The sequence below is a fragment of the Nocardia grenadensis NBRC 108939 genome (assembly GCF_001613445.1).
Taxonomy (GTDB): domain Bacteria; phylum Actinomycetota; class Actinomycetes; order Mycobacteriales; family Mycobacteriaceae; genus Nocardia; species Nocardia grenadensis.
The window spans coordinates 57,672-114,204 of sequence record NZ_BDCJ01000013.1; the positions used below are offsets into that span (position 1 = coordinate 57,672).

At 68.4% G+C, this 56,533-nt stretch carries 55 protein-coding genes and 1 tRNA gene (2 of these 56 only partly in view); 36 read left to right on the top strand and 20 right to left on the bottom strand.

The window, feature by feature from the left end:
- The 4 genes from NGR01S_RS16275 to NGR01S_RS16290 form a co-directional block, all read right to left on the bottom strand.
- Window positions 1–3,882: the 5' portion of a non-ribosomal peptide synthetase gene (locus tag NGR01S_RS16275; RefSeq protein WP_063037661.1), read on the bottom strand. Its footprint begins 3,231 nt before the window's first position; the window shows 3,882 of its 7,113 coding nt (coding positions 1–3,882); it begins with the start codon at window positions 3,880–3,882; its stop codon lies off the left edge, out of view.
- Window positions 3,883–4,034: 152 nt separating this feature from the next.
- Window positions 4,035–4,880 (bottom strand): ABC transporter ATP-binding protein, encoded by an 846-nt coding sequence (locus NGR01S_RS16280; RefSeq protein WP_063037663.1) that lies wholly within the window; start codon window positions 4,878–4,880, stop codon window positions 4,035–4,037.
- 27 nt (window positions 4,881–4,907) lie between these two features.
- The gene (locus tag NGR01S_RS16285) at window positions 4,908–5,987 is read right to left on the bottom strand and encodes a FecCD family ABC transporter permease (protein ID WP_245664627.1); all 1,080 of its coding nucleotides are present in this window, start codon (window positions 5,985–5,987) and stop codon (window positions 4,908–4,910) included.
- The gene (locus NGR01S_RS16290) at window positions 5,984–6,952 is read right to left on the bottom strand and encodes a FecCD family ABC transporter permease (protein WP_245664628.1); all 969 of its coding nucleotides are present in this window, start codon (window positions 6,950–6,952) and stop codon (window positions 5,984–5,986) included. The genes NGR01S_RS16285 and NGR01S_RS16290 overlap by 4 nt, the downstream gene beginning before the upstream one ends.
- A 638-nt stretch (window positions 6,953–7,590) precedes the next feature.
- Here NGR01S_RS16290 and NGR01S_RS16295 point away from each other — a divergent pair.
- From NGR01S_RS16295 to NGR01S_RS16315, 5 genes are all read left to right on the top strand, one after another.
- On the top strand, window positions 7,591–8,235 hold the full coding sequence (locus NGR01S_RS16295; protein WP_063037665.1) for an MspA family porin: 645 nt from the start codon (window positions 7,591–7,593) through the stop codon (window positions 8,233–8,235).
- A 66-nt stretch (window positions 8,236–8,301) separates the two neighbouring features.
- Entirely contained in the window at window positions 8,302–8,964 is a 663-nt protein-coding gene (locus tag NGR01S_RS16300; RefSeq protein ID WP_063037666.1) for an MspA family porin, read from the top strand.
- 340 nt (window positions 8,965–9,304) lie between these two features.
- Window positions 9,305–9,847, top strand: a complete 543-nt coding sequence (locus NGR01S_RS16305) for a YaeQ family protein (protein ID WP_063037667.1) — start codon at window positions 9,305–9,307, stop codon at window positions 9,845–9,847.
- Window positions 9,848–9,914: 67 nt separating this feature from the next.
- On the top strand, window positions 9,915–10,361 hold the full coding sequence (locus NGR01S_RS16310; RefSeq protein WP_063037668.1) for an SgcJ/EcaC family oxidoreductase: 447 nt from the start codon (window positions 9,915–9,917) through the stop codon (window positions 10,359–10,361).
- A 45-nt stretch (window positions 10,362–10,406) separates the two neighbouring features.
- Window positions 10,407–11,684, top strand: a complete 1,278-nt coding sequence (locus NGR01S_RS16315) for an MFS transporter (protein ID WP_063037669.1) — start codon at window positions 10,407–10,409, stop codon at window positions 11,682–11,684.
- Here the strand turns inward: NGR01S_RS16315 and NGR01S_RS16320 are convergent.
- On the bottom strand, window positions 11,671–12,330 hold the full coding sequence (locus NGR01S_RS16320) for a response regulator (protein WP_084481161.1): 660 nt from the start codon (window positions 12,328–12,330) through the stop codon (window positions 11,671–11,673). The genes NGR01S_RS16315 and NGR01S_RS16320 overlap by 14 nt on opposite strands.
- Window positions 12,327–13,340, bottom strand: a complete 1,014-nt coding sequence (locus NGR01S_RS16325; RefSeq protein ID WP_063037670.1) for a sensor histidine kinase — start codon at window positions 13,338–13,340, stop codon at window positions 12,327–12,329. Before NGR01S_RS16325 ends, NGR01S_RS16320 begins: the two co-directional genes overlap by 4 nt.
- A gap of 175 nt (window positions 13,341–13,515) precedes the next feature.
- On the opposite strand from NGR01S_RS16325, the gene NGR01S_RS16330 reads away from it, so the two are divergent.
- The 3 genes from NGR01S_RS16330 to NGR01S_RS16340 are packed head-to-tail and all read left to right on the top strand — an operon-like array spanning window position 13,516 to window position 15,596.
- A complete protein-coding gene (locus NGR01S_RS16330) occupies window positions 13,516–13,791 on the top strand; it encodes a cation:proton antiporter regulatory subunit (protein ID WP_063037969.1) in 276 nt (91 codons plus the stop codon).
- The gene (locus NGR01S_RS16335; protein WP_245664629.1) at window positions 13,788–14,285 is read left to right on the top strand and encodes a CBS domain-containing protein; all 498 of its coding nucleotides are present in this window, start codon (window positions 13,788–13,790) and stop codon (window positions 14,283–14,285) included. Before NGR01S_RS16330 ends, NGR01S_RS16335 begins: the two co-directional genes overlap by 4 nt.
- Before the next feature lie 27 nt (window positions 14,286–14,312).
- Window positions 14,313–15,596 (top strand): ArsB/NhaD family transporter, encoded by a 1,284-nt coding sequence (locus tag NGR01S_RS16340; protein WP_063037672.1) that lies wholly within the window; start codon window positions 14,313–14,315, stop codon window positions 15,594–15,596.
- 27 nt (window positions 15,597–15,623) lie between these two features.
- Here NGR01S_RS16340 and NGR01S_RS16345 read toward each other — a convergent pair whose 3' ends face one another.
- On the bottom strand, window positions 15,624–16,949 hold the full coding sequence (locus NGR01S_RS16345) for an NtaA/DmoA family FMN-dependent monooxygenase (protein ID WP_174551708.1): 1,326 nt from the start codon (window positions 16,947–16,949) through the stop codon (window positions 15,624–15,626).
- A gap of 370 nt (window positions 16,950–17,319) precedes the next feature.
- Window positions 17,320–18,744, bottom strand: coding sequence for a WGR domain-containing protein (locus NGR01S_RS16350; protein ID WP_063037674.1), 1,425 nt, complete (start codon window positions 18,742–18,744; stop codon window positions 17,320–17,322).
- 598 nt (window positions 18,745–19,342) lie between these two features.
- On the opposite strand from NGR01S_RS16350, the gene NGR01S_RS16360 reads away from it, so the two are divergent.
- The 3 genes from NGR01S_RS16360 (at window position 19,343) to pip (ending at window position 21,931) form a co-directional block, all read left to right on the top strand.
- The gene (locus NGR01S_RS16360; RefSeq protein ID WP_063037677.1) at window positions 19,343–20,287 is read left to right on the top strand and encodes a TIGR03564 family F420-dependent LLM class oxidoreductase; all 945 of its coding nucleotides are present in this window, start codon (window positions 19,343–19,345) and stop codon (window positions 20,285–20,287) included.
- Window positions 20,288–20,471: 184 nt separating this feature from the next.
- Entirely contained in the window at window positions 20,472–20,867 is a 396-nt protein-coding gene (locus tag NGR01S_RS31975; RefSeq protein WP_218020777.1) for a PNPOx family protein, read from the top strand.
- Window positions 20,868–20,959: 92 nt separating this feature from the next.
- Entirely contained in the window at window positions 20,960–21,931 is a 972-nt protein-coding gene (gene pip, locus NGR01S_RS16370; protein ID WP_063037680.1) for a prolyl aminopeptidase, read from the top strand.
- Window positions 21,932–22,009: 78 nt separating this feature from the next.
- On the opposite strand, the gene NGR01S_RS16375 is transcribed toward pip, so the two are convergent.
- Together NGR01S_RS16375 and NGR01S_RS16380 are read right to left on the bottom strand one after the other, a co-directional pair.
- A complete protein-coding gene (locus NGR01S_RS16375) occupies window positions 22,010–23,170 on the bottom strand; it encodes an alkane 1-monooxygenase (RefSeq protein ID WP_063037682.1) in 1,161 nt (386 codons plus the stop codon).
- Between the two features lie 245 nt (window positions 23,171–23,415).
- Entirely contained in the window at window positions 23,416–24,702 is a 1,287-nt protein-coding gene (locus NGR01S_RS16380; RefSeq protein WP_063037684.1) for a lipase family protein, read from the bottom strand.
- 405 nt (window positions 24,703–25,107) lie between these two features.
- On the opposite strand from NGR01S_RS16380, the gene NGR01S_RS16385 reads away from it, so the two are divergent.
- From NGR01S_RS16385 to NGR01S_RS16410, 6 genes are all read left to right on the top strand, one after another.
- Window positions 25,108–26,355 (top strand): amidohydrolase, encoded by a 1,248-nt coding sequence (locus tag NGR01S_RS16385; protein WP_245664630.1) that lies wholly within the window; start codon window positions 25,108–25,110, stop codon window positions 26,353–26,355.
- 91 nt (window positions 26,356–26,446) lie between these two features.
- On the top strand, window positions 26,447–26,932 hold the full coding sequence (locus tag NGR01S_RS16390; RefSeq protein ID WP_245664631.1) for a GNAT family N-acetyltransferase: 486 nt from the start codon (window positions 26,447–26,449) through the stop codon (window positions 26,930–26,932).
- A gap of 255 nt (window positions 26,933–27,187) precedes the next feature.
- On the top strand, window positions 27,188–27,421 hold the full coding sequence (locus NGR01S_RS16395) for a hypothetical protein (RefSeq protein WP_063037686.1): 234 nt from the start codon (window positions 27,188–27,190) through the stop codon (window positions 27,419–27,421).
- Window positions 27,418–27,651: a hypothetical protein gene (locus NGR01S_RS16400; RefSeq protein WP_063037688.1), complete on the top strand. Its 234-nt coding sequence runs from the start codon at window positions 27,418–27,420 to the stop codon at window positions 27,649–27,651. The genes NGR01S_RS16395 and NGR01S_RS16400 overlap by 4 nt, the downstream gene beginning before the upstream one ends.
- 112 nt (window positions 27,652–27,763) lie before the next feature.
- On the top strand, window positions 27,764–28,300 hold the full coding sequence (locus tag NGR01S_RS16405; RefSeq protein WP_063037690.1) for a hypothetical protein: 537 nt from the start codon (window positions 27,764–27,766) through the stop codon (window positions 28,298–28,300).
- A 74-nt stretch (window positions 28,301–28,374) separates the two neighbouring features.
- Window positions 28,375–28,923, top strand: coding sequence for a hypothetical protein (locus NGR01S_RS16410; RefSeq protein ID WP_063037692.1), 549 nt, complete (start codon window positions 28,375–28,377; stop codon window positions 28,921–28,923).
- Here the strand turns inward: NGR01S_RS16410 and NGR01S_RS30980 are convergent.
- Window positions 28,907–29,068, bottom strand: coding sequence for a hypothetical protein (locus NGR01S_RS30980; protein WP_157107291.1), 162 nt, complete (start codon window positions 29,066–29,068; stop codon window positions 28,907–28,909). The two genes, NGR01S_RS16410 and NGR01S_RS30980, sit on opposite strands and share 17 nt — an antisense overlap.
- Window positions 29,065–29,370, bottom strand: a complete 306-nt coding sequence (locus tag NGR01S_RS16415; protein WP_063037694.1) for a hypothetical protein — start codon at window positions 29,368–29,370, stop codon at window positions 29,065–29,067. Before NGR01S_RS16415 ends, NGR01S_RS30980 begins: the two co-directional genes overlap by 4 nt.
- A 291-nt stretch (window positions 29,371–29,661) precedes the next feature.
- Here NGR01S_RS16415 and NGR01S_RS16420 point away from each other — a divergent pair, with 291 nt between their 5' ends.
- The gene (locus NGR01S_RS16420; RefSeq protein WP_218020778.1) at window positions 29,662–30,600 is read left to right on the top strand and encodes a helix-turn-helix domain-containing protein; all 939 of its coding nucleotides are present in this window, start codon (window positions 29,662–29,664) and stop codon (window positions 30,598–30,600) included.
- A gap of 43 nt (window positions 30,601–30,643) precedes the next feature.
- Window positions 30,644–30,913 (top strand): hypothetical protein, encoded by a 270-nt coding sequence (locus NGR01S_RS31980; RefSeq protein ID WP_218020779.1) that lies wholly within the window; start codon window positions 30,644–30,646, stop codon window positions 30,911–30,913.
- Window positions 30,914–31,049: 136 nt separating this feature from the next.
- Here NGR01S_RS31980 and NGR01S_RS16425 read toward each other — a convergent pair.
- Window positions 31,050–31,123 (bottom strand) — tRNA-Ile (locus NGR01S_RS16425).
- A 135-nt stretch (window positions 31,124–31,258) separates the two neighbouring features.
- Here NGR01S_RS16425 and NGR01S_RS16430 point away from each other — a divergent pair.
- From NGR01S_RS16430 to NGR01S_RS16440, 3 genes are all read left to right on the top strand, one after another.
- Complete coding sequence (locus NGR01S_RS16430; protein WP_063037696.1) at window positions 31,259–31,708, top strand: nitroreductase family deazaflavin-dependent oxidoreductase; 450 nt, start codon at window positions 31,259–31,261, stop codon at window positions 31,706–31,708.
- 595 nt (window positions 31,709–32,303) lie between these two features.
- Window positions 32,304–32,813, top strand: coding sequence for a UCP032817 domain-containing protein (locus tag NGR01S_RS16435; protein WP_063037698.1), 510 nt, complete (start codon window positions 32,304–32,306; stop codon window positions 32,811–32,813).
- Window positions 32,814–32,866: 53 nt separating this feature from the next.
- Window positions 32,867–33,613, top strand: coding sequence for a VTT domain-containing protein (locus tag NGR01S_RS16440; RefSeq protein WP_063037699.1), 747 nt, complete (start codon window positions 32,867–32,869; stop codon window positions 33,611–33,613).
- A gap of 24 nt (window positions 33,614–33,637) precedes the next feature.
- Here NGR01S_RS16440 and NGR01S_RS16445 read toward each other — a convergent pair whose 3' ends face one another.
- Complete coding sequence (locus NGR01S_RS16445; protein WP_063037706.1) at window positions 33,638–35,173, bottom strand: aldehyde dehydrogenase family protein; 1,536 nt, start codon at window positions 35,171–35,173, stop codon at window positions 33,638–33,640.
- A gap of 222 nt (window positions 35,174–35,395) precedes the next feature.
- Between NGR01S_RS16445 and NGR01S_RS16450 the strand changes: the two genes are divergently transcribed.
- The 8 genes from NGR01S_RS16450 to NGR01S_RS16485 all read left to right on the top strand — a co-directional run bounded on the left by NGR01S_RS16450 (window position 35,396) and on the right by NGR01S_RS16485 (window position 41,358).
- Window positions 35,396–35,857: a hypothetical protein gene (locus NGR01S_RS16450; RefSeq protein ID WP_063037708.1), complete on the top strand. Its 462-nt coding sequence runs from the start codon at window positions 35,396–35,398 to the stop codon at window positions 35,855–35,857.
- Window positions 35,854–36,327, top strand: a complete 474-nt coding sequence (locus NGR01S_RS16455) for a Zn-ribbon domain-containing OB-fold protein (protein WP_063037710.1) — start codon at window positions 35,854–35,856, stop codon at window positions 36,325–36,327. Before NGR01S_RS16450 ends, NGR01S_RS16455 begins: the two co-directional genes overlap by 4 nt.
- Entirely contained in the window at window positions 36,320–37,390 is a 1,071-nt protein-coding gene (locus tag NGR01S_RS16460; RefSeq protein ID WP_063037712.1) for a thiolase family protein, read from the top strand. Before NGR01S_RS16455 ends, NGR01S_RS16460 begins: the two co-directional genes overlap by 8 nt.
- On the top strand, window positions 37,387–38,541 hold the full coding sequence (locus tag NGR01S_RS16465; protein WP_084481169.1) for a thiolase family protein: 1,155 nt from the start codon (window positions 37,387–37,389) through the stop codon (window positions 38,539–38,541). Before NGR01S_RS16460 ends, NGR01S_RS16465 begins: the two co-directional genes overlap by 4 nt.
- A 237-nt stretch (window positions 38,542–38,778) precedes the next feature.
- On the top strand, window positions 38,779–39,978 hold the full coding sequence (locus tag NGR01S_RS16470) for a thiolase C-terminal domain-containing protein (RefSeq protein ID WP_063037716.1): 1,200 nt from the start codon (window positions 38,779–38,781) through the stop codon (window positions 39,976–39,978).
- A 10-nt stretch (window positions 39,979–39,988) separates the two neighbouring features.
- Window positions 39,989–40,726: a TetR/AcrR family transcriptional regulator gene (locus tag NGR01S_RS16475; RefSeq protein WP_084481172.1), complete on the top strand. Its 738-nt coding sequence runs from the start codon at window positions 39,989–39,991 to the stop codon at window positions 40,724–40,726.
- A gap of 91 nt (window positions 40,727–40,817) precedes the next feature.
- Complete coding sequence (locus tag NGR01S_RS16480) at window positions 40,818–41,084, top strand: type II toxin-antitoxin system prevent-host-death family antitoxin (RefSeq protein ID WP_063037975.1); 267 nt, start codon at window positions 40,818–40,820, stop codon at window positions 41,082–41,084.
- Between the two features lie 49 nt (window positions 41,085–41,133).
- Entirely contained in the window at window positions 41,134–41,358 is a 225-nt protein-coding gene (locus NGR01S_RS16485; RefSeq protein ID WP_245664632.1) for a type II toxin-antitoxin system RelE family toxin, read from the top strand.
- 13 nt (window positions 41,359–41,371) lie between these two features.
- On the opposite strand, the gene NGR01S_RS16490 is transcribed toward NGR01S_RS16485, so the two are convergent.
- Window positions 41,372–42,961, bottom strand: coding sequence for an AMP-binding protein (locus tag NGR01S_RS16490; RefSeq protein ID WP_063037718.1), 1,590 nt, complete (start codon window positions 42,959–42,961; stop codon window positions 41,372–41,374).
- Window positions 42,962–43,943: 982 nt separating this feature from the next.
- Here NGR01S_RS16490 and NGR01S_RS16495 point away from each other — a divergent pair.
- Window positions 43,944–45,140: a cytochrome P450 family protein gene (locus NGR01S_RS16495; protein ID WP_245664633.1), complete on the top strand. Its 1,197-nt coding sequence runs from the start codon at window positions 43,944–43,946 to the stop codon at window positions 45,138–45,140.
- 190 nt (window positions 45,141–45,330) lie between these two features.
- Here the strand turns inward: NGR01S_RS16495 and NGR01S_RS16500 are convergent, their stop codons facing one another.
- On the bottom strand, window positions 45,331–46,926 hold the full coding sequence (locus NGR01S_RS16500) for an aldehyde dehydrogenase (NADP(+)) (RefSeq protein WP_063037722.1): 1,596 nt from the start codon (window positions 46,924–46,926) through the stop codon (window positions 45,331–45,333).
- Window positions 46,926–47,840 (bottom strand): 5-dehydro-4-deoxyglucarate dehydratase, encoded by a 915-nt coding sequence (gene kdgD / locus NGR01S_RS16505; protein WP_063037724.1) that lies wholly within the window; start codon window positions 47,838–47,840, stop codon window positions 46,926–46,928. Before kdgD ends, NGR01S_RS16500 begins: the two co-directional genes overlap by 1 nt.
- Before the next feature lie 105 nt (window positions 47,841–47,945).
- On the opposite strand from kdgD, the gene NGR01S_RS16510 reads away from it, so the two are divergent.
- The 3 genes from NGR01S_RS16510 (at window position 47,946) to NGR01S_RS16520 (ending at window position 50,841) form a co-directional block, all read left to right on the top strand.
- A complete protein-coding gene (locus tag NGR01S_RS16510) occupies window positions 47,946–48,863 on the top strand; it encodes a LysR family transcriptional regulator (RefSeq protein ID WP_063037726.1) in 918 nt (305 codons plus the stop codon).
- A gap of 197 nt (window positions 48,864–49,060) precedes the next feature.
- Window positions 49,061–49,534, top strand: coding sequence for an RrF2 family transcriptional regulator (locus NGR01S_RS16515; protein ID WP_063037728.1), 474 nt, complete (start codon window positions 49,061–49,063; stop codon window positions 49,532–49,534).
- A gap of 98 nt (window positions 49,535–49,632) precedes the next feature.
- Window positions 49,633–50,841 carry an NAD(P)/FAD-dependent oxidoreductase gene (locus tag NGR01S_RS16520; protein WP_084481178.1) on the top strand — a complete coding sequence of 403 codons (1,209 nt, stop codon included), beginning with the start codon at window positions 49,633–49,635 and terminating at the stop codon, window positions 50,839–50,841.
- A 195-nt stretch (window positions 50,842–51,036) separates the two neighbouring features.
- Here the strand turns inward: NGR01S_RS16520 and NGR01S_RS16525 are convergent, their stop codons facing one another.
- A complete protein-coding gene (locus tag NGR01S_RS16525; RefSeq protein ID WP_063037730.1) occupies window positions 51,037–52,236 on the bottom strand; it encodes an MFS transporter in 1,200 nt (399 codons plus the stop codon).
- Window positions 52,233–52,889: a GntR family transcriptional regulator gene (locus NGR01S_RS16530; protein ID WP_063037732.1), complete on the bottom strand. Its 657-nt coding sequence runs from the start codon at window positions 52,887–52,889 to the stop codon at window positions 52,233–52,235. Before NGR01S_RS16530 ends, NGR01S_RS16525 begins: the two co-directional genes overlap by 4 nt.
- 156 nt (window positions 52,890–53,045) lie before the next feature.
- Here NGR01S_RS16530 and NGR01S_RS16535 point away from each other — a divergent pair, with 156 nt between their 5' ends.
- Window positions 53,046–53,840, top strand: coding sequence for a thioesterase family protein (locus NGR01S_RS16535; protein WP_063037734.1), 795 nt, complete (start codon window positions 53,046–53,048; stop codon window positions 53,838–53,840).
- Between the two features lie 340 nt (window positions 53,841–54,180).
- Here NGR01S_RS16535 and tcuA read toward each other — a convergent pair whose 3' ends face one another.
- Window positions 54,181–55,659 carry an FAD-dependent tricarballylate dehydrogenase TcuA gene (gene tcuA / locus NGR01S_RS16540; protein ID WP_063037735.1) on the bottom strand — a complete coding sequence of 493 codons (1,479 nt, stop codon included), beginning with the start codon at window positions 55,657–55,659 and terminating at the stop codon, window positions 54,181–54,183.
- Window positions 55,660–55,963: 304 nt separating this feature from the next.
- On the opposite strand from tcuA, the gene NGR01S_RS16545 reads away from it, so the two are divergent.
- Window positions 55,964–56,533: the 5' end (the start) of an MFS transporter gene (locus NGR01S_RS16545; protein ID WP_063037742.1), read on the top strand. 768 nt of this gene lie beyond the right edge of the window; 570 of the gene's 1,338 nt are visible here — the first part of the coding sequence; its start codon is at window positions 55,964–55,966; the stop codon falls past the right edge of the window.

Here is a 56,533-nt window from a genome sequence, read left to right on the forward strand (position 1 = left end):
CGGGCCGGGCCCGCCGATCAGGCTCGGCGCGGAGAGCCCGCCCAGATATTCGGCCCAGCGGCGGACGTCCGCGTCACTGTCGCGGGCGGCGAGCCAGGCCAGGTAGGTGCCGTAGTAGCCGGGTTCGGGCAACCGCTCGCCGTGGTAGAGCGCGAGCATCTCGCGCAGCACGATCGGCACCGACCAGCCGTCGGCCAGCAGATGGTGGGCGGTCAGAACCAGCCGGTGCGCGGTATCGGACAGCCGGATGAGCAGTGCCCGCAGCAGCGGAGGTTCGGCGATATCGAAGGTCCGCGCCCCGGCCCGCTCCTCCAGTTCCAGCGCGCCCGCCGCGGCCGGTGCCCGGTGGCGCAGATCCGCGACCTGCCACGCCACCCGCGGTGTCCGCGGGATCACCTGCACCGGGCGGTCGAATTGCTCGTAGCGGAAGGCCGCGGCCAGGTTGGGATGCCGTCCCAGCACCGTCGCGAACGCCACGCCCAGCCGGTCCGGGTCCAGCGGTCCGGCCAGTTCGAAACGGGCGGTCAGTGTGTAGACATCGGCGGCGCCGTCGCGCAGGGCGTGGAAGAGCAGCCCCTCCTGCAACGGGGAGAGCGGCAGTACATCGGCGATCGGCCCGTACGCGGCGGTCGATTCGGCGTCGTCGTCCGGCGGGAGCGCTATCGAGACGGCGGCCGCGTTCGGCGGCCGCTCCGCCTCCGAAACTGCCGTGGGATCGGCGCTTTGGGCCACCGCCGCCAGATCGGAGAGACTGCGGCGGGTCAGCATGTCCTGCGGGGCCAGGACCAGGCCCCGTTCCCGGAGCCGGGTGCAGACCCCGATCGCGGTGATGCTGTCACCCCCGGCGCCGAAGAAGTCGTCGTCGATATCGACAGTCGCGCCGCCGAGCAGTTCGGCGACCACCTCGGCCACCGCGCGCTCGGCCGCGGTGGCCGGCGCACGCCCGCCGGCCGGTTCGGCCGGGTCGGGCAGGGCGGCCCGGTCGACTTTGCCGTTCACCGTCCACGGCAGTTCGTCGAGCACCACGATCCGGGTCGGGACCATCGGGTCGGGGAGCGATTCGGCCAACCGGTTGCGTATCCGGGCACCGAGATCGCCCGGTCCGCCGCGGCCGCCCGGCGCTTCCCGCACCGGGACGACGTAGCCGATGAGACTCGCCCGCCCTGCGATATCCCGGATATCGGCGGCCGCCGTCGCAATCTCCGGGAGCCCGCTCAGCGCGGCCTCCACCTCACCGATCTCGATCCGGTGCCCGCGAATCTTCACCTGGGCGTCGGCGCGACCGGCATAGAAATAACCGCTACCGGGCTCCCAGCGGGCCAGATCGCCGCTGCGGTACATCCGTGCCCCCGGCGGGCCGAAAGGATCGGCTACGAAGCGCGCAGCGGTGCTTCCGGGTGCGCCCAGATAACCCTGCGCGATACCCGTGCCCGCCAGATACAGTTCGCCGAGTTGTCCGTCGGCCACCGCCTGGAGTCCGTTGTCCAGGAGATAGGCCCGCACCCCGGGCAGCGGGACACCGATATGCGGCTCCGCGCCGCGCATCGGCGCGCCGATGGCGTCGACGGTGGCCTCGGTCGGGCCGTACAGATTGACCGCCGTGATCCCGGCGCGCTGCACCCGCTGCCACAGATCGGGCGGGCAGGCTTCCCCGCCCAGGACGAGCAGCCGCGGCGCGAGCTCGGCCAGCCCGTGCCCGAAGAGCGCGGCGGCCAGCGTCGGGGTCCCGTCCACCACTTCGATACCGTCGGCGCGCAATGCCGCGACCAGCGCCGCGGGGTCGCGCCGGATCGCGCTGTCGTACAGGTGGATCCGATGGCCGTCGAACAACCACAGCAGCGGATCGAGCGCGGCGTCGAAGGCGAAAGACGTCGTATGCGCGACCGCGAGCCGCCGGCCGCCGGCCCGTTCGACGGTTTCGGCGTAGATCCCGGACCGGTGCCCGGCCACCAGCTGCGCCAGCGCGGCATGGTCTATCACCACACCTTTCGGCGTACCGGTGGAGCCGGAGGTGTACAGCACATAGGCGGGGTGATCACCCCGGACGGTCGCGATCTCCGCAGCGGTCGGCGGTGTGCCCGGGTAACCGCGCAGCGCCTCACGCACCGGGTCGCTGTCGAGTACCACCGCCGGCCCTTCGAGGGCACCGGTCAGGGCGCTGTCGGTGAGCACCAGGAGTGGGGCGGCGTCGTCGATCATGATCTGGAGCCGGGGCACCGGATGTTCGGGGTCCAGCGGCAGATACGTGCCGCCCGCGCGCCAGACGGCCAGCAGCGCGACGACCAGCTCCGCGGTCCGCGGTAGCGCGACACCGACGAGCGCGCCCGGTGCCACACCCCGGTCCCGCAGGTACCGGGCCAGCCGGTACACCCGGTCGCCCAGTTCCCCGGCCGTATAGCGCTGGGCGCCGCCGACCAGGACCGTGGCGTCGGCGTACGCCGCGACCATCCGGTCCAGCGCGGCAGGCATATATTCGGCGGTACCGGCGGCCGGCGGGCCGGAGCGCGCGGCCAGCAGGCGGTCGCGGTCCGCGCGATCGATCAGTTCCAGGGCCCCGACGGCCACCTTGTCCAGTTCGGTGAACGCCTCGATCACCCGCACCAGACCCGCCACCCGGTGATAGGCGGTCTCCGGATCGTTGGTCCGGGCATCGCATTCGAAGCCGAGCAGCACCGATTTGTCGGGGAGCGGGGTCACCACCAGCCCGAGATCTTCCGGCGGACCGCCGGCGACGTTCCGCAGCACACCCTCGGCACCGTCGAAGTCGAGGGCGAAATCGAAAACCTTGAGGTTCATGCCGATTCCGTGCAGCAATTCCCCCGCCCCGAAACCGCTGAGGTCGCGGGCGAGGTCGGCACCGCTGTAGCGCTGATGCCTGCGCATCTCCCGCAGCGTCGCGGCGACCCGCACGCCGAGTTCGCCGACGGTGTCGTGGGCGTGCACGGTCAGCCGCAGCGGCAGCACATTGACCGCCATCGCCGGGGTGCTCAGCGCGACCCGGCCGACCCGGCCCATCATCAGCATCGAGAGCACGACATCGGAATTGCCCAGCAGCCGCTGCACATAGGCGGCGTAGCAGGCGATCAGGCCGTCGGCCCAGGTGATCCGGTAGCGCTCGGTGCAATTACGCAGCCGCTCCAGTGTTTCCACCGGCAGGATCGCCTCGGCCCGGATGGTGCGCTCGACCGCACCACCGAGTGCGGTCCCACGCCCGTCGAGCGGGGGTGCGGGGCTGAGCTGTTCGCGCCAGTAGCGCTGGTCCTCGGCGAACTGCTCACTGTCGCGATAGTTCTGCTCGTCGGCGACCAGTTCGGCGATGGTGCCGAAGGTCGCCCGGGGCGGTTCCGTATGCCGGCGCAGCGCGGTGTAGTGCGTGGCGACCCGGCGCGACAGCAGGGCCGCGCTGTAACCGTCGACGATCAGGTGGTGGTACAGCTGCACACACCAGACCTCGGAGTCGGTGAGCCGGATCAGCGTGTAGTTGTACAACCGCCGGTCCACCATGCCGCGGCACCGCTGCGCCGCCTGATGACGCTCCAGCGCCACCGCCTCGTGGGCGAGCGCATGCGGTTCGGCCGCACCGCGCAAATCGATCATCGGTTGCAGGACGGCGGGTTCGTCGCAGACGTATTGCCGTGGGCCGGCCGCGGTATCGCGGAACCGCAGCCGCATGTTCTCCGCCTCCGTTACCGTGCGGCGGATCGCCTCGGCCAGGGCCTCGACGTCGATCGGGGTGTCGCCGGAGATCTCGAGGACCTCACCGACCAGATAGCGCCCGGATTCCGGGTCGAACAGCTGCGCGTTCCATATTCCCAGCTGGGGGCCGGTGAGCGGTAATCCGGGATCGCTGGCCTTCGAGGCATCCTGCTCTGCCGCCGGCACGGCAACTCCCTTCGCTGTGAACCACATTCGGTGCGGTGCCGATACCGTCCCGCTATCGACCGGCACCCGCACACAACCACAGTTGAGGTTAGCCTAACCTTTACTAAAGTAAAATATCTATCCGGCAAGAGTTCCGGTGCGGTTTGTCGCATTCAGCCCGTATGCACCGCGTTCTCGGCCAGCGGAACCACCAACGGGGCCCCGGTTTCGGGATCGTCGATCACCCGGCAGCCCAGGTCGAACACCTTCTCCACGAGTTCGGCGGTGACGATCTCGCGTGGCGCTCCGGCCGCGATCACCGCCCCGTCCCGCATGGCGATCAGATGATCGGCGTAGCGGAACGCGTGATTCAGATCGTGCAGGACCGCGACCACCGTCCGCCCGGTCTCCCGATTCAACCGGCGGCACAGATCCAGCAGCTGGATCTGATGGGCGATATCGAGGAAGGTCGTCGGCTCGTCGAGCAGCACGATGGGCGTCTCCTGTGCGAGCACCATCGCGATCCACACCCGCTGCCGCTGCCCACCGGACAGTTCGTCCACCAGCCGCCCGGACAGTTCGGCCACCCCGGTCGCGGCCATGGCCGCGGCGACGGCCTCCTCGTCGCGCCGCGACCACTGCCGGATCAGAGACTGATGCGGGTACCGCCCCCGCGCCACCAGATCGGCGACCCGGATCCCCTCCGGCGCGGTCGAGGTCTGCGGCAGCAGCCCGATCCGCCGGGCGACCTCCTTGGCCGGATAGCTGCCGATCTGCTTCCCGTCGAGCAGTACCGCACCGGATTCGGGCGCCAGCAGCCGTGACAGTGCCCGCAGCAGCGTGGATTTACCACAGGCGTTCGGACCGATGATGACCGTGAAGGTGCCGTCGGGGATATCGACGGTCAGTTCGTCGCTGATGACCCGGCTGCGGTAGCCCAGACGCAACCGGTCGGCGCGCAACCTGGCCGTCCCGGCGGTCTCGTCGGCGGCGTTGTGCCCGAATTTTTCGTCCACCATGATTCCCTCAGTTCCGTCATGATTCCCTCAGTTCCGTCGAGCCTCGGCCACCAGCAGATAGGCCAGATACGCGCCACCGATCGACGCGGTCACCACCCCGACGGGCAGGGTGGTGGGCGCGAACGCCCGGCGCGAGATCCAGTCACAGACCACCAGCAGCAGCGCGCCCATCGCCGCGGCCGGCAGGAGCGCGGTCGTCGGGGTACGCGCCAGGCGCCGGCCCAACTGCGGCGCGGCCAGCGCGACGAACGCGATCGGTCCCGCCACCGCGGTACCGACCGCGGTGAACGCGACACTGAGCACGGTCAGCACCAGCCGCGCCCGCCCCACCCGGATCCCGAGCGCCTGCGCCGCGTCGTCCCCCAGTTCCAGCACCTGCAACCGGTAGGCGGCGGGCACCACTACAACGGCCAGGATCGCCAGCACCACCAGGGCGGGCACGATTTCGTCCCAGGTGAGCCCGTCCAGCGTCCCGACACCCCAGGCGGCGGCCGACATCGCCTCGTCGAGGTCGGCCCGCAAGATGAGCCAGGTGTTGACCGCGGCCAGCATCGCGCCGACCCCGATCCCGACGATGATCAGCCGGAAACCCTTGACGTTCCGCCGGAAGGCCAGCAGGAAGATCGCGAGCGCGGTGAGCAGCCCACCGCCCAGCGCACCGGCCGCGGTGGCGTAGTAGCCGCCACCGGACAGCAGCACCAGCAGCGCGCCGGTGTAGGCGCCCGAATTGAACCCGACGATATCCGGGCTGCCCAGCGGGTTCCGGGTGACCGACTGCAGGATCGCGCCGCTGATCCCGAGCGCCGCGCCGAGCACCAGGGCCATGAGCACCCGGGGCATCCGCCATTCCCGCACGACCAGTTCGTCACCGCCCACCCCGTTGCCGAACAGCGCCCGTACCACCCGGTCCGGTGGAATCGCGAAATCACCGGTGCCCAGCGCCAGCAGCGCCACCACCACAGCAGCGGCCAGCAGTACGACCGTGACCACGAGGCCGCGCAGCCCGAAACGCGTGGTGGCACCGCGCAGGCGCAACACCCGGACCGACCGGCCGAAATCGATGGTCGAGGGAGTACCGAGGCGCGGCGGTTTACGCACGGTGGTCACGACTGCCTCAGCTCCGAGCGGCGGGCCAGCCAGATCAGCACCGGCGCCCCCAGGAACGCGGTCACCACACCGGCGGACAGTTCGTCGGGCGGGATGGCGATCCGGCCCACCACATCCGCGAAGAGCACCAGCGCGGGCGCCAGGACCAAGGAATAGGCCACGATCCAGCGGTGGTCGGGGCCGACGATCCAGCGCGCGATATGCGGCACCGCCAGGCCCACGAAGGTAATCGGGCCGACCGCCGCGGTCGCGGTACCACAGAGCAGGATCAGGGCGAGCGCGGTACAAGCCCGGGTGCGGGTCACGTGCACGCCCAGGGCACGGGCCAGATCGTCGCCCAGCGCCACGGCATTGAGCGAGCGGGCGGCGACGAGGGCCAGGATCATCCCGGCCACGATGAAAGTCATGGCGCCGGCGAGGACGTCGTAGCCGCGGCCGGTCAGCGCCCCGGCGTCCCACTGCCGCATCTTGTCGAAGGCGGTCGAGTTCAGCAGGATCAGCCCCTTGGTGACACCGGTGAGTACGGCGGTCACCGCGACACCGGCCAGGGTGAGCCGGATCGGATCGGTCCCACCGCGCCCGACGGTCCCCAGCCGATACACCGCCATCGACACTACCGCGGCGCCCGCGAACCCGAACCAGACATAGGAGGCGATCCCGTCGGCGCCCAGATAGGCGACGGCCACCGCGATGGCGAAGGCGGCGCCCGCATTGATTCCGAGCAGGCCCGGATCGGCGAGCGGGTTGCGGGTCAAGCCCTGCATCAGGCAGCCCGCGACTCCCAGCGCGCTACCGGCGAGCAATCCGAGCAGCGTACGGGGCAGGCGGTATTCGCTGATGACCAGGTGATCCGGCGATCCATCGGGCTCCCACAGGGCACTAATGATTTCCGTGATCGGAATATGCGCCACCCCGACCCCGAGACTCAGTAAGCAGGCGATTACCAGGAATATTGCCCCCAGCAACCATCCAGACCACCTGCGGACACCCACCTGTGTGTGGTATTCATAGGACGAACCGGCAGTCATGAGGCGGTGTCACAACCTCTGTGCATCGAATCGTCCCTTCCGGTCCGTGTGATGTAGGCCACTGTCATCGCTCACAAAAAACGTTGACGAGGCTTTATAGTGAGCGAAGGCTAACCTAACTACAGACGGGCTGGCAACAGACTGCGCCGACATCGCACCCACGGTGTCCGCGAACGGTGCCCACCCCGAACGGGGTGAGCGTCCGTCCGGCGCAACGACGCACGAGCGAGAGGTGTGAGGGATGTGGACTCCGACGCTGCTGACGCCCGTGCGCCTGCCTTCCCCCTCGCCGCAGAGTTTCCGGCCGAACCCGGCCGGGTTGTAAGAAGATAGACAGGGATGAGGGATAGATGACGCAGCCATTCGTCACCTGATCGCCCAGGAAGACGATCCGACACCACCGGTGGGTTTTTCGTAACCCCCGGATTTCACCTGCGATTGCGCAGTAATACCCCCCGAACCGCGGCCTACGCGCGTGCGCGTACAGGCCCGGGGATCACTGCTGCCGTTTTTCGCCGGACGGCGTCGTCCGGCCGAAATAGGGCGACAATTCGCAAAACCATGAGGGAACCACCATGAACATCAAGTCGATTGCTGCCACCGCGGCGATGACGGCGGCGGTACTGGGCGTCGCCGGAGGCGTGGCGAATGCCGATACCTTCGTGCCGCTCCCCGGCGGCGAAAAACTCGGACCCGGCGTGAAACTGAGCCGTGTCGACGAGAGCGCGCTCATCTCTCCATCGCTGTCGGCCAACGGCGCCGGCCGGGTCGCCTGGCTGAGCGGACGGGTCTTCGCCGACGTCAGCCAGACCCCGGAGGGCACCCCGGGTCCCTGGAAGGGCCCCACGAACGCCCCCGGCACCAACAACTCCTCCACCCACGGCACCTCCCGGGTCAGCGCCGGGTACATCGTCGGCTGCCAGGTCAGCATCGCCGACGATGCCATCTCGGCCGGCGTCTCGGCCAGCGTGAGCACCTCCAGCCTGGGTGCCAGCGGCTCGCTCGGCATCAAACTCGGCCCGGGCCAGGTCAAATTCATCAACGTCGAAGGCGTCGATATTCCGAAGCCCGGCGTGTACTGGGTCGACTACAAAGATGTCGAAATCAATATCGAGGGCTGCGCCGGTTACGCGCAGGCCCGGTCGTACGCCGTCGTCGAGATCATCGGCGACCATTATTCGAAGACCACCCTGTACGGAGCTCCGTTCAGCATCGGCTGACGCACGTCGTATCTGGTCGATCAAATCCGTCGCTGAACGAAATTCTTTTCCGAGAGGGAAACTGTCATGTCTGTCATCAAGAAAAGCGTCGTACGGGCCGCGAGTGTGACGGCCGCGACCGTCGCCGCGGTCGGCCTGTTCTCCACCGGCGCGGCCAATGCCGACACCTTCGTGCCGCTGCCGGGTGCCGAGCTGAACCACACCCTGCCCAACGGCCTGAGCATCACCGCCCGGATCGCAGGCGAGTCGGCGCTGATCAACCCGTCGATGGGTTCGACCCCGCTGCACCGCAACGCCTGGGTCTCCGGTAGCGCGCAGGTCGAGGTGCACGGTCCGCACAAGGGCACCAAGATCACCCCGGGATATGTCGTGGGCTGCCAGGTCGATATCAGCGGTGGCGCCGGCAACGGCGGAGCCGGTCTGACCCAGTCCGGTGAGAACCTCAGCGGCAACCTCAGCTCCGGTGCCAACCTGACCCTCGGCCCGGGCCAGGCCACCTCGTTCCTGCTGCTCGATATCGAGAAGCCGGACGCCTACGGCGACGAGGGCCATCTCTTCGCCAACAAGTTCACCGGCCCCAACGGCTCGGTGACCTGGACCGATTCCACCATCGGTCTCAACGGTTGCGCCGGTTACGCCCAGGCCCGCGCCTTCGTACGGGTCGAGACGACCACCGAGCAGGGTATCTCCGAGTTCCGCGTCTGGGGTCAGCCCTTCAGCATCGGCTGAGTCCGGCCCAGCGGATCCGCACGACGGCGGTAGCCCCGGCCCGGTGGCCGGGGCTACCGCCGCCTGCGCAACCGGCCGTCCCCGCAAGACATAACCTCTCCGGCCTCCGGTTCGACACCGCCCGGGCCGCGACGCCGCCGATTCACGAGACGTTCGAGTTCCGGCGTATTTGTGACACTGCACAAGAACACTCGCATTGACGGGAGCATTCCCGGTGTCTGCACCCACACCGCCGGCTCCGCGCGGCCGCGCTCCCCTACGCACCTCCCTTCGGCTTTGGCCGAGTGCAAAACCGGGCAGGGCCTTCGCCCGACCCCGCGTTCGTTAGGCTGATCGTCCTATGGCTACCGGCGCGACTCTGCACACCGTCACCCTGCACCTGTCCGATATCGACCGGGGTGTGTACCAGGAACTGGAGTTGCGGATGGCTCGGCATCCCTCGGAGACCACGGAATTCCTGATCACCCGGCTGCTGGCCTACTGCCTCGAATACACCGACGGCATCACCTTCAGCGACGGCGGCGTCTCGTCCACCGACGAACCCGCGGTACTGGTCCGCGATCTCACCGGCCGGATCACCGGGTGGATAGAGGTTGGGGCCCCCGATGCCGACCGCGTGCATCGCGGCAGCAAACGCGCCGAGCGGGTCGCGGTGTACACCCATCGCGACCCGGTCAAGGTGCTGGCTCAGTTGTCCGGCAAACGGATCCATCACGCCACCGACATCCCGCTCGTCTCTTTCGACCGGCCCTTCGTCGAGGCCGCGGCGGCGGCCCTCGAACGCCGTAACACGGTCACCGTGTCGGTGACCGAGCGCCAGCTCTATCTCGAGATCAACGACACTTCGCTGAGTACGCCGATCGCCGAACAGCGACTCATATGAGCCCTGCGGCCCGGATCCCGAACCGCGGTCTTGACTTCAACAAACGTTGAGGTTCCAGAGTGTCGGTATGCATGCGGAAGACGAGCGCAGTATCAGAGCCACCCTGACCGCCCATACCCAACTGTGGGTGCGCCACGAAATGCGGCAGTGGGGAGAGTATTTCACCGAGGACTCGGATTTCATCACCCACCGCGGGATCTGGTGGCGGACACGTGAAGCGAACATCCGGGGCCATCTGGACGTACCGGAGTCCGTTGTCGCGCAGAAGCGCGATTACACCCAGGAGATCGTGGCGATCGACGAACTCGCACCGGGCGTCGCGCTCGTCCACACCCGCTGGAGCTGGCCGGGCCACGTGCTGCCCGGCACGGCGACCGCCGCGGACCGGCAGGGATTCATCACCCTCGTCCTGGTCCGGCACTACGGTGAATGGCGCATCCGGGCCGCGCACAACACCCGGACGAACGGATTGGACGATTTCTCCCCGGAGCCGACCGCCGCCGAGACACGATGATTCTCGGAATTCCCACCGCGCCCTACGGTACGGCACCATCGGACGATGCGAACCGGTGCCCGTCGGCCCGAGGGACCCGCCAATCCCCGGCCGGATACCGCCGGGCGGCTCCCGCCCGATTTCTACCGGCTCTGGAGCGCGTTCGCCGCCGGTCAGACGGGAAGTGCCATCGGCGCGGGTGCGCTTCCGCTGGCGGCGATCCTGCTGGTCGGTGCCTCCGATCTCCAGGTCTCCCTGATGGCCGCGGGTGCCGGAGTCGCCGCGGCCGCCATCGCGCTCCCGCTCGGCCCGTTCCTCGAGTTCCGGCGCAAACGCTCCATCATGACAGGTGCGGGCATCACCGCGTGCGCCGCGCTGATCTCGGTGCCGATCGCCACCCGGTTCGGCGCGCTCACCTACGCGCACCTGTGCGTGACCGCGGCGGTACAGACCCTGTGCGCCGTCGTCTTCAACGCCGCGCGCGACGCGCACCTCAAAACCCTCGTCCCGCAACGGCAACGAGTTCGAGCCGGCAGCCGGCTGGAGACCACCTTCTGGACCGCGACCACGCTGGGCGGGCCGATCGGCGGACTGCTCGTCACGGCATTCGGGACGACCACCACCCTGATCGTCGATTCGTTCGGGCATCTGGTGTCAGCGCTCGGTATCCGCCGGATCCGCTCCCCCGAAACCCCATCCGCGCGACGGGAAGGCAGCCGTCGCACCCCGGCCGGGATCAGCGCCGGCTGGGCCTATCTCTTCGCACATCCCACCCTGCACCGGCTGTTCTGGAATGCCATGCTCTTCGGCGGTTCGCTGGTGCTCATCTCGCCCCTGCTGGCGCTGTTCATGCTGCGCGAACTGGGTTTCCCGCCATGGCAGTACGGGCTGGCCCTCGGGGTGCCGGGGCTCGGCGGACTACTGGGATCCTGGTGCGCCCCGCGGCTCGTCGCCCGGTTCGGTACACACACTGTCCTGCTCGGATCCGGCACGCTGCGCACTTGCTGGCCCGGCCTGCTCGTGCTCGCCGGACCCGGGCCGCTCGGGCTCACCGTCATCCTGGTCGCCGAAACACTGCTGCTCTTCTGCGCCGGCGTGTTCAACCCGGTGTTCGCCGCCTACCGCACGAACCACACCGCCGATGACCATATGGTGCGCGTCGGCACCGCCTGGTCCATCAGCGCCAGATGCGTCCAGCCGGCGTTCATCGCCCTCGGCGGTGTGCTCGCGACCGCGATCGGCGTACGCGCGGCAATCGGCGTGGCGGCGCTGGCGCTACCGGCCAGTGCCGCCCTGCTGCCGTGGGGGCCGCGCGCGGCCCGGGGAACGTTCACGGCTCGATGAGCCCCGCGCGGATGGCATAGCGGGTCAGCGCCAGCCGATCACGTAAACCCAGCTTCTGCAGGATATTGGCCCGATGCCGGTCCACGGTCTTCACACTGATGACCAGGTCGCCGGCGATCTCGCGCGACGAATAGCCCTCCGCGACCAGTTTGACGATCTCCTCCTCGCGCGGCGTGAGCAGACTGTGCGGCAGGGGCTCGTCGCGGTCGGCGTGCTGCAACCAGTCGCGGATCAGGGAGTTCACCGCGCCGGGATACAGATAGGACTCGCCGCGCAGGGTCGCCCGGCAGGCTTCGAGCAAATCGCGGTCGGCCACGGATTTCAGTACATAGCCGGAGGCGCCGACCCGCAGCGATTCGAAGAAATACTGTTCGTTGTCGTACATCGACAGCATGAGGATTCGCACCTGCGGGGCGGCGCGGTGGATCTCGCGTGCGGCCTGGATCCCGGTCATCCGCGGCATGGCGATATCGAGGATCGCGAGGTCGACGGGCACGTGTCCGATCTGCTGCACCGCCTCGTAACCGTTGGCGGCCTCGGCGACGACCGTGAGATCGGGTTCGGCGTCCAGGATCAACCGCAACCCGGACCGGACGAGTGCGTGATCGTCGGCGAGCAGGACGCGGGCCACAGCCGGGTTCGTCACGGCGTACTCCTTTCGCCTCGATGCGGGATACACAGGCAGACCTCGGTGCCGCGCCCCGGCGGCGACTCGATGGTCAGGGTGGCATTCACCAGCAGTGCGCGTTCGCGCATTCCCCGGATACCGGCCCCGTCCTCGGCCACCCCGCCGCGACCGTCGTCGCCGACCCGCAGCACCAGCGAATCGCCGTGCACCCGCAGGCTCAGCCCGACCCGGTGGGCGCCCGCGTGCCGGGCGATATTGGTCAGGCTCTCCTGGGCCACCCGGTAGCAGACGAGTTCGATATCGGGGTCCAGCCGCGGCAGTTTCCGGTCCACATCGCGGGTCACACTGATACCGGCCGTCGAGCTGAATTCGCTGCACAGCGCGCTCAGGGCGCTGGACAGACCGAGATCGTCGAGCACATCGGGCCGTAACCGCCGCGCGATTCCCCGCACTTCGTCCAGGCAGGCGCGTACGGTCTCCTGGGCACCGTGCAGGACGTCGACGACATCGGCGGGGGCGCGGTCGGCGGCCCGCTTCATCGACAGCAGCGCCACGGTCAGGCTCTGGCCGATCTCGTCGTGCAGTTCCCGCGCGATCCGCCGACGCTCGCCCTCCTGCGCGGCCAGCGCGGACGCACTGGCCGCCGCGCGTTCGGATTCGAGCCGGTCGACCATGGCGTTGAACGAGTCGATCACCCGGGAGAGATCACCGTTGCCGCGTTCGTCGAGCCGGCCGCTGCGCCGCAGCGGATCCACCCGCCGCATGGAGACGATGAGCTGATCCAGCGGAGCCAGACTGGACCGCAGCAGGAAGGCGTTGGCCGCGAGGATCACCGCCAGCCCGACCGCCAGCACCGGTATCTCGGTGAGCCGCACCCGGGACGACACGGTCGCCGGTGAGACCGCCAGCACCAGGGTGCCGAGCGTGAACACGAGACCGTTGATAAGGAAGATCCGCCGGAACAGCGCATCGGCCGGGGTCCGGGTATGCCGCCGGAACAGGCCGTATCCAGTATCCGGACGGTCCATGACCTCAGTGTGACCGCCGGTGTGCGGGCTGTCCATGGGGCGTGACACCCATCTTTCACGGCGGCCCCTACACAACCCCGGTCACCGGAGATGGGTGGCGGCACCGATGGCCGGTGATACCGCCGGGCGCCGAAACTGGGAGCCGAGAAAACCGGCTGCGGGAGGAGCGTTCGACGTGGACATCGACCGCGGCACCATACCGGGCCAGGGCACCGTGCACCACCTGCTGACCCGCAGCGGGGACCGGTTCGCGCTGGTGTCCGGTACCGACGGTGCGAAACATATCCACGTCTACCACACCGCGCGCGACGAACCCGTCCACTCCATCGCGCTGGGCCCCGACGAAGCCGATCAGCTCGCCGAACTGCTGCACAGCAGCCCGCTGCCCGACCGGGTGGCCCGGCTGGAACGGCTGATGGACCAGTTCACCGGCGACAGGAACCGGTCATGACAACTCTCTCCCCGCACGCGCGACGGGACCATCCGATGCAAGCACACGAGATCGCGGTCCAGCTACCGACCGTTCGCACCGGCGACCCCGTCGCCAAGGCCATGCGATTGATGGTGATGAACCGGCTGCCCGGCCTCATCGTCGTCGACGCGGCCGGCCGGCCCGTAGCGGTCCTGCCCGGCACCCAGGTGCTGCGGCTGGCCATCCCCAGCTCCTACCAGGACGATCCCGCGCTGGCACGCACCATCGACGAACTGCACGCCGAACTGTTCTGGCGCGAATTGGGCGATCTGACCGTGGGCGACTGCCTGCCCGAACACGCGCCGCGCCCGGCGGTCGTGCACCGGGACGCCACCCTGCTGGAGATCGCGGCCCTCATGGCGCAGCGGCACAGCCCCCTGGTCGCGGTGGTGGACCGCACGCGCACCCTCGTCGGCGGCATCACCCTCGAACGACTACTGATCAGCCTGGCCGTCGCCGGGCCCGACGACTGAGCCGCCGGGCCGAGGGGAGGTGCGCCGATGAACCAGATCCTGGCGGTCGTCGTATTCGTCGGGGCGTTCTGGTTCATCGCCACCGAACGCGCGGACAAGGTGAAGGTCGTACTGGTCGCGGCCGGGTTGATGACCGTCCTCGGTCTGGTGCCGGGCGAGCAGGTCTTCTACAACGCGCATGTCGGTATCGACTGGAATGTGATCTTCCTGCTGCTCGGCATGATGATCATCGTCGGCGTCATCAAGCAGACCGGCCTATTCGACTTCCTCGCCATCTGGGCCGCGAAACGCTCCCGCGGCAACCCGTTCCGGCTGATGGTGATGCTGATGATCATCACCGCCGTCGCCTCGCCGCTGCTCGACAATGTCACCATCATCATGCTCGTCGCGCCGGTCACCATCGTGGTGTGCGGGCGGCTGGGTTTCGCCGCGCAACCGTTCCTCATCGCCGAGGTGCTCGCCGCCAATATCGGTGGCGCGGCCACCCTGGTCGGCGATCCGCCCAACATCATCATCGGCAGCCGGGCCGGCCTGACCTTCAATGATTTCCTGCTGCACATGGCCCCGGCCGTGGCCGTGATCTTCGCACTGTTCGTGCTGTTCACCCGCTGGCTGTTCCGCAAACATCTGCGGATGCGCTCCGAGCACATCGAGACGGTGGCAGCACTACAGGAGAAGCGGGCCATCACCGACCCGCGCCTGCTGACCCGCGCACTGCTCGTACTGGCCGGGGTCGTGGTTGGTTTCGGCCTGCATTCGATGCTGCACGTGGCGCCGTCGATCATCGCGCTGCTCGGCGCGGGCGCCATGGTGCTGATCTCCCGGCTCGATATCGGTGACATCCTGCGTGAGGTGGAATGGGGCACCCTGGTCTTCTTCATGGGCCTGTTCGTGATGGTCGCCGGTCTCGTGCACACCGGTGTGATCGAGCTCCTCGGCGATGCCGCCGTCGCCGCGTTCGGTGACAATCCGCTGTTCGCCTCGGCGGTGCTGGTTTTCGGTTCCGCCGTCGTGGCCGCGTTCATCGACAACATCCCCTATACGACCACCATGGCCCCGGTGGTCGAGGGCCTGGTCGAACAGACTTCCGACCACGGCCAGGGGCGCGCGCTGTGGTGGGCGTTCGCCTTCGGCGCGGACTTCAGCGGGAACGGCACCGCCGTCGCCGCGAGCGCCAATGTGGTGGCCCTCGATATCGCGCGCCGGGCCGGGCACCGAATCACCTTCTGGCAGTTCACCAGGTACGGCATCGTCGTCACCGCGCTCAGCTGTGTACTGGCCTGGGCGTATGTCGCGGTCCGCTATTTCTGAGCGGCCGTCCACCCGCTCCCGCGCGCTCTATCCCGCCAGGCGCTCGGTATCGGCCCCCGGTAGCGGCGGCAGCTCCAGATTCTCCCGGAAGGTGGCGCCGAGATAGTCGGAACCGACGATATCGCGGCGGCGTAGTTCGGGCAGCAGACCGCCCGTCACGAAATCCCGGGTGCGGGGATCGTCCAGGCCACCCAGCGAGATGATGTCGAGAACTCCGGCGCGGTACCGCTCCTCGATGGCATCGGCCAACTGCTCCGGCGTACCGGCCGCCGACCAGTGACCGGTGTGCCGTGCTTCCAGGATCAGCTCGCGCAACGTGCGTCCGGACCCGGCGAGACGCGCGAAGATCTCCACCCGCCCGCGTCTGCGGTGCACCGAATCGACCGCGGGCAGCAGAGTTTCCGGAAGCGGCCGGTCCAGCGGTAGATCGGAGAGATCGACCCCGCCGCCGAGCATATCCGCGAGCAGCCGGCGACCGGCTTCGAAGTCGAAGGACTCCTCCTGTTCGCGAAGCAGCCGCGCGACCTCCGCTTCGGTGGCGCCATAGGTGGCGTGGAAGGAACTGAATATATAGGGCAATCCGGCCGGCCGCCCCAGTTCCCGGGCGCGGGCCCGGATCCTGTCCGTGTACGCGTGGGCGTCGTCGAGAGTGGTGAGCGAGGTGAACACCGCCTCGGCGAAACGGGCGCCGAGTTCGATCCCGCCCGCCGACTGGCCGGCCTGGAACTGTACCGGGCGCCGCTGCGGCAGCGGCGGAATGTTCAGCGGACCGCGCACGGTGAAATGCTCACCCCGGTGATCGATCGGGCGCACCCGGGCCGGATCGAGTACGGCGCCCCCGCGACCGTCCGAGGTGAGGGCACCCGGACCCCACGAATCGAACAGGGCGTGTACCACTTCCAGCGATTCCGCCGCGCGCGCATAACGCTGTTCCGGCCCGGGCAACTCCTGATCGCTGTAGTTCTCCTCGCCCAGCGACGAGGTGACGGCGTTCCAGGCGGACCGGCCGTTGCTCACATGATCGAGGGTGCCGAACAACCGGGCCAGGTTGTACGGGTGGTGGAAGGTGGTGGTGACCGTGGCGATCAGGCCGATATGCGTGGTCACCGAACTCAATGCCGAGAGGTAGATCAGCGGCTCCTGCGCGCCGATGGCCCCCTGTGCGCCGAAACCGAGCAGATCGGCCGCGAAGAGGGCATCGAACCTGTGCTCCTCGGCGATCTTCGCGACGGCGATCGCGGTGTCGAGCGTCGACCGGCCCGGGTCCACCGCCGCCGCGTAGATATCGGTACCGCCGCTGACCCCGGTGACCGTCTTGAGATGCCGTCGAGACCTGTTGCGCGATATCACCATGCGACGATATGGCGCCGGCCGGGGCATCGGCAGCCTTGCGCTCACCGTGATTCGGATGATCGCGCACCGCGCCCGCGGGCCGCTCCGTAATCCCCCCTTCGGATCACGGAGCGGCCCGGCTACCGGGCACATCCATGCGTCCTGCCCATGGCACGGTCGCCGGCGAACCATCGCCGGGCCCGTTCGAGGGCCGCTGTCGCGCAGCGTTCTGGCACCTCCCAAATCAACTGCGTCCACTCGGCACCTTCGCCGGGATTGTGTACGATCGGCGGCACGCCACCGGACCCGCGGTGATCGGCGCAACATTCGGGCCGAATCGACCGGCGCCCGGGCCGGGTACGACGCCGAGAGCGGTTCGGGCGGTGCCTGATCAGGTCAACCGGCGGATATCCCCGCGCACCCGGTAGAACCCACCGCGCGCCGACTCGGCCACCCCGTCCACCACATAGCGGGTGCCGGCCTGCCGGATATCTCGGGGGAACTGCACATTCCATTCCCGCCGGAAGCCCGGTGAGACGATGTGCACCCGCAGGCGCCCGCCCACATCGACGCATTCGACGACCACGCCGCCCCCGGCGTCGGTAGCCACCTCCACGGTGCTGCTCGGCACTACCGCGGTCAGCGGCGGCGCCTTCACCGAGAGGGTCCGCGGCAGCACACCCTGTTCGGCGTCGCGGACCGCGGTCTCGCTCACATCGAGGCAGGCCAGGGTGCCGGCGGTGGTGACGAGGTACAGCCGGTCGTCGTGGTATTGCATCGAATACGCCGAACCGCAGCCGGTGCCGAGTTTCCAGAGCCGGCGGCCGTCGGCGTCGAAGCAGTACACCGACGAATAGTTGTCACCGGCGAAGACATAGCGCCCGTCCGGCGAGGCCGCGCACGAGTACACCGCGGCATCGCACTGGAACGCCCGGTCGGCGCGGCCGCCCTTGTCCAGCATGCGCACCTGGTTGCGTGCGGTACCCGCGTACACCGCCTCGGCCTCCTGCCAGCCGAACAGCACCGCGCCGCCGGTGCCGCGGTGCCACCGGTGGTTACCGGAGCCCAGATCGTATTTGGTGACCCCGCCCGAATGCCCGTGATACACCCCGTCCGCGTCGATACGCACCATCCAGCCCGACTCGCCGTCGCTGCGCCGCGACCACAGCGATTCCTCCTCGTGGTCGATCACGGTGAGACCGCCCTGCACGTCGGAGACACCGAGGATGCCGTCGTGGATATCGAGCCAGTAGATATCGACATCGGCGGCGATATCGTAGGCCGCGCGCGGTACCTTGCCCGACAGGTCGTAGACCCGGCCGTCGTCGCAGCCGGCATAGATCCAGAAGTCGTCGGCGACAATGCATTTGACCGCGTCGGGCAGCCGGAAACGCCCGGTCACCTCGCCCACCGGGGTGAGCGTGAAGACATCACCGTTCTCGTTGCCCACCCAGCAGCGCTCGGAGTCGATGAAGATACCGAACGCCGCGGCACCGGAATCGAAGGTCCACAGCACCGGCGCGGTCCGGGCGGTGGAACGTCCGCTGGTGATCGCCCGCCGGGTGACCGGCCGCGACGCCCGCGCACCCGGGACGGCGGGGGCATAGCCCTTGCGGACCTTCTCACCGATCTTCTTCTGCGCCGCCGCCTGCGCCTTCTGTGCGTCGGCGAAGGAGCTGATCTTGCTCTGCCCGTGGTCACCGATCCGCCCGTACCGAATCGTCACCTGGGTGCCGTCCACCGCGACCTCGTAGAACTTGTGCGCCGATCCTCCTTCCTCCGACAGTTCGAGATAGGTCGTGGTTGCCGTGGTCATACTGGTCCCGCTCGTCGTCGTTGCGCTTCGACGCGAAAAGTAGCAACCGCTACCGACATACGGAAGATCGTCGAACCGGCACCGTGGAACCCCGGGGCACGGGGGTGCCGGGCACCGGCCGAGGTGGTGCTCACACCGCGTCACGCACCCCGGCCCGGTCTCGTCTCCAGTGGTAGGACTCCAGAGAACGGAGCCACCATGCCTCAGCAGCGCACCCATGTGGTCGTGAGCGGCGGCGGATACGCCGGAACCCTGGCCGCCAACCGGTTGCGCCGGCGGCCGGACCTCGAGATCACCCTGGCCCGCCGCGACGAGACACCGGTGAATGCCTTCCTGTCCGGCCGCGTGGCCGCGGCAGTGAAGGAAACGATCTGCCAGAGCACCCTCTGGCAGATCCGGCGCGAGGCACGTAAACCCGGTGCGGCACTGTGGTCGAGGGGCGGCCGGAAGGCCTGTACGGCCGCCGTCACCGTGTCGCGACAGACCACCGCGGCGGGGGCGGGGGTCACCATACCGGTACCCTTGGCCCCTGTCGCCGTTCCCGTCCGGAGTGAGCGAAACGGAATACGTTCGACCGGCCGGGGTGTTGGCGCCGACTATGGCACTCAGCGCACCGATCGGAATCGCCCTCGCTCCCCGCCCCGCCGCCACCAATGCCGTCGACGATGTGCTCGAACGAGCCCGTCTGCTCCAGCGCAGCGGTATCGACCGCGTCTGGTTCGGACAGCGGTTCGACTTCGATTCGCTGTCGCTGGCGGCCGTTGTCGGCTCTGCGGTTCCAGGTCTGCACGTCGGCACCTCGGTGGTCCCGATCAACCCGCGCCATCCACTCGTGGTCGCGAGCCAGGCGCAGACCGCCCATGCCGCCGGCCACCGCCGCTTCACCCTCGGTCTCGGCCTCGGTGCGCCCGCCCTGGAAGGTCCCGCGTTCGGGATCCGCAGCGAGCGGCCGATCCGTCGGTTGCGCGAGTACCTCACCGTCCTGCGCTCGGTACTCACCACGGGCACGGTCGATTTCACCGGGCAGACGGTTACCGCGGCACCGCCGCTCCCGGCGGCGGTGGCGGGCGGGGACGGGCCCGATATCGTCGTTGCGGCCATGGGTCCGCAGGCGGTGGCCGCCGCGGGCGAACTCGCCGACGGGATCGTGCCGTTCCTCGCCGGGCCGCGTACGCTGGGCGGCGATATCGTGCCGCGGGCCGAGGTCGCCGCCCGGGCCGGGGGCCGGCCCCGGCCTCGGGTGATCGCCGGGGTCGCGGTGGTGGTCACCGACCGTCCCGAGCGGGTCCGGGCCCGGGCCGCCGAACAGATGGCCTTCTACGAGCGCATCCCGTCCTACCGTACGGTCCTGGACCGCGAAGGTGTCGCCACCGCCGCCGAGCTGGCCGTCATCGGCACCGAAGCGGAGGTCGAAGCACAACTGCGCCGCTATGTGGAAGCGGGCGCGACCGAACTGCTGGTCACCCAGACCGATCTCGGCGGCCCCGAGGACGAACTGGCGACCTGGCGCTTCCTCGGCGCGCTCGGCGGCATCCCGGTCTGATTCCGGCCTCCGCGGCGAAACAGCGCGTCTACAGCGTCGGATTGCCGGTGCGCGGCGACAAGACCACCGACGAACAGGCGGCGAGCCGAGGTCCGGTCCGCGGCCCCGCCGTGAATTCCGCGGAGCGGCGCGACTCGCCTACGGAAGGATGATCACCGGTTCACCCGCACCTATGCTCGACGAGATGACGGGCACCGATAGTTCCCTGCCGCGCTTCTTTCCCGAATGGATCGACCGGTTCGGTACACAGTTCGTGAATCCGTGGATGCGGCGTATCGCCCCGTCCCTCCCGGGCTGCGCCGTGATCGAACACGTCGGCCGGACAACCGGGATTCGCTACGAGACCCCGATCTGTATCTTCCGCAGCGGGGCAACGGTCGCGGTGGTGCTTCTCCACGGCGAGACCAACTGGGTGAAGAACACGGTGGCCGCGGGTCATGCCGGGCTGCGCTGCCGCGCCGGCACGCTCATCCTGCGTGCGCCACACGTGATCCCGCCCCGCGCCGCCACCTCGGAGGTCTCACGCATCGCGCGCTCGGGCAACCGGATAGCCGGGCTCATCGTATTCGAGGTCGGCTGACGCTCCGCTTCCACAACTCACAGCAGCGGATACCTCCGAATCCTTGTTTCCGTCGTGTGGCCACGGCTCGCCGACCATTACTGTGGCGCTCCGTGACCGCTTCCGCATCTCCACAACCCTTCTCCGCGATCGAACCCTACGATTCGGGCCTGCTCGACGTGAGCGACGGCAACCGGATCTACTGGGAGACCAGCGGTAACCCGGCAGGCCGTCCCGCGCTGATGGTCCACGGCGGTCCCGGCAGCGGTGGCCGGCGCGGCACGCGCACCGGGTTCGACCCGGAGGTCTTCCGGATCGTGCTGTTCGATCAGCGCGGCTGCGGTGAGAGCCGCCCGCACGCCGCGGATCCGGCGGTCGATATGCGCCACAACACCACCGAGCATCTGCTCGCGGATATGGAGGCGCTACGCGAACACCTGGGTATCGACCGGTGGCTGCTCTACGGCGGCTCGTGGGGTTCGACGCTGATCCTCGCCTACGCCGAACGGCATCCGGAGCGGGTCACCGGGATCGTGCTGGTCGGGGTGACGACGACCCGGCCGCAGGAGATCGACTGGCTCTACCATGGCCTGCGACTGCTGCTGCCGGTCGAATGGGAGCGGTTCCGCGCCGGCGCCCCGGCCGGCGTCCGGGACGACGAACTGGTCGAGGCATATCGGCAACTGATGGAAGATCCGGATCCCGAGGTCCGTGCGGCGGCGGCCCAGCGGTGGTGCGCCTGGGAGGACGCGGTGATCGCGCACGAGAATCTCGGCACACCGGGCCAGTACAGCGCCAAACCCGATGCGGCGCAGTTGGCCTTCGTCCGGATCTGCACCCACTATTTCGCCCACGCCGCCTGGCTCGAGGATGGCAGCCTACTGCGCGACGCCCACCGGCTCGCGGGCATCCCCGGTGTGCTCGTCCACGGCCGGCTCGACCTGTCCGCACCGCTGCGCACCGCCTGGGAACTCGCCCGTGCCTGGCCCGGCGCCGAACTGCGGATCATCGACGATTCCGGGCACACCGGCAGCCCCGCCCTGCGCACCGCGGTACTCGACGCGATCGCCCGCTTCGCGCGCTGACCCCTCCCGGCCGAAGTCCCGCCGAACGCGCTGTCCGATTAGCCGCCTGCTCACCGAGGCCCCGGAAGCCGTTGACCGTCACACCAGTATGTCTCCGGACTTTCCCGACGGTTCGCTCCGGAACTTTCGCGGTTTTCGGTTGACGAGCGTGGTGTCGCCGCTGTAATGCGCGAGAAGCCGGGGATCCATGACCGCACGCCACAGCGGCGGGACGGCGGCGAGCAGGACCATGGTGGCGTAACCGAACGGCAGCTGTGGGGCCTCGTCGGAACTGCGCAGCGTCTGGTAGCGGCGGCCGGGGTTCGCGTGGTGGTCGCTGTGGCGCTGGAGGTGGAGCAGGAAGACATTGGTAACCAGACGGTCGCTGTTCCAGCTGTGGCGTGGTGCGCACCGCTCGTACCGGCCGTCGGCGCGGCGGGCCCGGAGCAAACCGTAGTGCTCGAGATAGTTCACGGTCTCCAGCAACCCGATGCCGATCACAGCCTGCAGCGCCAGATAGGGGATGACGACGGGCCCGAAGGCGAGAATCATCGAACCGAGCACCACCACGCTCAGCGACCACGCCTGCAGCAGCTGGTTGTGCCGGCTGAACCACTTCGTTCCCTTGCGGGCCAGGCGTTCCCGTTCCAGGACGAGTGCCGAGCGGAAGCCGCCCACCGCGCTGCGCGGTATGAACGCCCAGAGTGGTTCACCGAAGCGGGCACTCGCCGGGTCTTCGGGTGTGGCGACGCGGACGTGATGGCCGCGGTTGTGCTCCACGAAGAAATGGCCGTACCCGGATTGCGCCAGCGCGATCTTCGCCAGCCAGCGTTCGGAATGTTCGACCCGATGGCCGAGTTCATGCGCGGCATTGATGCCGATACCGGATACAATACCGAGAGTTACGGTCAGCCCCAGTTTGTCGACCAGCGTCAGTTCGGAGCCCGACCACATGTATCCCGCAATGGCCAGACCGATGAGCTGCATAGGCAGGAAGAGAAACGTGCACCAGCGGTAATAACGGTCGTTGGACAAGGCCTCGTAGTCTTCGTCGCGTGGACTGACTCCGTCGCAGCCGACGGCGATGTCCAGCACCGGAATGATCACGAATACGAGGATCGGACCGATCCACCAGAAGAGCGCGAGCCCGGTGAGGTGCACCAGTTGCGACGGTAGTAGCGCGCAGCCGGGTGCCACGGTGCTCAGAATCCAGAGATAGCGTTTGTGATCGCGCGCGTTCTCGCGTCTGAGAGGTGTCATATCCGTTTCGCTCTCTCGCACGGCAACTCGATTGAGTACGACAGCTGAAGACGGGGTAACGCTGAAACGCCGCCTATCTCGATACGTCCGGTCGATCGGTTCGGGTAGAGACAATCCCTGAACCGAGCGTCGCCGGGCACGGTAGCGAGACACGCGGACGTGTTCAGCCGAGAATGCGTGATCGCGGCAGGTCTACTGCCCGATCGGGGTATCGGGGTGCCGGAGGCGGTGGTGCCTCCGCCGAACTATGGGAGGGCCGCGCAGTTCACGGGGGCCGGCACGTCGGCAAGACGGTCGGTCACCCACTGCTGTGAGGTCGCCAGCGACGGCAAGAAAGCCACATCGTGGGTGCCCAGCAATCCGGCGGATATCGGGGGCAGTCCACCGTCGGAGTCCAGATGAACGGTCGCACCGGCACCGCACCAACTCGCGGCCAGACCGTGCACGGCCGCGTACGGAGCTCCCTCATCGTGCAGGGCCGAGTAGATCCGGACCGGTACCGCGGGGGCCAGCCCACCGAGCCGCTGCTCATCGAACGCTTTCTTCAGCTCCGGGGAACCGTCGATCACGGCTGTGAGCGGTAATCCGCTGGTGGTCCACTGCGTTGTGTTCTGCGGTTGCGTGAAACTGCTGGACAGGCCGCCGCATTTGCCGATCGCGGCGTTCATGATCGCCTTACCGGTGTCGTTGAGCGCGGCGTCGAGCACCGGACGGGTGTCCGGATAGTCGGCGGCGATACCGTTGACGATCCAGGCTATGGCCGTCCCGACACCGGGGCGGCCGTCGAAGTGCGCGATGTAGTCCTGGGGGCTCACCAGGGGCCCGCCCACGTAGGCGCCACGCACATTCAGGTCGGGGGCATATTTCGGTTGCAGCTCGGCGGCCGCCGCGGAAGCCATTCCGCCCTGGGAGTATCCGTAGAGCAGGACCGGCGAAGTCGGGCCGAGCCCGGTTTCGGGCAAACGCAACGCGGCACGCGCGGAGTCCAGTACCGCGTAGCCCTGGGTCTTGCGGTTGAGGAAGTTGTGGATGCCCGGCGCGTTGAGATCGTGATAGTCGGTTATCACCACCCCCATACCGCGCGCGAGCAGTTGGTAGATCGCGATGACGTCGTATTCGAAGATAATATCCGCGGGCGGCTGGAACCGGACCACCTGCGACAACATCGCCGAAGGCGCGCATTCGGCACCCTGCCCCTGAGTGCCGCCCGCATACGCCACCAGCGGGCGTTCGCCCGGGCCGGTCCACGGCGCAAGTGGCTCCAGATACGTTCCCACCACCGTGGTGGGTGCGTCATGGGGATCGCTGCTGGCATAGGTGAGGCGTGTCGACCTCGCCGGCACCGTGCCGGGTATCCCAGGGGCGGACACCACCACTTGCGACGCTTCGGCACGGAGAATGTCGCCCCCGGCGCCCTGCGACTGTAACGACGCCGGTTCCGACCATGCCGATGGTGCGGCGACCGCCCCGCCACCGGCAACGATGAGGGTTCCTGTCAACACTGCGACCCAGGCACGCTTTTCGCTCTTCATACCGATCCTTCATGCGTGTGATTCATGCAGGGCAGTTATCGAGTCGAAAGATACGATCACCGCCGACACAGCACGACGCTGCTGGTCAGCGGACCATTAGCAGGAAAACGGTGACGCTTCGATCCAGCAGATCGGATCGAATGATGCGGATATCCCTGTTCGAGCGAGTAAGCAGGAACACGGGCATTTCGTATTACCGAGGCCACAGCTTATGCCATGCGGTGGGCACACGCCCGGAAGCCACCGCCTCGATTCGGCACGAGTCGATCGCTATCCGATCAACACCGGCAGTGGGGCATGGGACAATGGACGGACGCGCAGATCGCTCCGCGTGCGTATCGGCTCCATGGACGACCTTGTCGGTCGGGTCATCTGCCCAGCAGAAGACGACATCGGAGGACTACCGTGACCACATCAGGCGGCATTATCACCGATCGGGCGCTCGTGGATCTGTACAAGGATATCCACCGGCATCCTGAACTCGGGTTCCGCGAACACCGCACCGCCGCGCTCGTGGCCGACCGGCTGCGCGGCGCCGGGTTCGACGTCACCACCGGTGTCGGACGGACCGGAGTGGTCGGCGTCCTGAAGAACGGCACGGGGCCGACCGCCCTGCTGCGAGCCGATATGGACGCGCTCCCCGTGCGAGAGGACACCGGCCTCGACTACGCCAGCACCGTCACGGTCACCGACGAGGACGACCGCACCGTCCCGGTGGCCCACGCCTGCGGTCACGACCTGCACACCACCTGCCTGCTGGGTGCGGCCCAGGCACTCGCCGCAGACAGCTCCGGTTGGCTCGGCACCCTGCTGCTCGTGTTCCAGCCCGCCGAGGAGCTGGGCGCCGGCGCCCAAGCCATGGTCGACGATAGTTTCTTCGACCGATTTCCGATGCCGGATGTTGTACTCGGCCAGCATGTGGCACCGCTACCGGCCGGCAAGATCGCCGGGCATCCGGGCCCCTCGTACGCGGGTTCGGATTCGCTGCGGGTGCGGATCATCGGCCGGGGCGCACACGGATCCATGCCGGAGGCCTCGGTCGATCCCGTCGTGCTGGCCGCCGCGACAGTACTGCGCCTGCAGACCATCGTATCCCGGGAGATCCCGAGCACCGCGACCGCGGTGCTCACCGTCGGCTCGAGCCACGCCGGCGACGCCGCGAACGTGATCCCCGGTCACGCCGAGATCCAATTGAACATTCGCAGTTACGACCCTGCCGTACGCCGGCGCATCCTGGACAGCGTCGAACGCATCGTGCGCGGTGAAGCGGCCACCGCCGGCGCGCCGGAGGAACCCACCATCACCGAGATAGAACGCTTCCCGGTCGTCACCAACGACCCGGCCGCATTGCACCGCACCCTCGATGCCTTCGCGTCCTGGCTGGGACCGGACAATATCCTCGATCCGGGAGCCGGCGCCGGGAGCGAGGACGTCGGCATCTTCGCCACCGGGTCTGGCGCACCGCTGTCCTACTGGCTGCTCGGCGGCGCGGACCCGGCCCTTTTCACCACAGGCGATATGACCGATCCCGCCCTGCTCACCGTCCCCTCCAACCACTCGCCCCGGTACGCCCCCGTTATCGATCCGACGCTGCCGATCGGCGTCGGCGCATTGGTGACCGCGGCCCGGACCTGGTTACCGGCCGCCCACTGACCCTCGAAGCAGGTGGTTCGGACCCCACTCGATCCACGGCCCGTCCGGAATTCCGTTGACACGTCCGGGGCCCGACCGGCAACCTCCCGGTGTGCGCGAGAACCCGATGTCGATCGAACTGGAGCCGCTGACCGAGCACAATCTCGGAACGCTGCTGGCGACGGCCGTGGCCGATGCCGATCCGTCGGAGGTCATGCCCCCGGTGCCCGGGGAACCGGGATGGACCGCTCAGCGCAAGCAGGCTTTCCTGGACTTCCACCGTGGCCGCGCGCTCCGCGTCGAGCAGCCGGTGGAACTCACCTACGTCATCATGGTCGACGGCCGGGCCGTCGGTGCGGCGCGACTGGAATACCGAGGCGACTCGTTCGAGGCAGGGGTCTGGATCGGCCGCTCCCATCGCGGTCGCGGAGTCGGGCGAGCGGTGGCCGGAGAACTACGCATCGCCGCCGCGGCGGCGGGTGCCCGGCGGATCGTCGCCGTCACCACCGGCGACAACGCGGCCGCGCGACGACTGCTGCCGACAGGGACACCGGTAGGCGAGGACGGCGCCGTGAGGGCAGCCGTCGACCTCGAATAACGCAGGAAACGTCGAAGACCGGAACTTTCCGGGACCCTACGGATCCGCACCGGTCTCATACCCCCATCGGTTGGAAGTTGTTCGCACCGGACGAGTGGACCGCCGCGTTGTCGGCGCGCCACGCCCCACAGGCAGCGGCACCCGGACCACCGCCGGGCCGATACCCCCACGAGCGGGGCACACAGCGGCCCGGCGACCGGACCGAACCACCACACCGACCGGACCGCCGACTGGCGAAAGACGGAAGAGCGCAGCATGAGCCGACGGAGCGGCACCAGCGCGTCGGACCCGACGGCGCGGATCGCCTCGGCGGCGGTCGACCACGACCGGGCCACCCGGGCTGCCGGCTGGCGCGCGCACTACGACCCGCACCGCCGCCCGGTCACCGACGAGGAGCGGGCCGAGGCGGAGGCGCTCGGGTGGGAAGCGTGGCGGACGGCGCAGGCGTACCGGGCATATCGACACGAGCGGTTCGGGGTCCGGGCGTGATCGTGTTCCGCGTGTTCGGCCGGGAAGTATTCGCGCTCGGCCGCACCGACCGCGCAGGCGAGAATGGCGACATCACCGGGGCCGCCGACCTCACCGGCGGCAGCGCGGAACTGGCGGACTACTACCCCGGCCGCGCAGACCGGGCCGAGGTGACGTTGTCGCGCAGGCGCACCCCCGCGCGGACCTCACCGGCGCGAATACCGCCCGCCCAGTTCGGGTTCCACGGCTGAAACGCCTGCGTATCAGCCCGTCAGCGACAGATCCCACATAGGTTTTGGGAGGTTTCTAGAGGTATTACCAGCCCTTTTGCCGATATTCAGACAGGTTTCTACGGTTTTTCGCATGGGAAACCCTAAAACCTCCGAAAACACCGTCGCGATCTTCACCGGCAAGAGCTTGCGGAAAATCCTCGATGAGGGCGGCTCGCAGGCGTGGCGGCTCACCCCCGCCCGCGTCCGCCGCTGCGAGTGGATCGTCATCACCCAGAACGCTCACAACGCCGAGCCGTACGCCGACGGGACCGAACCTCACGGCAGCGCTTTTCTGGTGGGTCGTATCTCCGGCGTGGTCCCGGCCACGCACCCCGACGCGGACCCGGGCCGCTGGATGGTGGAGTTCTCCGAGTTCGCGCGGTGCTCGATTCCCGACGTCTGGCAGGGCGATCGGTACCCGGTCCGCTATACCAACCTCGACGAACTCGGAATCAGCCTCGACGGACTCGAATTCGAGGAATACACCCCGCCGACGGCCGCGCCGTTCGCGGCCGAACCGCCCGCCGAGCCCACCCCCGGCCCGCTGACTATCGCGCAGGCGAAAGCGGGGCTTGCCGAGAACTACGGCGTGGACACGGATTCCATCGAAATCGTGATCCGGGGCTGAACCGTTCCCCGGGTTCCCGTTCAACAACCGGGAACCCGGGGAATCCGGTTGGAGCGGCCGTTTACGCTCCCGGCATGGAAACCTCGGACATCATCGCCGTTGTTGCCGCCGTGATGGCCTTCGGAAGCGTTTGCGTATCGGCCTGGGCACTGATCTACGCCCGCAGGCAAGCCGAAATCGCGGACAAGGCACTCACCGAGTCACGCCGGGCCGCGACCGCTGGCGAGAAATCGGCCGACGCCGCCGATATCGCCGCGCAGGAAGCCAAGCGGAGCGCGGATGCGGCCGAGGAGTCGAACCGGATAGCCTTGCGAGCCCTGGAACTCTCGGAACCGCCGCCGGTCGCTTGGACCATCGAACTTGCCGCCCGGAACAGCGCCTACCTCCTACGGAACGTCGGGACACAGACCGCCACCGGGGTGACGGTCGACCAGTCGCGCATAACCACGACGGCGCGCGCCCTCCCGGATGGCGCAACGATTGCGGCAGGGGAAGCCGTCCGCTTCATGGCTTTGAACGCTCCGAACACGTTGTTCCTCACGTGGGACGGACAGCCCGAGCCCGCGGCGGTTCCCGTGCCACCAGACACCCGGCGGCCGATAGCTATCAACCGACGGGCCTGATTCCGTTGCCGCTGTGGTTATCTCGCTCGGCGGTTCGCTCGGCGGTTCGCTCGCCGGGCAGTTCACCGGGCACGGGCAGGACAACCGCCAGCACCAGCACGGCCAGCGAGATACCGGCCGCGACCACCAGGCCGAGCGCGATCACCGCCCGGTCCCCACGGCAGACCAGCGTGCGAACGACAAGCGGGGTAACACCGTTTCCACGTCGGCGACGTCCATTACCCGGTTCAACTCCAGCGGGCCGAGGTGGTCCGGGCCGGGTATCACGACCGCGTCCACGTCGGCGGCGCGTAGCTGGTCGAACAGCGGGAGCACCGACGTCACGTCCGGCCAGATGACCAGGTAGCCGAGGTGCCGCGCCAGACGCTGGACCTGCGCCCGGTCCCATGCCAGCGAAGTGCTCACGTCCAGATCTACGTATCCGGGTGCGGTCGGCCGGTTGCGCATCGGGTGCCCCTGTCCCTGTGTCCCCTGCGGTCGCTAGTTGCGCCCGCCGCCGGGGACTTAGACGTCAAACCCGGCGGCGGGGCACCGAGGAATCGTGCGCGCCGCGTCTTGGCCGCGCCGGTGGGCGCGAACCACTCTGCGAGGTAGGGAGATTCCCCCTCCTCAAGACGCTGGTGAGGTCCCACCAGCGGCCCTATCCTGGGATTACCTCTTCGCGGAGGACATCTCCCCCGGCCGACGGGCCGGGGGTATCCGCGAAGTGGACCAACCCCGCGAAGAAGGCAGGCCGCTATGCCGACCCCTGACGAACTCGCCGCACGCGCGATCGGCGAGCGCATCCAGAACATCCGCACCCGCACCGGACGCACCCGTGCCGTTGTCGCCGGTCTGGTCGGCCGGTCCGAGGACTGGCTACGTGACGTCGAGAAAGGCCGTCTCCAGCACCCGCCGGGGCTGGACATGTTGCTACGGATCGGCCAAGCGCTCGGCGTGCGGGACCTGACCGAGATCACCGGCGACCATGAGTTGCTGGTCGGCATCTCGCGCCGCGCCGGGCACCCCGTCGTACCCGCCATCCGAGAAGCGATAGAGGGTGTCGACCTCACCCCGGCCCCGTCACCGGTCGACCCCGCAGAACTCGCCGCGGGGGTCGATCGCGCCTGGCGGTTGTGGCACACCTCGGCGACGCCGCGCGCCGACGCGGGCGCGATGCTGCCCGAACTGATCCGCGACGGCCGTCGCGCGCTGCGCACCCTCGATGGACAGGAACGCCGCGCCGCCGCCGCTGCACTGTCGGGTGCCTACGCGCTGTGCGAACAAGTCCTTGCCTGGGTTGCCGACGCGCCGCTGTTGTGGCTCGCCGCCGACCGGTGCATGTCGGCCGCCGAGGTCGCCGACGACCCGGTAACGCTCGCGTCGGCATCGTGGGTACTCGGCAACGTCTCGCGCTCGACCGGCCGCGAGGAGGACGCCTACCGGCTCGCGTCCGACGCCGTCGCACTACTCGAACCACACTTGGACGGCGACAAGGACGCACAAGCACTCTGGGGTGCCTGCCAACTGCACGGCGCTATTACAGCCGCACGTATCGGCCGCGAGGGTGACGCGCTGCGCGGCATAGACCAAGCAATGGGAATGCGGCATAGACCAAGCAATGGGAATGGCGCGTGCACTGCCCACCGGGACAGCGCACCCTTGGACTCTGTTCGGTGTCGCGAACACCGAAATTAGCGCCGTATCCGTACAGGTCGACCTGCGCAAGTCCGGCGGCGCGTTGGACGCGGCGAGCGTCGTCGACCCCGGCGCGGTGCCGTCGGTGGACCGGCGGTCGCGGCTGTGGCTGGAGTTGTCCCGCGCGTACGCACAACAGCGGGATTGGCTCGGCACACTCGGCGCGCTGCGCACTGGTACCGCCGTAAGCGAAGAGTCGATGAAGTGTCATCCGCTCGCACGATCGCTGGCGGCCGAACTGGTCACGCATGGCGGTCGGCTCAACGAACGTGAATCGCGGGCGCTCGCGGCGCGGCTCGGCGTCACTGCCTGAGCCTTCTCACCGCGCCGGACCGGCGTGGCGGCGCCCCCCGAAAGCGGCCTGTGGGAAGCAGTTCGGCTACTGCTATCCCAGGTGTTCAGCTTCCCCGTCCCGGTCAAACCACCGGCTCTGACCTAGACCTTCTCTGTGGGGCGGGTGGGGCTCGAACCCACGACCAATGGATTATGAGTCCACGGCTCTAACCGACTGAGCTACCGCCCCTGGCAGCGACCTGAGGTCGCAAGTGTGGGATGGTACCCGGTCGGCGTGGCGGGGGCCAGTTGATCGGGTCGGGGAAGGCCGCGGAGTGCCGGGGCCTGGCTAGGCTGGGGGCGTTGTCGGAGCGGAGGAGGGCGCGTGACCGAGCTGTTCGTGCGGGCGTTGCGGGCGCATCAGTGGCTGTACGAGAAGAGTGGCGGGCTGGTAGGGCATCGGTTGCTGTTCGGGAATCCGACCCTGCTGCTGCGGACCGTGGGGCGGAAGACGGGGCTGGAGCGGACGTCGGCGCTGACCTATGCCAGGGACGGGGCGGATTATCTGGTCACCGCTTCGAACGGCGGGTCGCCGCGGCCGCCGGGGTGGCTGGCGAATCTGCGGTCGCGGCCGGAGTGTGAGATCCAAGTCGGGCGGCGCGCGTTTCCGGTTCGGGCCCGGGTCACTCTGCCCGACGATACGGAGTACGCGCGCCGCTGGGAGTTGGTGGACGCTGTGAATCAGGGCCGGTACAGCGAGTACCAGAAGTTGACAAAGCGTCCGATTGCCGTGGTCGTGCTATCGCCCGCGAGTGGTGCGGGTCAGTCGGAGTAGCTCTCCGAGCCGACCCGCGCCCGCGCTCTCCGGGGGCGCAGGTCCTCCGGGGGGCGGCTGGCGAGATGGACTACGGAGGCAACGAGTATCAGGATTGCGAGCACTACCAATGCGGTAACCACGGCAGGCACAGTAACGATTCCCGAGGTGCCGTGACACCCGAGAACGCTCTATGGTGGGCGGCCGAGTTCGGCCAACCGGAGACCGTTTCGCCGGATATGACGGTTTTACGCATTACCCGGCACCCGGCCGGACAATTTCGGATTCGGCCCGAAAGACACTGGTGGGGTGTGAAATTGCACAGTTCCACCGATGCCGAATCGGTATGGGCGCAACACGCCGGACGATTCCCATGCCTGGAATGAAGTGCCGGAAAGTCCCAATCGAAGACACATATTCTGTACGGTCCCACAACGGCTCTACGCTACTTCGCACGAAATATTAAATGATACTTCATGTTACATCAATGGCTGCACGAGAACCGATCGGCACGAGGCGATTCGGCCGTCCCCACTGTTTCGCCGGCCCGACGAGCCGGGCCGATCGGAATCGCGGTGGCCGCCCTCCGGAGCCCATCCCGGGCGATAATGACGCGATGTTCACCTGTGCCGTATCCCGGCTCCGCCGCGGCATCGATCCGGACACCGTGGCCCGCGCGGTCGGCAAACTGGAACTTCCCGACGCCGTGTTCAAGACCTGCCCGTGGCAACCGCGGGCGCTCATCGATACCGGCCTGCGCCAGTGGCTGCGCTGCTGCGGACCGGCACTGGCCGACCGTCAGGTGATCGGGATGCCGTCGCATGCGGTGGACGAGGCGTGGCACGGCCTGATCCTGTGCACCGAGCGGTACGCGGATTTCTGCGATCGCGCCTACGGACGGTTCCTGCATCACTACCCGGACGGCGCGGGCCCGGCCGGGGAGCCGGTGGATATGGCGGGCCGGTTGGGCCGGACCGTGGTGGCGTGGTCGCTGGTCGCCCGGCCCGGCGAGGAATGCGTACTGTGGGATCTGGACCGGCGGGTGGGGGTGGAACACCCCTGGGGCATTCCGGCGGATCGGGTCGCGGGGATAGCGGAAGCACTGCGGCGGGCCCGGGCCCGCTGAGGGCTACCATTTCGCTACAACCTCACCAATCGGGCAATCCGGATTAAGCCGACATGCCGAACTGCGGTATCTTCGGCGGGGTGAGTTACTCAGCCGTCGCAGCGGCCACCACCGAACTTGCCCTGATGCCGGGTTTTCTGGACCCGGTGAATCTACTCAACTCGTTCGGCACCTGGGTACTACTCGGACTACTCGTCGTGGTGTTCATCGAGTCGGGCCTACTGTTCCCGCTACTGCCCGGTGATTCGCTGCTGTTCACCGCAGGTCTCATCGCGGCCTCCAAATCGGCGGAGATCGAACCCTTCGCGCCGATCTGGCTACTCCTCGTGCTGATCCCGATCGCGGCGATCGCCGGCGACCAGGTGGGCTACCTGATCGGCACCAAGGGCGGGACCGCGCTGTTCAAGAGCGACGACGCGAAGATCCTCAAGAAGTCCTATATCGACGAATCGCACGCGTTCTTCGAGAAGCACGGGCCGATCACCATTGTGCTGGCCCGGTTCGTCCCGATCGTGCGCACCTACGCACCACTGGTCGCCGGGGCGGCCAGGATGAAGTACTCGGTGTTCCTCACCTACAACGTGGTCGGCGGCGTGCTGTGGGGTGCGGGGGTCACCATGCTCGGCTACCTGCTCGGCCAGATCGCGATCGTGCGCGACAATGTGGACCTGATCTTCCTGCTCATCGTGGCAGTCTCGGTGCTCCCGATCGCCTGGGAGGTCGTCAAACGCTATCGCTCCGGCCGCGGGAAGACCGCCACGGCCGACGCGGACGCACCCGCCGATCACCCGGCCGCCTGATCACACCGGCGGCCGGGCCACCGGTCAGCGCACCAGGCGGCGCAGCAGTTTGTTGCCGAACAGGGTGCTGATGGTCTTCTCCAGCGTGGCGGCGGTGGCCTCGCTGTAGGGGTACCAGATGTTCTCCTTCTTCAGGCCCCACCGGTCCAGCAGCACCGGCTGCGGGTGCGCGAAGCCGCGCAGCGCGTCCCGACCGTTGACCAGACCGAGGCCACTGTCCTTGCGGCCGCCGAAGGGCGCCTCGGCGACGCCGTAGATCACCGACGCGTCGTTCTGCACCACCGACCCGGTCTCGAGCTGTTTGGCCAGCCGCACAACCTTGGCCTTGTCCTTGGTGAACACACTGCCGCTCAGGCCGTACTGACAGTCGTTGGCCATTCTCACGGCCTCTTCCTCATCCCGGACGCGCATGATCGCGACGATCGGGCCGAAGGTCTCCTCCTGCATGATGTCCATATCGTGAGTGACGTCCACGACCACCGTCGGCTTGAAGAACACCCCCTCGGCGGTATCGGATTCCCCGCCGAGCAGGACGGTGGCGCCCTTGGCCTTGGCGTCCTCGACGTGCTTCTCCACGATCTCGAGCTGCCGGTCCCAGAACAGCGGGCCGACATCCTTGCCCACGGCGCCGTAGGTCACCTCGGCGGCGCGTTTACGCACCTCCTCGATGAATCGATCGGCGATGCTGTCCACCACGTAGATTCGCTCGACCCCGACGCAGACCTGACCGGTGTTGAACATCGACAGGTACACCGCGCCGAGCGAGGCGCGGTCCAGGTCGGCGTCGGCGCAGACGATCATCGCGTCCTTGCCGCCGAGTTCGAGGGTGACCGGGATCAGCCGGCCCGCGCAGGCCGCGGCGATCTTCTTGCCGGTGCCGACGCTGCCGGTGAACGAGATCTTGTCGATATCGCCGTTCACCAGGGCCGCGCCGGTCTCCCCGTCACCGTGTACGACCTGCAGCACATCCTCGGGCACACCGGCCTCATGCAGCACCTTGACCGCCCACTCCCCCGAGTGCGGGGTGACCTCGGATGGTTTGAGCACCACCGAGTTGCCGGCCAGCAGAGCCTGGGCGATCGGGTTCAGCGAGAGGATGAACGGACCGTTCCAGGGCGTGATCACGCCGACCACGCCGAGCGGCTGATAGTTGATGACGAGTTTCTTCAACGGCAGCATGTAGCCGTGCAGGCGGCGCTTCTCATCGGCCAGATCCTTGGTGGCGCGGCCGCTCCAGTAGTTCAGGAAGTCGCAGGCGGGCACCATTTCCACGGCCAGCGCCTCGACCCGAGGTTTACCGGTCTCCTGCATCACCGTTTCGACGATCTCGTCGCGCCGGGCCAGTAGCACCGAGACCGCGTTACGGATGATCACGGCACGTTCCGCGACCGGCCGGGCGGCCCAGCCGGGCTGCGCGGCGCGCGCCGTGGCCAGGGCCGCGGCCACATCGTCGGCCGTGCTCACCTCGATCTCGCCGACGCGTTCGCGGGTAGCGGGGCTGCGCAGCTCGAGCCGCCGGCGTCCGTCGGCGGTCGGCTCCAGCTGTTCAACGATGGCCATGGTGATCTCTCCTCACCGGAGGAATTGGAACAGGTTCTACTTGAATTCGGAGCTTACGTCATGCACGCGGGTGACGCACCGGGGATCGCCCGAACGAGTCCGGACTACCCACGATGCCGCTATCAACCGATTCAATCAAGTGATTGACACAGGGCCGTCGCGCGGGACACCATCGACACGCGGTCCAGTGCCGGACCGCGCCCCCCGATCGGCAGGAGACCGATGACAGCCGAGTCCCCGGACGCGGGTCTCACCGCGCCCTACAGCATCGAATTTCCGTACAACCGGACGGTCGGCGAGAAGATCGGCACGTTCCTCGGCGGTCTGCGCGACGGCGAGCTGTACGGGGTGCGCACCGCATCCGGCGCGGTACTCTGCCCGGCTCTGGAGTTCGACCCCGTCACCGCGGCCCCCACTGGTGAGCTGGTCCACTTGGCCCCCGTCGGCACCGTCACGAACTGGACCTGGGTACCCACCCGGCCCGGCGACGAGATCGAGGCCGACCACTTCGCCTGGGCCCTGATCACCATCGACGGCACCGAGGGCGGGCTGTTCCACGCCGTCGATACCGGCGGCGACCCGTCCCGCCTCGTCGCCGGCCTGCGGGTGGCACCCCGCTGGCGCGCCGACCGGGTGGGCAGTATCCGCGATATCGTCTGCTTCGAACCCGTGGAGTCGCGATGAGCACCCTGCCCACGCCTGTGGAATCGTTTACCAGCCCGCACAAGGTGGACTACACCTTCGTCGCCGGAACCGGGCGTTCGGCCTTCCTACGCGGGCTGAAGGTACGTCGGCTACTGGCCCGCCGCTGCCCGTCCTGCGAACGCGTATACCTGCCCTTCCCCGAATTCTGCTCGCGCTGCCTGGCCGAACTCTCGGCGCCGTTCGAACTGGACGGCACCGGCGTGGTGAAAACGTTCTGCGTGGTGAACTTCCCGTTCCCCGGCCAGGTGATCGATCCGCCGTACCTGGTGGCCTATATCCAGGTCGACGGTGCGGACACCACGCTCATGCATCTGATCCGGGACGTCGAACTCGCCGATGTGCACATCGGAATGCGCGTGGAACCGGTGTGGTGCGCCGAGGAGGACCTCGACACATCCATGAACAGCATCCGCTACTACCGACCGGTCGCAGGAGGTTCCGATGCGTGATATCGCGGTGGTCGCATTCGCGCAGTCGCCGGGAACATCCGCCGACCGGCACGACGATATGGCCGAGATCCTGCTGCCGGTGATGCGCGAGGCGCTCGGCTCGGCCGGCATCGACCGCACGGAGGTCGATTTCTGGGCGTCGGGCAGCCACGATTTCCACGAGGGCCGGACCTTCGCGTATATCGAATCGCTCGACGCGGTGGGCGCCTGGCCGCCGATCTCGGAATCCCATGTCGAGATGGATGCCGCCTGGGCCGCCTACGAGGCGTGGTCGTGGCTGCAGCTCGGCGAGGGCGAGATCGCGGTGGTCTACGGTGTCGGGCGCGGATCGCTGGCCCACGATCTCGACCAGGTGACCGCCACCCAGCTCGACCCCTACTTCCTGGCCCCGCTGCGGCCGCATCAGGATGCGCTGGCCGCCCTGCAGGCGCAGGCGCTGATCGCCGCCGGGGTGCTGGACGAGAAACAACTGGCCGAAGTGGTGGTCCGCGCGCGGGCGGGCGCGGTGGGCAATCCGGGCGCGCAGGTGTCCGGGGAGTTCACGGTGGACGAACTGCTGGCCGCGCCGTATCTGGCGTCGCCGCTGCGCGAGCACGACCGGGGTCCGATCGGCGATGCCGCGGCGGTCCTGGTGCTGGCGGCCGGTGACACCGCGCGGCGGCTGGCACAGCGCCCGGCCTGGGTGCGCGGCGCCGATCACCGGATGGACAGCCACTATCCGGGAACCCGCGATCTGACCCGCGTCGACACGGTGACGGTGGCCGCGGCGAAGGCCGCCGAGCAGGCCGGTTTCGCGGCCCGCGAGGTCCAGATCGCCGAACTGCACACCGAGTACAGCTATCAGGAACCGCTGCTGGCGCAGACGCTCGAACTGTCCGGGGCCACGGTTAATCCCGGGGGCGGGCCGCTGGTCGCCCGGCCCACCACCGCCACCGGGCTCATCCGGATCGGCGCCGCGGCACAGCACATCCTGACCGGGCGCGCGAACCGCACGCTGGCACATGCCACCAACGGGCCCGCGCTCCAGCAGAACATGATCTGCCTTATGGAGGGAGGCCGGTGAAACTCGCGGTCGTCGGAATCGGACAGAGCAAACAGGCCAAGAAGCGCAAGGTCACCATCGGCGCGATGGTGCGCGAAGCCGTCGACGAGGCAATGGCCGACGCCGAACTGGAATTCGGCGATATCGATGCCGTCGTGCTGTCGAAAACGCCGGACCTGTTCGACGGGGTGATGAATCCGGAGCTCTACCTCGCCGACGCGATGGGAGCCCGCGGGCTGCCGGTGACCCGGGTGTTCACCGGCGGCAGCGTCGGCGGGCATGCCGCCATCTACGGTGCCCATCTGGTGCAGGCGGGTCTGGCCCGGCGGGTGCTGGTGGTCGCGTATTCCAAGGAATCCGAGGGCGATTTCACCTGGGCGCTGTCGCGCGGGCTGCCCTTCAGCGCCCAACTCGGCGCGGGCGCCGGGGCGCATTTCGCGCCGGTGATCCGGGAGTACATCCGCCGGTCGGCAGCCCCCGAGCACATCGGCTGGCAGATCGCGGTCAACCACCGACTCAATGCCACCCGCAACCCGTACGCCCATATCCAGCTACCGGATATCACCGTCGAGCAGGTGCGCGAATCCCGGATGCTCTGGGACCCGATCCGTTTCCTGGAATCGTGCCCCTCCTCGGACGGTTCGTGCGCGGTGGTGATCACCGGAGAAGCCGACGCCCACCACACCGGCCGTCCCCCCGCCTGGATCCACGGCATGTCGTGGCGCACCGAAACCGGCCACTTCGCCGGGCGCGACGAAGTGAACCCCGAGGCCGGCCGACAGTGCGCCGCCGAGGCGTACCGGCAGGCCGGGATCACCGACCCGGCGCGCGAGATCGATACCGCCGAGCTCTACATCCCCTACAGCTGGTTCGAGCCGATCTGGCTGGAGAACGTGGGCCTGGCCGCGGTCGGCCAGGGCTGGAAGGTGGTGGATTCCGGCCGCACCGCGTTCGGCGGGGAACTGCCGATCAATCCGTCCGGCGGAGTGCTGTCCGGAAATCCCACGGGCGCGACGGGTCTGCTGCGGTTCGCCGAGGCGGCCATGCAGGTCCGGGGTACCGCGGGCGAGCACCAGGTACCGGACGCGCGCCGCGCCATCGGCCACGCCATGGGCGGGGCGGCGCAGTTCCACGCGCTCTGGGTGGTCGGCGCCGAACCACCGAATTCCTGACCGGAGGTTCCGGCGCGATGACCCGGACCCCACCGTATCGGCCCGGCCCCGGCGACAACACTTCCGCGAAACGCGAGATCGCACGAGACGAGGAGAGAGCACTGATGCGATACCTCCGCCGACGCTTCGGTCTCCACGGGTCGCATGTATCGGCTACCGAGGAGAGATCGTGATGCGATACCTCCGCCTTCGCTGCGGCCGTCGCGGACCGCATGCCACAGTTTCCGAGGAGAGAACATGACCGAGCGGGTATACGTCGCCGGTGTCGGGATGACCAAGTTCGAGAAGATCCAGTCCCGGGACTGGACGTATCCGGAAATGGTCGCCGAGGCGGTGGGCCAGGCGCTCACCGACGCCGGAGTGGGTTACGACCAGGTGCAGCGCGCCGCCGTCGGATACGTCTTCCAGCCCTCCACCGCGGGGCAGCGGGCGCTCTACGACATCGGCCTGACCGGTATTCCGATGGTGAACGTCAACAACAACTGCGCCACCGGCTCCACCGCGCTAGTACTCGCCCGGGAATGGGTGCAGGCCGGGCTGGCCGAGATCGTGCTGGCGGTCGGGTTCGAGCAGATGACCAAACAGGCGATGTCGGGCGACGGCACCATCCCGAAGGTCACCACGGTGGACCGGCACATGGACGCGCTGAAGGCGGCCGCCGGTTTCGGGAACGCGCCGATGACCGCCCAATTCTTCGGCGCGGCCGCGGTCGAGCACATGGAGCGGTACGGGACCACCCGCGAACAACTGGCCCGGGTCGCGGTGAAGAACCACGAACACTCCACCCGCAACCCCAAGGCCCAATTCCAGGACGCCTACACCCTCGACCAGGTGCTCGGCGACAAACTGGTCTCCGATCCGCTGACCCGCTCGCAGTGCTCCCCCATGTCCGACGGCGCCGGCGCGGCGGTGCTGGTGAGCGAACGCTACGTGCGCGAACACGGTCTCGATCGGGCGGTACCGATCCTCGCCCAGGAACTGGTGACCGATACCGGCGCCTCGTTCGAGTCGGGATCGATGATCGACGTGGTGGGTGCGCCCATGGCGCGTATCGCCGGCCGGAAGGTGCTGGAGACCGCCGGGGTGGGTATCGACGATATCGATGTGCTCGAACTGCACGACTGCTTCTCCATCAACGAACTGCTCACCTACGAGGCGCTGGGTTTGTGCGGCGAAGGCGAATCCGGCGCGCTGGTCGAGTCGGGCGCGACCACCTACGGCGGCCGCTGGGTGGTCAACCCGTCGGGTGGGCTCATCTCCAAGGGGCATCCACTCGGCGCCACCGGGTTGGCGCAGTGCACGGAACTGGTCACCCAGGTGCGCGGTGCGGCCGGCGCACGTCAAGTAACGGACGCGCGGCTCGGGCTCGCCCACAATCTAGGCCTCGGCGGAGCCTGTGTCGTGACCCTGTACGGTGCGCCGGGCACGGTCTCCTAGAGTTTCGGTCATGACGAGAAGCCGGGTGCGGGCCGGGCGGGAGTTGTCCTCGCCCGCCGCATCCCCGCGCCGGGGTCCGGCCACGGCCCGCGGCGAGGCCCGCCCGGACCCCGGCCCCGGGCACTCTCCCGAGGCCGGTCTACCCACCGAGCAGCGCCTGATCCTGGCCGCCGAACGACTCTTCGCCGAACGCGGGATCGACGCGGTCTCACTGCGTTCGGTAATGGCCGAGGCCGGCGCGAACGTCGCGTCCGTGCACTATCACTTCGGCTCCAAGGATGCCCTGGTCGACGCCCTGATCAGCCGCCGCAGCGAACAACTGCACACCCGCCGCGCCGAACTGCTGGATGCCGTGGAGGCCGGCGGCGCACCCGATGCCCGCGCGCTGGCCGACGCCTTCGTCCGCCCGGTCGGCGAACTCGCCGCCGCGGGCGGTACCCCGTGGATCCGCCTGGTAGCCGGCATCATGAGCGGTAATCACCCCGCGCTCACCAAACTCACCGAGGGATTCGCCCCCCAGGCCCTGCGGTTCAACGCCCTGCTGGCGCAGACCGCCCCCGGCGTCGCGTCCCGGACCATCCGTTTCCGCCTCACCCAGGCCATGAACCTGACCTTCCAGACGCTCGGCGACCCGGACGGTCTACGCGGCATGCTGGCACTCAGCGGAACCCGGCTCTCCCCCGACGAACTGCTCACCGAACTGATCGATACCGTCACCGCGATACTCACAGGTCCCCCGGATCGTTGAGGTCTTCGTTGTCCCTCGTATGACCGAGAGTGGACTCGACCTCGGCACCTGCGGCCTATCCGCCCCGCCTGGGTGGTACAACACTATTTTCATGGACGATCGGTTGAGCATTCGTGAAGCGCGCGCCCAACTCCCGGCCGTGGTCAATGCCGCTGATAAAGACGGACACGTCACCGTGATCACCCGTGGCGGTAAGCTTGCGGCCGCTGTCGTCCCGCTGTTCATGCTCGCCAAGCTCGAAGAGTGGGAAGACGAGCAACTGGAACATATGGCGGACGAGGCTCTTGCCGAAGCGGGCGAGCCCGAACGGATCACTCTGGGGCAGATGATGGATGAGGTCCTCGCCGCAGGCGACTAAGCCGTGGCATGAAGTACGAATTCCGCTGGACCGCCGCTGCGGAAGAGCGTTGCGATCCATTCCCCGGGAAGACGCGTTGCGCCTGCTGGTCGCACTGACGTCGCTGGGTGACGACCCCTACCGACGAGATGATGTCGACGTCAAGGCATTGACCGGACGCCCCGGGTTCCGCTTACGGGTGGGCAACTACCGCCTTGTCTACGAGGTCGACGATGGGAAGCTGGTAATCCTGGTGATCTCCGCGTGCCATCGACGAGAAATATACGAGCGGTAGTTACCCGGCCGCCTCAGTTGACCTGCCGGCCCTCGCCCCAGTACTGCGCCCGCAACGCTTTCTTGTCCGGTTTGCCGAGCGGGCTGACCGGGATGCTCTCGGCGAAATCGACGGTCTTCGGGGTGTAGACCGCACCCTTACGGTCCTTCACCAGCGCCTGCAGTTCCTCCACAGGTACCGACTGCCCGTCGCGCAGCACGACGACCGCCTTGACCGCCTCACCCCACTTCTCGTCCGGCACCCCGATCACGGCCGCGGCGCTGACCGCCGGATGCGCCGAGAGCACATCCTCGACCTCCCGCGGGTACACATTGAACCCGCCGGACACGATCATGTCCTTCTTCCGGTCGACGATATAGAGGAATCCCTCTTCGTCCTGCCGGGCGATATCGCCGGTGTGCAACCAGCCGAATTCGGTGGCCTCCGCGGTCTGCTCGGGTTTGTTCAGGTACCCGTTCATCACCAGCGGGCCGCGGACACACACCTCGCCCGGTTCGCCCCGAGGTACTTCGTTGCCCTTCTCATCGAGCAGCGCCACCGACAGCCATGGCACCGGACGGCCGCAACTGGCCAGCCGCTCCGGTTTGTTCAGGTCGTGGTCGCCGCGGCGCAGCACCGAGATGGTCATCGGGCTCTCGGCCTGGCCGTAGAACTGGAAGAAGATGGGACCGAACTTCTCGATCGCCTCGGCCAGCCGGGTCGGGGAGATCGCGGAGGCGCCGTAGAACACCGTCTGCAGGCTGGACAGATCGTATTTGTCGAGGTCGGGGCTGTCCAGCAGGGCATAGAGCATGGTGGGCACCAGCATGGTCGCGGTGATCTTGTACTTCTCGATCGCCTCGAGCACCTTGGCCGGGTGGAAGTAGGGCAGCACCACGATGGAACCACCCTGCTGAGCGGTGGGGCCCCAGAAGGCGGCGCCCGCGTGGCTCAGCGGGGTACACACCAGGAACCGGACCTCGTCGGGCCATTCCCATTCGGTCATCTGGATGCGCAGCATGGTGGTGCTGCCGCGGAAGCTCATCTCCACACCCTTGGGCTTACCGGTGGTGCCGCCGGTGTAGGCCAGGCTCATGGTCGCGCTGGGATCCACCTGCGGACCGCGGACCTGCTCGGGGGTGAACCCGGCAGCCAGTTCGATGAGATCGGTCCCCACCTCGGACGGACCGAACGAGAACAGGTTCCGCAGCCCGGGCACCTTGTCCCGCAACTGCGCGGCACGTTCGTCGAAACCGCTCGGGTCGTAGATCAAGGTTTCCACGCCGGCGTCCTCGAGGACGTAGGCGTGATCGTCGAGCGAGCCCATGGGGTGTAGCGCCATGGCCCGCGACCCGTTCACATTGTTCGCGCCCTGCGCGAAGATCACCTCCGGCCGGTTGGCCGAGAGCACCGCCACCGGGGAGCCCACGCCGAGACCGGCCGAGGCCAGCGCCTGGGCGAACCGGCTGATCTGATCGCGCACGTCGCGGTAGGTCAGGGTGGCGTCGTCGATATGGACCGCGGCGCGGTCGGCATAACGCTCGAGAGCTTTGCCCAGCAGGTCCACCGCCAGCGGCTCACGGTGCAGCTGGGCGGTGTCGTCGACGTGCGGTTCAGTGTTCATTCGTCTGCCTTTCGGGCCGGCCCGTCCGAGCGGACCGGCGAAGATCGACCGGCGCTCCGGCGCGGGTCCCGGGGCCGCGGGCACCGCCACATGGCGCCGCGGCCCGGGAACCGCCCACGGGGCTCGCAAACCGCAAAAACTATAACACGTTCTACTTTATTTCCGGGGTGGGTCCGCGGGATCCGGCCGTCCCGGCGAGAGCGGACCGGCACGCCTGCACATAACCGCGTACCAGCGGCCGGATATCGTCGCGCCGCCACCACCCATTCGTACCGGTCGGCGTCGGCCGGTGGCAGCCGGACGAACGCCACATCGGTGAATCCGTCCACTGGGCCGTATGCGCAGCATGGCCGGTGTAGGCCAGGCTCGTGGTCGCGTTGGGGATCCACCTGCGGACCGCGCACCCGCTCGGGGGTGAACCCGGCAGAAAGTTCGATGAGATCGGTCCCCACCTCGGACAGACCGAACGAGAACAGGTTCCGCGGCCTTGCCGAGCGTGGGAAACCGCGGACTGTTGCCGGGCGGTAGCGTGCGCGCACCGAAAGTTGTTGGAAGCAAAGGGCTCCGATGGTAACCGATCAACTGGCATCACTTGCCGGACGTTCACCGTCCCTCGACGAGAATGTAAGAGCATCGCGAAACCTTGCCGTCGGGTCTCAATCGCTTCGGTCGAGGGACCCATCAGCGGGAAACTCGGATAAGATGCCGCGCCGGCAGTCGGCAGCGCGGGTCGAAGTCGAGTAACAAACCTGCCGCGCGGTGATCCCCCGCGGTCGGCGCCCCGAGCCTGTGTCCTGGCACCAGAGAACAATGAGACACGTCTTCCTCGATGTGTCCCCCGCGCCGGTCGGTCACGAGACCGGCAGCCGCTTCGTCCTACTCCGTTTGCCTATGTCGAACTGTCTGGAGTTGCCCTGTGTCTCTTCCTCCGCCGCTGGAATCGCCGCTGTCTTATGACGGCCCCCCTATAACGCCTGGTTCAGTGATCGATGATGAGCCACGAGTAGCTCTGTACACCAAAGAATTCGCTACGAACCCCCAGCTCGCCTACCAAGAGCTGAGAGCCCGCTACGGATCGCTGGCCCCTGTGGAGATCGCACCGGGCGTCCCGGCCACCCTGGTGGTCACCTACGCGACCGCGAAGCGGATTCTGCACGACCCCGAGCACTTTCCGGCCGACCCTCGGGCCTGGCAGGCGAATGTGCCGCTGGACTGTCCCGTTCGGCCGATGTTGCAGTGGCGGCCGAACGCACTGCGCAGCACCGGAGCCGCCCATGCCCGGCTGCGCTCGGCGAACACTTTCGCTCTCGACGGAATCGACCTGCACGCCGCACAGGCACTGGTCGAGAAGATCGCGGTGCCGCTGATCAACAGCTTCTGCGGCGCCGGACATGCCGATCTGCTCGCGCAGTTCGTACACCCCCTGGTCTTCGAAGTGCTCAACACCCTGGTCGGCTGCTCGCCCGATATCGGGGCGCGCGTGGCGCGGGGAATGGCCGCCGTATTCGACACCTCCGCCGATGCCGAAGCGGGCAACGTGACACTGGAATCGGCACTGTACGAGCAGACCATGCGCAGAATCGCCGATCCCGGCGACGACATCACCACCCGCATGATCGCGCACAGCGCGAAACTGACCGAGGAGGAGGTGATTCACCAACTGGTCGTCATATACGGGGCGGGCATCGAACCGACGGTCAATCTCATCCTGAATACGTTGCGCCTCATGCTGACCGACGATCGGTTCGGCGGAGGTATGGTCAGCGGTAGCCTCTCGACCGGCGATGCGCTGGAAGAGTTGCTGTTCACCGATCCGCCGCTGGCGAACTTCTGCTTCAGTTATCCGCGGCAGCCGATCCTCATCGATGGTGTATGGCTTCCCGCGCATCAGCCCGTACTGATCAGCATGTCGGCGTGCAATAACGATCCAGCAGTGCAGTCCGGAGATTTCACGGCCAACCGGTCACATCTCGCCTGGGGTGCCGGCCCGCACGTCTGCCCGGCGAAGGATCTGTCCTCGACCATCGCTCGCGCGGCGATAGATCAACTGCTCGATGCGCTACCCGAGATGGAATTGGCGGTGCCCGTCGCGGATTTGCAGTGGCGGACCGGGCCATACCACCGGTCCCTGGCGCGCTTGCCTGTGACGTTCGAACCGACTCCGCCGATGCGGGGATGAAGTGCTGTCGCCGGCACCGGCGCGACCGTCGTGTAACTCGGATTCTCGGTGACTCCTCACCGGCGAGGCACGGCGGGCACCGGTGCAGGTGTTCCCCGCCGCGCCGGCCTGCCACCCCGGGACAGCTCGCCGACGGGCCCGGCCCCGTATCCGGTGACGAGGGCCGGCCCCCACGTGACAACCGGCCGGATCAGTCCCGCGTGACCGTCCCGTCCACCCGGCGCCAGATGCCGAGCGGGTTCTCCGCGCGGATCTCGTCGGCGAGCAGTTCCTCCGGGACGTTCTGGTAGCTCACCGGACGCAGGAAACGTTCGATGGCGAGGGTGCCCACCGAGGTGGTGGCCGGGGCCGTGGTCGCCGGGAAGGGCCCGCCGTGCACCACCGCGTGCCCGACCTCGACACCGGTGGGCCAGCCGTCGAAGAGCACCCGGCCCGCGATCAGCTCCAGCTCTCCCAGCAGCGGCCCGGCGATCTCCCGGTCGGCGGCGGTGGCGTGCACGGTGGCCGTGAGTTGCCCCTCCAGGTCACCGGCCAGCGCCAGCAATTCGGCGGTATCGGCGGCGCGCACGATAATCGAACTGGGCCCGAACACCTCGTCCTGGAGTGCGCGGTCGGCCCGGAAACGCGCGGCGGTGGTGACGAACAGATGCGGATCGCCGGAACAACTCGTGGCGCCCGCGGCCCCGGTGGCGGCCAGCCGTACTCCCTCGGTGCCGGACAGCCGCTCGACACCGGAGGTGAAGGCCGACGCGATCCCCTTGTTCAGCATGGGCGCGCCGGAGGTCGCACCGATCGCCTCGCTCGCCGCCGCCACGAATTCGTCGGCGCCGGGCCCCTCGGCCAGGAAGACCAGACCCGGGCTGGTGCACAGCTGCCCGACGCCGGTGGTCAGCGAGGCGACGAATTCCGCGCCCAGCCTCGCGCCGCGTTCGGCCAGCGCGTCCGGCAGCACGAAGACCGGGTTGACGCTGGACATCTCGGCGTACACCGGGATCGGTACCGGCCGGGCCGCGGCGGCCGCGGCCAGTGCCAGGCCGCCCTGCCGGGACCCGGTGAAACCCACCGCCCGGATATGCGGGTCACGGACCAGCGCGAGCCCGGTTTCCACGCCACCGTGCACCAGCGCGAAGGTTCCTTCGGGCAGACCGTGCTCCCGGACCGCCGCGAGCACCGCGCGCGCCACCAGTTCGGAGGTGCCGGGATGCGACGGATGCGCCTTGACGACGACGGGTGCGCCCGCCGCCAGCGCGGAGGCGGTGTCACCGCCCGCGACGGAAAAGGCCAGGGGGAAGTTGCTTGCGGCGAATACCGCCACCGGACCCACCGGGATACGCCGCTGGCGCAGATCGGGTTTCGGCAGCGGCGTGCGCGACGGATCGGGCCGGTCGAGCCGGGCACCGGTCCAGCTGCCCTCCCGCACCACCTCGGCGAACAGCCGCAACTGCCCGGTGGTGCGACCGATCTCGCCGCGGATACGCGCCTCGGGCAGACCCGATTCGGCGATCGCCCGCTGCGCCAAGGCCTCCCCCAGGTTCTCGATCTCGGCGGCGATACCGTCCAGGAACACGGCGCGCCGGGTGAGGTCGGTGGCGCGATATTCGGCGCACGCCGCCCAGGCCGCGGTCGCGGCCCGCGCGACGGTGGCCGCGTCGGCTTCGCCGAACTCCGGTTCGAGCGGGGCGCCGGTCGCCGGGTTCACCGCGCGGAAGGCCCCGGTGGTGCCGGGGATTTCGGCGCCGCCGAGCAGATTCGCGCCGGTGAGGCGTTCGGTTTCGGGGCCGGTCATCAGCTCACCTTCTTCACGAGGTCGGCGAGTTCGGCGAGTTCGGTCTCGTCGAGGTCGGTCAGCGGGCTGCGCACCGGACCCGCCGGGCGGCCGATCACCTTCATCCCCGCCTTGACAATGCTCACCGCGTAGCCGGGTTCGCGATTGCGCAGGTCGCAGTACGGAATCACGAATTCGTTCAGCGCGTTCAGCACGAAGGCGTCGTCGCCGCGGCGCAGGGCGCGATAGAAGTCGAGCGCGAATTCCGGGACGAAGTTGTAGATCGCCGAGGAATAGGTGGTCACACCCAGCGCCAGGTACGGCAGGGCGAACATCTCCGCGGTGGGCAGGCCGCCGATGTAGATGAGGCGGTCGCCGACCCCGGCGTAGATCCGGGTCATCTGTTCGATATTGCCGATGCCGTCCTTGAACCCGATCAGGTTGGGGCAGCGCTCGGCGAGTTCGGCGACGGCGGCTTCGGAGTAGGCGGCGTTGGCGCGCGAGTAGATGACGACGCCGAGGTCGGTGGCCGCGCAGACCTGCCGCACATGGTCGACCAGGCCCTCCTGGCTCGCCTCGGTGAGGTAGGGCGGCAGCAGCAGGACGCCGCCGGCGCCGGCGCGCTCCGCGGCGCGCGCCATCTCGACCGCGGTGGCGGTGCCGTAACCGGCGGGGGCGATGACCGGCAGTCCGTCCGGCGCCTCCCGCACGGCGGCGATGACCACCTGTTCGACCTCGGCCGGAGTGAGGGAGAAGAATTCACCGGTGCCGCCCGCGGCGAACAAGCCGGACGCGCCGTACTGGCCGAGCCAGGAGATGTTGTCCCGGTAGGCGGCCTCGTCGAACGACCCGTCGGCGCGCAGGTGCGTGACCGGGAAGGACAGAAGGCCGGAGCCCAGCTTCCGGGCGATTTCCTGGGGAGGGGCTGTGGTCATGGGGTGCGCTCCTGTTCGAGGGTGACCTGCTGCCCTCACCCTAGGAAGCCCTATGATTCACGTCCAACACTGATTACATATCTATCAATACAAGGTCGGTATCGGATGTTCACTTTTGTCCAGCTCACCCATTTCGTCGCCGTGGCCGAGGAGTTGCACTTCGGCCGGGCGGCGGAACGCCTGCGGATGACGCAGCCGCCACTGAGCCGGCAGATCCAGCTCCTCGAAAAGGAGGTGGGCGCGGAGCTGTTCGACCGATCCAACCGCACCGTGAAACTCACCCGCGCCGGTCGCGCCTTCCTGCTCGACGCCCGGCGGCTGCTCCAGCAGGCCGAGCGGGCCACCCTCGCGGTACGCCGGGTCTCGGCCGGCACCGGGGGCGTCCTGCGACTGGGATTCACCGGAGCGAGCGTGCACTCCGGGTTGCCGCGCGTACTCGCCGCGGCCCGGACGGCACTACCCGATGTCGATGTGGAGCTGCGTGAAATGGTGACCATGGACCAGGTGGAGGCGCTCTCGGAGGGAGCGCTCGATCTGGGCATGGTGCGCCCGCCGATCACCCGGCCGGACCTGTCCACCCGCACTTTCGTCCGCGAGGGGCTGATCGCGGCGCTGCCCGCGGACCACGCGCTGGCGACCGACACCGAACCGCTCCCGGTGACCGCGCTGCACGGCGCGGATATGGTCATGCACGCACCGGTCGAAGCGCGGTATTTCCACGATCTGATCACCACGGTGCTGCACGCGGCGGCCGTGATCCCGGTGATCACGCAGTACATGACCCAGATCCACAGCATTCTGGCGCTGGTGAACCTGGGCTGGGGCGTGGCGCTGGTGCCCGAATCGGCCACCGGTATGCGGTTCGACCAGGTGGTCTACCGCCCGCTGGAGGGAGTGCGGACCCAGGTGGAGCTGGATCTGGTGTGGCGCCACGGTAACGAGAACCCGGCCTTCACCCGACTGATGACGGAATTGACGGTGCCGGGCGGGGAGACCGGGCTTCCGAGCCCAGGGGCACGGTGAGCGCGGTTCGAATCGGCATTGCCCGACCCGCTCGGGCAGCATCCGGAAGTTCCTGGCGCGGCATGGCGCGTCACCGGCCCTCGAGGGAGAGGGTGCCGGACCCGGCAGGCCACCGAATCCGTCGTGCGCTCCGACTTCCGCTCGTGTTCGGGCCGAATGCTTGCGGCCGGCAAAAGGGGATAGTTAACATCCTCATTATGAAGATGGGCGAGGGCGTGGAGTGGAGCCTGCACTGCTGCGTCACTCTGGCGTGGCTGGACGACCGGTGGCCGGTGCCGATCGCCCGGCTGGCCGCCTGGTTCGACCTGCCGGTGGAGTATCTGAAGAAACGGCTGCAGGCGCTGGTCCGCGCCGGGATCCTCACCTCCACCCCGGGCGTGCGCGGCGGCTTCGGCCTGGCCCGACCCCCGGAACGGATCACCCTGCTCGATGTGGTCACCGCCGTCGAGGGCGGAGTGGACCCATTCCGCTGCACCGAGATCCGGCAGCGCGGCGGCAGCGGGAGCAGCCCGGGTCCGGCGTTCGCCCGCCCGTGCGGAATCTCGCTGGCCATGCGCCGCGCGGAGCTGGCGTGGCGGCGGGAACTCGCCGCCCAGACCGTCGCCGACCTCGCCGCCGCGGCCCCGGCATCCTCGGCGGAGCGCACTCGGCGCGGATTCGCGAACCCCTGATCACGCGGCAGGGCCGGTCCGGCCCCGGCATCGGACCTGCCGCAGCTTCCGAATAGAGACACTTGATATCCCGATTAGCGAGTTCCGAGGAGGATGCCTTGTCCGGAATCGTGGTACTGGGCGGTGGTTTCGCCGGAGTGTGGAGCGCCGCGGCCGCGGTCCGGCTCGCCCGCGCGGCGGGACGCGACCTACCGGTCACCCTGATCGACCCCGGCGACGATCTCGTGATCCGGCCACGCCTCTACCAGGCCGATCCCGATCGCATGCGGGTCTCGCTGGACCGGATCCTCGGACCGGTCGGAGTGCGCCGGCTCGCGGGCACCGCGACCGCGGTGCATACGGCCGACCGAACCGTGACCGCCGTCGGACGAGACGGCGAAACGGATGAGGTCCCGTGGGAACGGTTGATTCTCGCGACCGGCAGCCGGCTCGTCCGGCCCGACCTGCCGGGTGCCGAACTGCTCCACAATGTGGACACCCTTCCGGCCGCCGCCGCGCTGGACGCGCATCTGCGCCGGCTCCCGGAAATGCCGTCCGGCGCGGGTCGCTTCACCGCCGTGGTCGTCGGGGCGGGCTTCACCGGGCTCGAGATAGCGACCGAACTTGTCGACCGGCTCCGCGCGGTCGCCGGGAACGAACAGGTCCGGGTCGTTCTGGTGGAGCGGGCCGATACGGTCGGGCCCGAGCTCGGCCCCGGGCCCCGGCCGCAGATCCACCAAGCCCTCACGACCCTCGGCGTGGAACAACGCCTGGGTGTGAGCCCGGGCGCGGTACAACCGGACGGGGTCACCCTGTCCGACGGCACACGCATCGCGGCCCGCACGGTGGTCTGGACTGCCGGGGTGCGGGCGAGCCGGCTCACCGCCGATATCCCCGCCGACCGCGACGGGCTGGGCCGGTTGCCGGTGGACGAGCAGCTCCGGGTGCTCGGAGTACCCGGCGTGTACGCGGCCGGTGATACCGCGGCGGCACAGGCCGAGCCGGGACACCCGGTGCTGCAGTGTTGCCAGCATGCACTGCAACTCGGGAAGTTCGCGGGCCACAATGCCGCCGCGGAGCTGTTCGGGCTGCCGGCCGTCCCCTTCACACCGGCGCCCTACGTCACCTGTCTGGACCTCGGATCCGCCGGAGCGGTTTTCACCAACGGCTGGGAGAGGCAGGTGGCCGCGACGGGCGAGGCCGCCAAGGTACGCAAACGCAAGGTGAACGAGTGGTGGATCTACCCACCCACCGACGACCCCGGCGAACTGCTCCGGCAGGCCGACCACCGCTTCTCGGTCCGCGATATCCCCACCCCGTACTCCTGATCCGCGCCGTCGCACCGCGCCACGCTGTGGCACCGCGCCACAGTGGCGCACCGCGATTCAGCGTTGCGCCACTGTTCGGTGTCGTGGTGGCCGTTCGAGCCGGGCCGACCACCATGCCCCGCACCTCGTTCGCGCTGTACAGCACCGTGCGGACCCGGATTCCGATCCCGTGGCTACCGGACCGAGCGCACCTGCTCAGCGGGCGGTTACCAGCTCGTGCTCGACGGCCGCCGCAATGGGCAGATGCGCTCGGGAGTGCCGGACGGTCACCGCGGTTCCCGACAGCGCCACCAGCACCAGCCCACCGAGCAGCACCGGGTAGTCGGCCGCCGGGCTGAGCAGGCTCAGCAGGGACGGCAGCAGAAAGCCCAGGTAGGCCAGGGCGTAGTAGGCGCCGGTGAGCGCAGCCAGTTCCTCCGGCGCGGCCAGCCGCTGTACCTCGAGCAGGCCGGAGACCAGCGCGATCCCGTACGCGCACCCCAGGGCGAGCGCGGCGACCAGGGCCAGGACCGGCGAGCGGACGATCGCGGCCAGCGCGCTCACCATCAATCCGCCCGACATGACCGACATGGCCACCGCCACCGCCCGCGCACTGGTGGTGCGGTCCAGCCGTTTGGCGAGCGGCTGGACCAGGACGCCGACCGTGAGGGTGGCGACGGTGATGGTGGTCGAGTACAACAGCCCCCATTGCCCGACCCGGTCGCCGACGAGCTGCGGCATCACCGCGTAGGCCACGCCGGCGGAGCCGAAGATCCACGGCGCCATCGGCACGACCACTCGCCGGAATCGCGGATGCCGCACACCGGAGAACCGCCCGGGCGTACTCGTCCCGGCCGGCAGTGTCTCCGGCGCCCGCACCACCGCGGGCAGTACCGCGGCGGCGAGCAGCGCGTGCACGACATAGGGCAGCACCATCGGTGCCGGGCCCCACTGGGCGAGCACTCCCGCGACACCCGCGCCGACGCCGAAACCCAGCGTCAGCCACAGCGCGGCCCGCCGGGCACCGGCCGCCGGACCGTGCCCGGCCCGGACGGCGAGTTCGGTGGTCCAGGTGGTGCCCACCGCCATGGCCACGGCCACCCCGAAACCGGTGATCAACCGGCCGATCGCGATCCAGCCGACGCCGAACACCCCGGCCGCCAGAAGCGGACTCGCCACCAGGGAGGCCACGACTCCCGCAACCACCACCGCGCGCCGCCCGAACCGCGCGGAGAGACCGCCGCTGAGCAGCAGGCCCGGCACCAGCCCGAGCACGTAGGCGCCGAGCAGCGCGTTCACCAGCAGCGCGGAATAACCCTGGTCCCGGTACATCACCAGCAAGGGCGTGAACTGGTTACCGCCCCAGGCGCAGACGAAGATCGCCGCCACCGCCGCATGCCACGAACCCCGCCTCACCGCCGATGGGTCCCGTCCAGATGCGCGCGTAGGGCGGTGGCGAAGGCCGCCTCGTCACCGGATTCGATGATGGCGACCAGTTCGTCGTGCTGCCGCAGCACGACGGGGACGAGATCGGGCACCGGACCGAGCGCGGCCACATTCATCCGGCGCTGCCGGTCGGCCAGCCCGGTGTAGAAGCGGATCAGCAGGGCGTTGCCGCCCGCCGCGACCAGGGCGCGGTGGAAGAGTTCGTCCGCTTCGGCGAAGGCATCGATATCACCGGCTTCGGCGTATCCGCGCTGCACCTCGAGGGCGGCGCGCAGCCGGTCCACAGCGGCGGGAACCCGCTCGGGCATGCGGAGCAGGCGCCGGACCGCCGCGGTCTCGACGGCTTCCCGGGCGTCCAGCACATCCTCGGCCTCGCCCGGCGGGACCGGTGCGACGATGGCGCCGCGTTTGGGCACCAGGGTCAGCAGTTCCTCGGCCTGCAGCCGCACGAACGCCTCCCGGACCGGAGTCCGGCTCAAGCCCAGCCGGCCGGCGATCTCGGTTTCGCTGAAAAGATGCCCGCCCGGCAGTTCACCGGACAGGACGAGTTCCTTGGTGAGTCGGTAGGCCCGATCCGCTGCACTCTGCCCGGGCGTTTCGGCCGGATACGACGAGGTCCGCACCCAGCTACTCTAGCCGATAGATACAAGCTTGCATGCAAGCATGCGCTCGTCCGGATCCCGAGCAACCATCGTGCGGGGTTCGCCCACCCCGGCGGTACGGTCGGGACAGAGATCGAACAGACGGCGCGACCGTCGACGGAACGAACGGACAACGATGTGAACGAGGCCTTCTACCTGCCCGATCCGGCGGACCCGCAGCGGTTTCTCTCCACCGAACTCACGCGCGGTCCATGGTCGCCCGACGCCCAGCACGCCGGACCACCCTCGGCGCTGCTCGGTCATGTGATCGAACGGTGCGAACCCCGGCCGGGCTTCCAGGTGGGCCGCGTCGCCGTCGAGATCCTCGGACCCGTTCCACTGGCCCCGCTCACCGCGCAGGCCCGCCTGGTGCGCCCGGGCCGCAGCGTGGAGATGGTCGAAGCGACCCTGGCCACCGATCGCGGTCCGGTGATGCGGGCCACCGCGTGGCGTTTCAAACTCGCCGACCCCGAGCTCGAGATTCCCGAACACCTCGTACCGACCGGGGCGCGGCCGGGCCCCGACCAGACGCCCGAGCCGGAATTGTTCCCATCCACCCAGCCTCTGGGATTCCACACCGGTATCGAGTACCGCTACGTCACCGGCTCCTTCCGCGAATCCGGCCCCGCGGTGTGCTGGATCAGGTTGAAGTATCCGATCGTCGCCGGTACCACGCCCAGCCCACTGGAGCGGACCCTCGCCGCGGCCGATTCCGGCAACGGCGTCAGCGCGGTCCTCGACTGGGAGCGCTACCTGTTCATCAACACCGATCTGACCGTCACCCTGCACCGTCAACCGGCCGGCGAATGGGTCTGCCTCGATGCGGTCACCCATCCGCAGCCGCACGGTATCGGCCTGGCCGAATCCGAACTGTTCGATGAGAAGGGCCCGCTGGGCCGCAGCACCCAGACCCTGTTCCTCGGCCCGCGCTGATTCTCATATGACTCCCCGGCGGGGATAAGCGATCGACTACGCGGCGCTCCCGCCCCACGGCCGCCATCCGTTTCCATCGGCACGCACAGGCGAGCCAGGCTGTCGTACTCCGACAGGTGCTCGAGCGGTCGGCACCCAGGCCGACCGGCCGAGTGCCCCGCGGCATTTCCGTACATCGGCGCGATCCGCCGGCTGCCGCGGCACCGACCCCCGCTCACCCTCACAGAGCGGGGACCGGCTCCCACCCCGTACCGGACGGCCACGGGGCCACGCCGGAATGCGGTCGCCGGGTCGGCTCGATCGCGGTGCGATCGACCCGGGCACGGGTGAGGAGAAGTCGCTATCGGGTCGACACAGCAGCCTGCCGCCCGGCGATCCGGCCGAACACCGAGCCATTGGTGAGTCCCGAGCCACCCGGGTAGTTGAAGTAGAAGATCCCGCCGACGATCTCGCCGGCCGCGAACAAGCCCGGAATCGGCACCTGGTTGTTGTCGATGACCTGCGCGTCGGTATTGATCCGCAACCCGCCGAAGGTGAATGTGATACCGCATGTCACCTGGTACGCCTCGAACGGGCCCGCGTCCAGGGTGTTGGCCCAGTTCGTCTTGTCGACGGTGAGGCCGCGGGTGCCGCGGCCGTCCTTGATGTTGGGATCGAACGCCGTGTCCGTATCGACCGCCGCGTTGTAGGTCCGGACTTCGTCGAGGAAACCCTTCGGGTCCACGCCTTCGAGTTTGGTCGCGAGGGCTTCCAGCGTCGGTGCGGTCACCTTGGTGACCTGGCGGATGCGGTACTCGTCGCGTAGCAGATGAGTCACCTTCTGGTCGAAGATCTGCCATGCCATCTGGCCCGGCTGGTCGAGAATCCGCCGCCCGTACTTGGCATAGGTGTAGTTGCGGAAGTCGGCACCCTCGTCCAGGAACCGGCGGCCGTCCGCGTTGACCATGATGCCGAATGGGTAACTGTGCTTCTGGAAGTTGTCCCCCACAGCCAGATCGCCGAATTCGGGCGCGTTACGCTCCCAGCCGACGGCATGACAGCCCGACCAGTTACCGGTCGGACTCGCGCCGATGTCCAGGGCCATTCGGTGCCCGTCGCCGGTGTTGTACATCGTGCCGCGCACCTTCGCCAGATCCCATGACCGGCCCAGGTAGCGGGTTCGCCATTCCGCATTGGCCTGGAATCCGCCGGAGGCGAGTACGACGGCGTCGGCCCGTTCCTCCCGAATCTGCCCGTGATGTTTGACGACGACACCGGTAACGCCCGTCTCGTCGGTCAGCAACTCGGTGACGTGGGAGTCGTACTCGATCCCGATACCGTCACGTTCGGCACTCTTGACCAGGAAGTCGACCAGACCCGGACCGCCACCGTTGACCTCGACGGTCAGTCCACCCCAGAACTTGAAGCGCCCGTCGATCTTGAACGCCTGGCGTCCGTAGATCGGGAGGAACCGCACACCCTTCTCACGCATCCAGAGCAGGGTCGGGTAGCTGTTCTCCACCAGGATGCCGGACAGCTCCGGATCGGTCCGGTATTCGCTTACCCGGGCCAGGTCGTCGAGGAAATCTCCGGTGGAATACGAGCCGAAGTCGGTGACGGCAATCTCCTCGTCGGTCAGGTCGGGCATCAGCCGGCGCAGATCGTCGACGCCGTCGTATGCCACCCGCATCGCCCCGGCGGTGAAGGCGGTATTCCCGCCGCGCAGCGGCCGGCCCGCGCGTTCGAGGACCAACACCTCCGCGCCCTGCTCACGGGCCGATAGTGCCGCGCAGAGCGCAGCGTTTCCGGCGCCCACTACGATCACGCGTTTCTCATTCATCTTTTCGCAGTCCCTTCCGCATCGATACCTCCGGCGAACCGCACCGGCCGCCCTATCCACCCGGCCGGGTGGAGCGCACCGGATCACGACCTCGCCGCTTCAATGTATACCGATGTGCACTAAATAAATACATCTGTTGACAGCTTGTATACATATGAATACTCTGTGCGTTTGTGAGGTACGCCACCCGGCTGCGAGATCAGCCGGTCGATCCGCTCGGCCGTCCACCTGCCCGGTGTGGCCAGGGCCGACGCGCCAAAGCGCCAGTCCTCATGCCAGAGTCCCACTCGAAGGAGGGCACCACATGATCCACGAAGATCCGCCTCAAGGCACGGATACGCTGCCGAAGGCGGCGACGCCCCCCACGATGCGGGAAGCGTCCAAAGTGGCACGGGCCGCATTCATCGGCACCACCATCGAGTGGTTCGACTTCTACCTCTATGCCAGCGCCGCCACGCTCGTGTTCCCGCAGAAGTTCTTCCCAGGGCTCGGGCCCGCCGGGGGAGCGCTGGCCTCATTCGCCACTCTTGCCGTGGCTTTCGTCGCCCGGCCGATCGGCGGCATAGTATTCGCGCATTTCGGCGACCGCGTCGGCCGCAAGGCGACGCTGGTCGCGTCGCTATTGCTGATGGGTGTGAGCACCTGTCTGGTGGGTCTTCTTCCTACCTACGAGACCATCGGAGCACTGGCGCCGATCGCACTGGTGCTACTGCGTTTCGTCCAAGGAGCCGCAGTCGGTGGCGAATGGGGCGGTGCGGTACTCATGGCGACCGAGTTCGCGCCACCGAATTCGCGGGCGCGGCTCTCCAGCTGGCCGCAGCAGGGCGTGACCGCCGGCCTCATCCTGTCCACTGCCGTGCTGCTGCTCATCACC

What these genes read in the sequence shown, in the direction of transcription:
- NGR01S_RS16280 (WP_063037663.1), bottom strand. Translation starts at nt 4,880, where the DNA reads ATGGTGGACGAAAAATTCGGGCACAACGCCGCCGACGAGACCGCCGGG.
- NGR01S_RS16295 (WP_063037665.1), top strand. Translation starts at nt 7,591, where the DNA reads ATGAACATCAAGTCGATTGCTGCCACCGCGGCGATGACGGCGGCGGTA.
- NGR01S_RS16300 (WP_063037666.1), top strand. Translation starts at nt 8,302, where the DNA reads ATGTCTGTCATCAAGAAAAGCGTCGTACGGGCCGCGAGTGTGACGGCC.
- NGR01S_RS16305 (WP_063037667.1), top strand. Translation starts at nt 9,305, where the DNA reads ATGGCTACCGGCGCGACTCTGCACACCGTCACCCTGCACCTGTCCGAT.
- NGR01S_RS16310 (WP_063037668.1), top strand. Translation starts at nt 9,915, where the DNA reads ATGCATGCGGAAGACGAGCGCAGTATCAGAGCCACCCTGACCGCCCAT.
- NGR01S_RS16315 (WP_063037669.1), top strand. Translation starts at nt 10,407, where the DNA reads ATGCGAACCGGTGCCCGTCGGCCCGAGGGACCCGCCAATCCCCGGCCG.
- NGR01S_RS16325 (WP_063037670.1), bottom strand. Translation starts at nt 13,340, where the DNA reads ATGGACCGTCCGGATACTGGATACGGCCTGTTCCGGCGGCATACCCGG.
- NGR01S_RS16335 (WP_245664629.1), top strand. Translation starts at nt 13,788, where the DNA reads ATGACAACTCTCTCCCCGCACGCGCGACGGGACCATCCGATGCAAGCA.
- NGR01S_RS16340 (WP_063037672.1), top strand. Translation starts at nt 14,313, where the DNA reads ATGAACCAGATCCTGGCGGTCGTCGTATTCGTCGGGGCGTTCTGGTTC.
- NGR01S_RS16345 (WP_174551708.1), bottom strand. Translation starts at nt 16,949, where the DNA reads ATGGTGATATCGCGCAACAGGTCTCGACGGCATCTCAAGACGGTCACC.
- NGR01S_RS16350 (WP_063037674.1), bottom strand. Translation starts at nt 18,744, where the DNA reads ATGACCACGGCAACCACGACCTATCTCGAACTGTCGGAGGAAGGAGGA.
- NGR01S_RS16360 (WP_063037677.1), top strand. Translation starts at nt 19,343, where the DNA reads ATGGCACTCAGCGCACCGATCGGAATCGCCCTCGCTCCCCGCCCCGCC.
- NGR01S_RS31975 (WP_218020777.1), top strand. Translation starts at nt 20,472, where the DNA reads ATGACGGGCACCGATAGTTCCCTGCCGCGCTTCTTTCCCGAATGGATC.
- NGR01S_RS16375 (WP_063037682.1), bottom strand. Translation starts at nt 23,170, where the DNA reads ATGACACCTCTCAGACGCGAGAACGCGCGCGATCACAAACGCTATCTC.
- NGR01S_RS16380 (WP_063037684.1), bottom strand. Translation starts at nt 24,702, where the DNA reads ATGAAGAGCGAAAAGCGTGCCTGGGTCGCAGTGTTGACAGGAACCCTC.
- NGR01S_RS16395 (WP_063037686.1), top strand. Translation starts at nt 27,188, where the DNA reads ATGAGCCGACGGAGCGGCACCAGCGCGTCGGACCCGACGGCGCGGATC.
- NGR01S_RS16405 (WP_063037690.1), top strand. Translation starts at nt 27,764, where the DNA reads ATGGGAAACCCTAAAACCTCCGAAAACACCGTCGCGATCTTCACCGGC.
- NGR01S_RS16410 (WP_063037692.1), top strand. Translation starts at nt 28,375, where the DNA reads ATGGAAACCTCGGACATCATCGCCGTTGTTGCCGCCGTGATGGCCTTC.
- NGR01S_RS16415 (WP_063037694.1), bottom strand. Translation starts at nt 29,370, where the DNA reads ATGCGCAACCGGCCGACCGCACCCGGATACGTAGATCTGGACGTGAGC.
- NGR01S_RS16420 (WP_218020778.1), top strand. Translation starts at nt 29,662, where the DNA reads ATGCCGACCCCTGACGAACTCGCCGCACGCGCGATCGGCGAGCGCATC.
- NGR01S_RS16435 (WP_063037698.1), top strand. Translation starts at nt 32,304, where the DNA reads ATGTTCACCTGTGCCGTATCCCGGCTCCGCCGCGGCATCGATCCGGAC.
- NGR01S_RS16440 (WP_063037699.1), top strand. Translation starts at nt 32,867, where the DNA reads ATGCCGAACTGCGGTATCTTCGGCGGGGTGAGTTACTCAGCCGTCGCA.
- NGR01S_RS16445 (WP_063037706.1), bottom strand. Translation starts at nt 35,173, where the DNA reads ATGGCCATCGTTGAACAGCTGGAGCCGACCGCCGACGGACGCCGGCGG.
- NGR01S_RS16450 (WP_063037708.1), top strand. Translation starts at nt 35,396, where the DNA reads ATGACAGCCGAGTCCCCGGACGCGGGTCTCACCGCGCCCTACAGCATC.
- NGR01S_RS16455 (WP_063037710.1), top strand. Translation starts at nt 35,854, where the DNA reads ATGAGCACCCTGCCCACGCCTGTGGAATCGTTTACCAGCCCGCACAAG.
- NGR01S_RS16460 (WP_063037712.1), top strand. Translation starts at nt 36,320, where the DNA reads ATGCGTGATATCGCGGTGGTCGCATTCGCGCAGTCGCCGGGAACATCC.
- NGR01S_RS16470 (WP_063037716.1), top strand. Translation starts at nt 38,779, where the DNA reads ATGACCGAGCGGGTATACGTCGCCGGTGTCGGGATGACCAAGTTCGAG.
- NGR01S_RS16475 (WP_084481172.1), top strand. Translation starts at nt 39,989, where the DNA reads ATGACGAGAAGCCGGGTGCGGGCCGGGCGGGAGTTGTCCTCGCCCGCC.
- NGR01S_RS16480 (WP_063037975.1), top strand. Translation starts at nt 40,818, where the DNA reads ATGGACGATCGGTTGAGCATTCGTGAAGCGCGCGCCCAACTCCCGGCC.
- NGR01S_RS16490 (WP_063037718.1), bottom strand. Translation starts at nt 42,961, where the DNA reads ATGAACACTGAACCGCACGTCGACGACACCGCCCAGCTGCACCGTGAG.
- NGR01S_RS16500 (WP_063037722.1), bottom strand. Translation starts at nt 46,926, where the DNA reads ATGACCGGCCCCGAAACCGAACGCCTCACCGGCGCGAATCTGCTCGGC.
- kdgD (WP_063037724.1), bottom strand. Translation starts at nt 47,840, where the DNA reads ATGACCACAGCCCCTCCCCAGGAAATCGCCCGGAAGCTGGGCTCCGGC.
- NGR01S_RS16510 (WP_063037726.1), top strand. Translation starts at nt 47,946, where the DNA reads ATGTTCACTTTTGTCCAGCTCACCCATTTCGTCGCCGTGGCCGAGGAG.
- NGR01S_RS16515 (WP_063037728.1), top strand. Translation starts at nt 49,061, where the DNA reads ATGAAGATGGGCGAGGGCGTGGAGTGGAGCCTGCACTGCTGCGTCACT.
- tcuA (WP_063037735.1), bottom strand. Translation starts at nt 55,659, where the DNA reads ATGAATGAGAAACGCGTGATCGTAGTGGGCGCCGGAAACGCTGCGCTC.